The sequence below is a fragment of the Streptomyces sp. NBC_01450 genome (assembly GCF_036227505.1).
Taxonomy (GTDB): Bacteria; Actinomycetota; Actinomycetes; order Streptomycetales; family Streptomycetaceae; genus Streptomyces.
Map to the genome: position 1 here is coordinate 9,607,135 of NZ_CP109480.1, position 57,200 is coordinate 9,664,334.

A 57,200-nucleotide genomic window follows, 5' to 3' on the forward strand; every position below is an offset into this window, starting at 1 on the left:
GCAGACGTGGCGGACAGCCACGCAGGCCCCACGGCCGTGCTGCAAGATGCCGAGCTCACCCGCGCCCGCCGACGTGCAGTGCATCGTGCCGGAGTACCCCTGGGCCCGTGGGCCGTTGCCGGTCTGGCCGTCACCGTCGGCCGCAACCTGCTGTGCGTCCTGCCATGGCCGCCATAACACGCAGGCCATGAGACCCATCCGGCCGGCTGTCCGGCAGTGCCGTCCCGCGCGTGCGATCGCTTGACGGGAACCAGCTCCAGGACCGAGAGATCCTGGAATCAGCAGGGGACTCGAAGGCGAGATGATCGACTATGGACCCACCGGAGCGCTGCCCTGGTGACTTGCTTCCCGCCGCTGGGGCTCTGGCAGTGGCGGCTCCTGACGGTGTGCTGACCTGTTGGAGCACTGGTGCGGAGCAGTTGCTCGGGCTCTCCGCCGCCGAGGCTGTCGGCCTGCCCGCGGCAGAGCTCCTCGCATCGGCCCTCCCCGCGGCTGCTCGTGAGCGATTCGCCCGGCAGGAGGGCTGGACCGGGCCGGTGGCACTCCGCCACCAGGACGGCAGCGCCGTGGAGTGCCGGTTGCGCGCGTGTCCGCTGCCCACGGGTGACGGGCGAGCCGGTTGGCTGCTGGAGGGCGTCCCGGTGCGGGAGGAGACGGAGCGCGACACGGACCCACTGATCCGCTGGTCATTCGACCAGTCCCCGTTCTCCCTGGCGATCTACGACTCCGAGGGCCGATTCCTGCGCGTCAACGAGCCCATGACCAAGCAGCTCGCCGCCTCCGAGCGGGAGCTTCGGGGGCTCCGGATCACCGAGCACATGCCAGATCAGGGCTTCCAGGCTCCCGAGCGATCTCTCGATCGCGTGCTGCAGACCGGTGAATCCGAGCACATCGAGAACTACGTCAGAGTCCCGGGAGAGCCCCACGCGCACGCCTGGATCGTCCACTTCACCCCGCTCAAGGACTCCCTCGGACTGGTGCACGGCGTGCAGCTGGCCGCCCTGGACTTCTCCGAGCAGTACGCGGCCCGCGAGCGCTTGGCGCTGCTCAACGAGGCCAGCAGGAGTATCGGCAGCAGCCTGGACGTGCCCCGGACGGCCCAGGAGCTGGCTGACGTAGCCGTGCCTGCCCTGGCGGACTTCGTCTCCGTCGATCTCCTGGACACCGTGCTGCGCGGCGACGAGCCCCCGCTGATCCCCGTCGAGGGGCCCCTGCTGTTGCGGCGCACAGCCATCCGTTCCGGTGTGAAGCCCGCAGTCACAGTCGGCGAGCTGGCCCGCTACCCGGAGTTCTCACCGCCGGTCCGGTGCCTGGCCACCGGCCACGGCACCGTGCACCAGATCGGGGAGCCCGAGATCACCCGCTGGCTGGCCCACGACCCCGACCGGGCTACCTGGGTGGTTCGGCATCGCGCGCAGTCGCTGATCACGGTGCCGCTCCGCGCCCGCGGTACCAACCTCGGCGTCGCCCTCTTCACCCGACTGGCTCCCTCAGCCGCGCCGTACGGACCCGACGACCTGCAGATCGCCGAGGAGCTGGCGGCGCGCGCCGCGGTCTGCATCGACAACGCCCGCCGTTACACCCGCGAGCACAGGACAGCACTGGCGCTCCAGCACAGCCTTCTGCCACAGGGGACTGTCGCACAGGCAGCCGTGGACGTCGCCGGCCGCTACCTCTCCTCAGACTCGCACATCGGCGTCGGCGGTGACTGGTTCGACGTCATCCCGCTTTCCGGCGCCCGCGTCGCCCTCGTGGTCGGCGATGTGGTCGGCCACGGCATCGCCGCCTCGGCCGCCATGGGGCGCCTTCGCACGGCCGTGCGTACCCTCGCCGACGTCGATCTGGCCCCGGACGAGCTCCTCACCCACCTTGACGACCTTGTGGTCCGGCTAAGCTCCGGGCCCGACTCCGGTGCGGAGGCGCCGTCGGGAGAACTCGGAGCCACTTGCCTGTACGCGGTCTACGACCCCATTTCCCGCATGTGCTCGCTCGCCAGTGCGGGTCACCTCTGGCCCGCATTGGTGTGCCCTGACGGCAGAGTGGATTTCCTCGAACTGCCCACCGGCCCGCCACTCGGCGTGGGCGGGATGCCGTTCGAGTGCGTCCACCACGAAGTTCCAGAAGGCAGTCTCCTTGCGCTGTACACCGACGGCCTGATCGAGGCACGCCATCGCGATGCCGACGCCGGTCTGCGTGCACTGCGCGGCGCCCTCGCCGACGCCGCCGATTCGTCGTTGGAGACCACCTGCGACAAGGTGCTCAAGGCGCTGCTCGACGAGCGGCCCACCGACGACGCCGCACTGCTCATCGCCCGTACACGTGCTCTGGACAGCGGGCACATCGCCGTCTGGGACCTCCCCAATGATCCGGAGGTCGTCGCAGGCGCCCGCTCTCAGGCGACCGCCCAACTCCACGCCTGGGAGCTGGACGAGCTGACCTACGTCACGGAACTCGTGGTCAGCGAGCTGGTGACCAACGCCATCCGCTACGGTGGCGCGCCCATTCAGCTGCGGCTGATCAAGGGAAAGACGCTGATCTGCGAGGTCTCCGACGCCAGCAGCACCTCACCCCACCTGCGCCGCGCCCGCATCTTCGACGAGGGCGGACGCGGCCTCATGCTGGTCGCCCAGCTCACCGAGCGCTGGGGGACGCGATATACCGGCACCGGCAAGACCATCTGGACTGAGCAGCCCCTTCCCGCGCGGGTACCCAGGGCACCAACGCGCGGCGTGCGAGCTGACTGACCTGCATCGATGAGTAGTTCGGTTGGGTCGCTAGGTGAACTTCCCACGTTTTGGGGAAACCGAGGAGGCCGTGAAGGCCCTTCTGGGCCCTGTCTTGACCCGCATGGCAAGTGCGTTTGGTGTCGCGCCTATCTGGCGTCCTCCCTATCGAGGCTTCGCGCCCATGATGGTTGAAGCCCTGCCACTCGTGCAGAGATTGGAAGAGGCAGGGACTAGCCTGGGGTTTCTTGGTGAGATGGTCGTTGACCAGGGGAAACACCTCTCCGTAGTTCTCACAGGTCCACGGGGTTTCCCAGGCTCATGTGCCCTCGCGGCCGTCTAACGCAGCACATCCACAAGGGCATTGCACAGGGCCTTGGCGTCGTCGAGGGCTCGGCGGCACACGTCATCGGTGAGTACGAGGCGCTGCCCGATGCGTGCGGATGACCCGGGCACCCTGGTCAGGTACTTCTCGTTCACGATGCCGTCGTTGTGTGTGAAGACGTGGCGGGCAGCCCAGGTTTCCAGGAGGCGCTGCCACGTTCGCGGACCGAGGGTGGTCCGCAGGTCGGAGAGGCCGGCATCGACGATCAGATCGGCCATGGGGTCGAGGCGCTGGAAGATGGCGCCTTTACCGTTCAGGAGGCTGTCCGCATTGGGCATGATCGCGCGGAAGAGGGAGGAACCCAGGGCTTCCACAACCCCGACCACGTTCTCCACGGTGTCGACCCAGTTGCGCGTGAACACTCCCTGCTCGTGCAGCAGCGCCTTCGTGTCCGAAGGCAGGGCTTCCAACGCGTCCAGGCGTACGGTGTCGGCCTGGAGGGGCCTTCACCCAAGGCCGGGTAGTTAAAGGGCTTGCCGGGAAACAAACCGTCGCTTCCGGCTCCGAGGCTCGTTGTCATGGTATGGGGAGTCCGGGGGGATCGAGGCCGCCCTGGCCGCGAAGTTCGCGACGCTGTTCCCGCATCTCGACGAGCGGCAGCGGCGGCTGGCCATAGGAGCAGAAGCACGGTCGCTGGGCCATGGAGGCATCAGGCTCGTCGCTCGTGCGGCCGGAGTCCGGGAGGGCACCGTGTCGTGCGGGGTGGGGAACTGGAGTCCGGCGAGGCGCCGTTGGGGCGGGTGCGCCGGTCCGGTGGGGGCCGCAAGCATGCGGTGGACCTGGATCCGGGCCTTCGGGCAGCGTTGCTGGCCTTGGTGGAACCGGATGTACGCGGGGACCCGATGTCGCCGCTGCGTTGGACGACGAAGTCGACCCGGCAACTGGCTGCCGAGCTGACCCGGCAGGGGCACCGAGTCTCAGCGGACACCGTGGCGGCCGTGCTACGCGAGGAGGGCTTCAGCCTCCAAGGCAACGCCAAGACCATCGAAGGTGCCCAACACCCGGACCGCGATGCGCAGTTCCGCTATATCAACGACCAGGCCAAGGACTTCCAGGCCACCGGAGACCCGGTGATCAGCGTGGACACCAAGAAGAAGGAGCTGGTCGGCAACTACAAGAACGCCGGCCACGAGTGGCGTCGCGAAGGCGATCCGGTCCGGGTTCACACCCACGACTTTCCCGATGCCGATCTGGGCAACGCGATCCCATACCGGATCTACGACCTGACCGCGGACACGGGCTGGGTCAACGTCGGCACCGACCACGACACCGCAGCCTTCGCCGTCGCCTCCGTCCGCCGCTGGTGGCACGCGGTCGGCCATGCCTCCTACCCGCGCTCGCACCGTCTGCTGATCACTGCGGACGCGGGCGGTTCCAACGGCTACCGCACCCGGGCCTGGAAGTTCGAGCTGGCCGCGCTGGCTGTCGAGACCGGCCTGGAGATCACCGTGTGTCACTTTCCTCCGGGCACATCTAAGTGGAACCGAATCGAGCACCGACTGTTCTCCCACATCACGATGAACTGGCGAGGCAGGCCGCTGACCAGCCATGAAGCCATCGTGAACAGCATCGCAGCGACCACCACCCGCACGGGACTGACCGTCCGCGCCGAACTCGACACCGCTCTCTACGAGACCGGCGTCCGCATCAGTGAGGGGCAGCTGAACGCCCTGCCACTGAGCCGCCACGACTGGCACGGCGACTGGAACTACACCCTCCGCCCCCAGGAACACCGCCGGGACGGCGTCCTTCCGATCCCGCCCCAGAATGAAGCCGGCCCCGGCCGCGACTGGCTGGCCCATCCCGCCCTCACCGGCATCCCGCACGAGCAGTGGGACTCGCTGGTCACCGAGTTGGCAGCGGCCCGCGCGGCTCAGCGGGAAGCAGACCTCCAGCAGCGACGCGGCGGCGACCGGCAGAAGACCCCTGCCGTCGGCCTCTATACCGGCCGGCGCCCCGGCCTCACCCTCGTCGACCGGCTCCTGGCCACCATCCTCTACCAGAGGTTCAAACTCCCCCAGGTCGTCATCGCCCCGCTCTTCACCGTGACACCCGTGACCCTCAACCGGGCCATCAGCCAAACCCGCCGGCTCCTCCACGACATCGGACACGCCATCAAACCCGCCGAGACGCAACTGGCCACCCTCGACGATCTCACCAACCTCACCGCACACCTCGGCATCCCCAAACCGGAGATCAAGACGGCGAGTTATTGATCGGCAAGCCCTAACTTCGCGGCCTTGGGACAAGGCCCGCGTTTGGTTGGCCCCAGCATCCATACGGCCCGCGCACTGTTCTCGAACCCCCCTCAGCAGGGAGTACTGCCCGTGCGTATGCAGGGTGATGGGGAGTTCGTTGCCCTTCTGCTCCCCGACCAGGGTCGAGCGAAAGCAGTGCAAATGATCGACGGCGACGCTCAGGGCACTCCAGGCGTTGTGCGATACCTGGTAGGGGTTCGTCTTGGCGTCGTCTCCTGCAAGGGAGCTGCCCGGTTGCACCTCCCATTCTTGGGAGGTGGACCGGATGAGGTCCTCGTAGGGCCGGGCGCCGTTCAGCAGCGCCAAGGTTCGCCTGAGGTATTGATCTTCGTCGGTCGGGCTTGTCACGGCTTGAGCGTATGGGTGAAGGCCACGATGGTGCGTGGCATTTACATATGTGGGCGAATCGTCGTGTGCCGAGAGGCGGGGAGGCTTGACTTCGCGCTGATTCATCAGCTGACCAGCGACCGTCACTGGGCCATCGGCGATCGACTTGGAGCCATGATCCTGGAGGGTAGGGGGAGGGCCTCCGCCTAGTTAGGCGCCCCGCATACACGTCACCGGCGCCCTACCCGCCGGCGCCCCCGCCCTCCCGCAGGTGGGGGTGGTCGGCAGGCCCCAGCGGGGGTGAGTCGGAGCGTCATGATCTCGGCCAAGATGTTGTCGTGATCAGGACATGTCCGGTGTGACGCCATTGCTTTCGTTTCTTTGTTCGAGAAGGTCTTGGGTGACCAGGTGCGGGACGTCAGGTCCGGCACCACCTGAATTCCGGGGGTTTGAGTGATGGTCAGGACCTGGACGTGGCGGGGCAGTACGCGTGCACTGACGACGTTGACCGTGCTCGCTGTGGTGTCGGCCACGGCGTCAGCAGGGGCGAGCGCGGACGGCCGGGACGATCTGAAAGTGGAGTCGTATGTGCTCCCGGTCGGTGCTGCCACACCGTCACTGAAAGAGTTGCAGAGCGGGCAGGGAGTGCAGCAGCTGAGGGAACTCGCCGCGAAGGCGGAGCCGGGGGTGGGGCTGGCGCGGGAGACGGTGGGTCCGGCTGCCTCGTACGCGCCCATATCCCGCAGAGCCTCGGGCACGGTACCGGCCTCGGAGGCCGCGGGATCGGCCCGGGCTGGGATCACGGCTCCGCAGCCGGCTCGGACGATGACGTTCGAGGAGTGCAAGAAGGGGCTGGGCAGCGACAAGAAATTCTTCGTGAAGTCCCGGTTCGCGGTGTGTGACGGGGCGTCGTTCCTGCAGACCTGGGTGCGCAACCGCCAGGTTGTCGGCGAGAGCGCGTTCAACGTTCGTGTGGTCGGCACGATCGCGAAGAACAGCCGCACGATCGATTTCCAGTACTACTTTACCGACTTCGCGACGACCGGCACGACCGGCGCCGCGTCTATGCCGATCACGACGAAGGGCAACATCCCGCAGAGCTGGCCAGCCGGGGCGCGCTACACCCGGGGCGGGAACGCGCCGGGCACGAAGACGTTCGCGGAGCTGAAGGCGCTTCGCACGTTCCATGAGACGGTGAACGCCAAGCCGGGGCAAGGCAGCGGCAACTCGGACCTGCTCTTCTCGGTGTACGAGCCGGCCATCAGCTACACGCCTCCGGCCCCGTGGACGCTGCGCGGGGACATGGGCGGCAAGCTGTTCATGCTCGCGCCCCGATGGGATGCCGCGTCGTACCTGGCCAACTCCACGGGCGGCGGCAACCCGGCGAAGAAGGGCGCGGCCACCTTCAGCTACCTCACGACGCTCGTTCTGAGCGCGAAGCAGGGAGCAGAGGAACGAGCCGAGGCCGCGCACATCAGGACGGCGTTCATCAACCCGCAGGACACCAAACCGTACATGTCGGCGAAGAAGGTGCCCGGCCAGACAGTGGAGGACCCTCTGCACCGCACGGTGAGTGCCACCCGCAGGGACAACAACCGCAAGGCGGCAGTCAAGCAATGCAGACGATACTGGGGCGCCAACTACACCAACGGAGGCAAGGAGTGCGACGAGTACCCCTTCGCAACCACCTACGAGGGGGCCGCAGAACACGACTATGACCCCGAAGTCAGGAAATTCAACTTCTCGGTGAAGCCGATCCCGAAGGACGACAACCGGGCCGGTGGGAATCTCCTGCAAGGCTTCTACGGCAACAACCGCACCATCGACGGAGACAACGACGGCTTCATCGTGAAGATCGTCACCTGACCTGGTGCCACCAGTTGCCGGGGCGGGGCAGTGCCGGGCACCGCCCCGCCCCACTTCCCGTGATCAGGATCCAGCCGGCCAGAACTGGACGAGATAGCACTCGACCCCCGTGCCGGTGCCCTCACCGCCGGACAGAGCAGCAGCCTCAGCCCGGCCCGCACAGCTCACCCGGACCTGCCACGTACCGCCGGAATCGGCCAGCGTGACGACATCGTCGGCCCGGCCCAGGCTCATAGACCACACCGCCACCTGGCCACTGGTCGATTCGAAGTCGGCTTCGGCCTGCTCGTCCCAACTGGCTGGGTCTTGTTCGGGCGGCAAGCCGTCCCACACTTCGACCGTCACGGCAGCAGTGTGGGTGTGGCCACCGCTGGTGACGTCCAGCCGCCCCGGATGAGTGCTGAGGAATGTGCCGTAGTCGAAGTCATCAGGGAACGGCACCGGCAGGTCCGCGTCATCGGACTCCTGCAACCCGAACGCGTTGTACCCCACATCCGCATCGATGTGCTGCTTGCGGACAAGCTCTGCCATGAGCGTCCCTTCGACGTCACGCACCACTGGTCATCACCAGGGATCGTAGATCCCGTCCCGTGCCTACCGCGCCCAGACGGCCGGTCGCCCGGACGCGGTTGGCTGGCGGCCTTGATCCTCAGAGGGGCAGCGCGGGCACTCGTTGGTGGGACGGTCGGCCCAAGACCGCCCCACCCATGCCAAACCATCGCTACACTCCCCACCGCCAGGCCGTTGAACAGGAGAAATGCAGAAGTCCGGCTGGAGTACTAGCTTGACTCTGACGCGTAAATAACAGCAGGTGGGGGCTCTTTCGGGCAGGGGTGTCGGCCCGGTCGGGTCTGTCCGCCGGGCCCCTTCCCCCTGTTCACCCGGCGGCCTCCTGTCGTGCGAGCTCGGAGGCATCACAGAGTCATCGGTCTCGTCCGGAACGAACAGTTCCACTGTCCCGACACGACCGTTCCCGCGGCAGGGCGGTCAAGGTCGCGCGCGGCGCATACCGACCCATTTACTGTGCCCCCGGCGCACGGCGAAGCCGCGCTGGATCGCTGTCGGGGATCTTGGAGTTTGCCGGTGCGGCAGCATGATCGGCGGGCATGCTCGGGTCGTTCCGCCGACCGATGCATTTGTCGAGGTGTCCGTTGTCCCTTCGCCCCCGTTCCGGTGAGCAGGTCCCGTCTCTGACCGCGCAGGTTGCGCGGGCGAGCAACCCGGGTGGTACGACGGCGATATGGGTGCGTGACCGGCTGGACGGGCTGTGGTGCGACGAGGACTTCGCCGACTGGTACCCGCGGGACGGGCGGCCGGGTCTCTCGCCTGCTCAACTGGCTACCGTCTGTGTGCTGCAGTTCCTGCTCGGCCTGTCGGACCGGCAGGCCGCCGGGGCGGTCCGCTGCCGCATCGACTTCAAGTACGCGATGGCCATGGAACTGGATGACCCCGGGTTCCATCACAGCGTGCTGGTCGATTTCCGCGATCGTCTCGCCGAAGGCGACCGTGCCGACCGCCTCCTCGACCTCGCGCTGGCCCGTCTCAAGGAGGCCGGACTGGTGCGAGAGCGCACCATTCAGCGCACCGACTCCACCCGTGTCCTGGCCGCGGTGCGTGACCTGACCCGCCTGGAGCTGATCACCGAGGCGGTCCGCGCCGGACTGGAAGAGGTCGCCGGCACTTCCCCTCACCTGCTGGACGAGCTGGTCGATGAGGACTGGGGGCGCCGCTGCGGCCGACCGGTCCGCCTGGGCAAGAACCCGACCAGGCCCAAGACCAGGATCCTTGCCACTGGAAACGACGCCGTCCGGCTCCTGGAACACCTCCACCGGCACGGAGTAGACCGCGTGTTCGGTCCTCGTATCCAGGCCCTGCGGCAGATCATGGTGCAGAACTACCACCGTGACGCAGCAGGACATCTGCGCTGGCGCACCGCCGAGAAGGAAGGCGGACCCGGGCTGCCGCCCTCGTCCCGGGCGGTCGTCTCTCCCTACGACACCTCGGCCCGCTATGCACGGCACGGACACATCATCAGCTGGAAGGGGTTTGCCGCTCACCTGACCGAGACCTGTGCTTCCGACGGCCCCAACGTGATCACGGACGTGGCCACCACCGCGGCCACCACCCACGACAGCCAGGTCCTGCCCGGCATCCACACCCGCCTCGCCCGTCGCGGACCGCTGCCCGCCGAGCACCTGGTCGACGCCGGCTACATCTCTCTGCCCCACCTGGAACAAGCCACCCGTGAACACCAGGTCACCGTCTCCGGGCCGCTCCGGAGCAACCCCACCCGTCAGCACCGCCGGAACGAGGGGTTCGCCCGGGACGACTTCCACATCGACTACGACCATCAGCAGGTCACCTGCCCCCAGGGATAGGTCAGCGCGGGCTGGCACGGCCCCTACCCGACCTCCTCGCCCACCGCGGCCCCGCTGATCGTGGCCAGGTTCACCAAGAGCCAGTGCCGTCCCTGCCCGTCCCGCACCCAGTGCACCACCACCGCCGACAACGCCCGCACTGTGGGCTTTCCCCCGCGACAGCTCCGCGACCTGCAACTCCGCGTCCGCACCGAGCAACAAACACCCGAGTGGAAGACTCGCTATGCGGTCCGCTCCGGAGTGGAGGGCACGGTCAACGAGTTCGCCCACGGACACGGCATGCGACGCTGCCGCTACCGAGGCCAGGGAAAGGCCCACATCCAGCACATCCTGACGGCTATCGCCGTCAACATCGAGCGCCTCAGCGGACTGCCACCGGCCGAGACAACCCCCACGCCCCGCCGACCGACTGCCTTCCAGAACTACCTCGACCAGCGTGAGATACGCCGTCTGAAGTCCTGGCGAACTCTGGGCAGCTGACCTCGGCACTCCAAGATCCCCGACAGCGATCCAGCGCGGCTTCGCCGTGCGCCGGGGGCACAGTAAATGGGTCGGTATGCGCCGCGCGCGACCTTGACCGCCCTGCCGCGGGAACGGTCGTGTCGGGACAGTGGAACTGTTCGTTCCGGACGAGACCGATGACTCTGTGATGCCTCCGAGCTCGCACGACAGGAGGCCGCCGGGTGAACAGGGGGAAGGGGCCCGGCGGACAGACCCGACCGGGCCGACACCCCTGCCCGAAAGAGCCCCCACCTGCTGTTATTTACGCGTCAGAGTCAAGCTAGGGCGTGTATCGAATGTGCTGGTCACAACCACTCGTTGATGGCTGCGACGAGGACGGTAGCTTCGTATCGGACCGCAAGCTTGTCGTACCTCGTGGCTACGGCCCGGTGTCGCTTGAGGCGGTTGATGCCGCACTCAACCGCGTGGCGTTCGCGGTAGTCGGTCTTGTCGAACTTCGGCGGCCGGCCACCGCGCGAGCCGAGCTTCTTGCGATTCCGGGCCTGGTCCGCCTTGTCTGGGATCGTGCAGCGGATACCGCGCCTGCGCAGGTAGGCGCGGTTCTTGCCGGAGGCGTACGCCTTGTCGGCGCGGACCCGGTTCGGACGGGTGCGCGGCCTGCCCGGACCGGGACGGGAGACGCGGATCTTCTGCAGGACGGGTTCGAACTGCGGAGAGCCCCCTCGCTGTCCGGCAGTGATCACAATCGACATCGGCTTCTGGCCCTGCTCGACGGCCAGATGCAGCTTGGTCGTCAGACCGCCGCGCGAGCGTCCAATGCCGTGGTCGTCCGGCTCGATGCCGAGACCGCCGGGCGGCTCCTTTTGCAGATCCCCCTTTTCCGCGCACCGGCGGCGTGCTGGTGGGCCCGGCACACAGTGGAGTCGACGTTGATGTCCCAGGTGATGAGTTCCTTGGCATCCGCCTGGACCTGCAGTTCGGCAAGGATGCTCTGCCAGGTGCCGTCCCGCTGCCAGCGACGGAACAAGTCGTACACCCGACCCCAGGGGCCGTACCGCTCCGGGACGTCACGCCACGGGACGCCGGCGCGGGTCCGAAACCGTATGCCGTCGATCAGCTGCCGCCTCGTCCATATCGGCGGACGTCCCGGCTTCTTGCTCCCGGGCAACAACGGTGCCAGCCAGTCCCACTGGGTATCCGTCAGATCTCCACGCGCCACCCGGCGATCATCGCAGAGGTTGATCGACTTCAGAGCCGGACGCCAGACCGGTCACGGACAGGATCGCTTCGACTGTCTCTTCAACCGCCGCAGCCGTCCTCACCCTGGAGCGGCAAGGCTCAAAGAGCTGATGGGTTGTCGGCACCTGCCGACCGGGCTGAATGCAGGTCTTGGCCTCCACGAGACCTACTGTCGGGTGGCGGGCTTGGCCGTGTGTGGTGCGTTGCCGTGGAGATCGGCCCCGGGCCCCTCCCGGCGTAGAGAGATTTTGGGGGGCCGCCGGACGGAGCGCAGGGGAGGGCGGTCAGTTTTTCTCCGTGACGTAGGAGCGGAGAAAAAGTGGGCGGCCGACCTTGCGCGGAGTCCGCCGCGGTCTCCCACAATCGACAGCCGGGAGGGACACCAGCCGCACCCCACCACCACCGAGGGCGACTTCACTCTGAAGTTCTATTCCTTGATATCAGCGGACGTATGGCGTGATATGACCGAGGGTGCACGGCGGCGGTCGCTCCGGCAAGTAGCGCACCCACACCCTGCCCGCCGACCAGGCAAAAGCCCTCACCACGATCGACTCCTGGTGGAATCCGCCCTGGCACCTGAACTGGTAACGCGCCTATATATGTTGGACGTCAGCGACCCGGAACGCCCCCACCGTTTCGCATCATTACGTCAGGTCGGCGAAGGCCCGGACGGCGGTGCGCTCCGGTACGGATTGAGAGCCGCGGCCCTGTCGTCGTACGGGAGTCGGGACAGCTTGCCGACGAAGGTCCACATCCTGCGCTCGTCCGCGATGTCCGCGGGCAGGACCAGCCCGAGGCTCTCGGCGAGGGGCTTGCGCCCCGTGTTGACCAGGGCGCGGACCGCCGCGGCCCATTCGTCGGTGGCGGACACGGCGCAGCGGTACCACACGGGGGTCAGGCAGCCGAGCACGACAGCGGTGGCGGTGAGCGTGGCGGGCCGGGCATCGGCCGAGACGAGGGCGGCCACCGCCGCACCGGCCACCGCCGCGTGGCCGGCCAGGAGCGCGATGAAGAAGTCGACGCTCGCGCGTGCGAGATCGACCTGACGACGCAGTTGCTCCGGCGCGGTGCCGGTGAGCTCGTTCCACAGGATCTGGGTGTCGAGCCGGAAGCGATCGTAGCCGTACTCCTCGAACCGGCGGATGGCGTTTCCGAGCCGGGTGGGCGCGATCTGCGCGTCGTCGACGGGGTAGCGGGCCAGCTTCTCGCGCAGCAGGGCTCGTTGGGCGGCCGTGCGTCTGAGGTCTGCGCGGGCGGCCTTGGCGATCCGAGGGTGCTGTGAGAGGCGTACGAGGTCGGCTCGAAGGTCCGCCGGGAGCAAGTCGCCGGTCTGCGCCCGGCGTTGCAACCGCAGCAGCGTCAGCCGGTCCTGGAGGTCCCATTTCTCCTGGCGGCGCTGGCCGCAGGCGTTGTCATAGGCCCGGGCTGGCCACAGCAGGTAGCCCTCCAGAACCCGGTAGAGGGGGTTCTGCAGGGCGTTGAGCATCAGCCCGAGCAGCACGGCTCCGGCGAGCAGGAGCAGGGTCGCGTTGACGCCGGTCGTGGGCCAGAGCCTCGCGAACAGCGCGGTGTGCCGGAGGCTTGGGGCCACCGCAAAGAACAAGACGGCCAAGTTGACGGCGGCCGGCAGAATCCATCCCACCAGCAGCGTCCAGGCTCCTGCGAGCACGCCTTTGGCAATGTCGCCCACGGGTCACCACTCGTCGTCGTCGCCACCGATGTCGGGGCCGGATCCCGATGGGTGCGCTCGTAGGCGTCGAGCTCCAGGGTCCTGCGCGCCGCGTACGCGAGCGCCCGGTCCGCGTGGGTGGCCAGGCGCATGAGGATGTGAGGCGGAATGAAGGTGCAGAAGGTCCGGTGTGCTGCCATGTCCTCACGTCCCCTCGATCGTGCGACAGACCGTAGCGTTCCGAGGGCGGCGCCGGGAGGCGAATGCCGTGTTCCGCGAGGGTGATCGCCCACTGCGGTCAGTTACCTCCTTCACCGGCGGAGGTGATCAGTGCGATGAAGATGAGCATGATCGCAGTGAGTTTGACGACCTGTTCCGCGTCCCAACCCTCCCGTACGGCAACGGCGATGACAGCGGCAACCACAGGTTCTATTCTGGTTCAACGACCCAGAACTCCTACCGTTTCGCATCAATACCACCGATCCTGCTGGCTTATCCACTGACGCGGCGAGAGAGATGCCGACACGAGGCGGGCAAGGTGGCTATCGCAGATACGGTCGGTAGCGCATGGGTCATTACCATCGGAGCGTCGGCGTACCGTCCGGGTCCAGGCCATGCGGCCACAACCTTTTGCACTCCGGGTGGAACAGGGCGTCGATATGGCCGTGGTCGGCGACCTGCCGGGCCAGGATTTCGGCACCCTCCCGGTCCCCGGCCCTCTCCCGCATTTCGGCCAGGCGATACAGGGCTTCGGTGTTGCCGTGGTCGGCGGCCTGCCGGTGCAGGGTTTCGGCACCCTCCCGGTCCCCGACCTCCTCCCGCATTTCGGCCAGGCGATACAGGGCTTCGGTGTTGCTGTGGTCGGCGGCCTGCCGGTACAGGGTTTCGGCACCCTCCGGGTTCCCGGCCCTCTCCCGGATCTTGGCCAGGCGGAACAGCGCGGTGGTGTGGCCGTGGTCGGCGGCCTGTCGGGCCAGGGTTTCGGCGCTCTCCCGGTCCCCGGCCCTCTCCCGCATTTCGGCCAGGCGGACCAGCGCGGTGGTGCTGTCGTGGCCGGCGGCGCGGAGGCGGAGGTGGTGGGCCCATTGCAAGCGGTAACGTTTTTCGGCTGCCCAGGTGAGGTTGTCCAGGTCCTCGGGGCGGGTCAGGTGGGCGTGGGCGGCATGCCAGAAGGAGGCGCGCGGGCACAGGTGGCGGCGGGTGGTGCGGCCGTGTTGTTCGAGGTAGTCGGCGAGGCGGAACACCGGCCCCGACGGCCGCAGTGAGGGGACCTCGGCAGGGGTGGGGGGACCTGGTGGGCGCCGTTGCGGTCGGGGGGTGACCCGGCTCAGGGGAGCCTGCTTGCCGTGGACCGGTGCGGCGAGCTCCGCGTAAGCCCTCTCCGCCCAGTCGTCGGTGAGCTGGTTCCAGTCGGTGTCGTGGAGATAGTCGGTGGCGGCATCGGTGAGGAAGGCCTGCGGCAGGTGCAGGCCGACGTCGAGGCGGCACGCGTCCATCGCCGCTTTCAGTACCGCTTTGGCGGCAGGGCTGCCAGCGTGGTACCGCTCCAGGAGCGCGGGGCCTCCGGCGAGATCCTGCGTAAGGCGTCCGTCGGCGCGGGCGCGGGTGAGGGCGTCGGCCAGCAGCCGGTCACCGGCCTCGGCCAATGTAGTCGCCGCAGCCAGGTCTCGGGTGTCGGGGACGCTCACGGTGCGTCCGGCGAGCAGTTCCCGCACCCGGCTGTACGGATCTGGCCCTCTAGGGCCGGGCAAGGTGGTGTAATCCGCGAGGTAGTGGGGCCAGAGCGTGCCCAGCACGAGTACCGGCCCACGCTGCGGACTGGTCAGCAAGTGGTGCACAGCCGCGGCGATCCGCTCACCGGCCGCCAAGTCGCCGAGGTAGTGGTGGGCTTCATTGAGCCACACGACCGTGTGCGAGCCGACACGGTGCAGTTCCTCCAGTGCGGCCTCTGCCCGGGTGGGGTCGAAGGGATGCCACAACCTCCACTCCGAGGCGGCGAGCGGCTGCACAGCCTCCCAGCATGCTCGCGTCTTGCCCGTCGAGGACTCGCCCGTCAGCACCAGCATCCGGCTGTGGCCCTGTTGAGCTTCCCGTACCGCCTCCGCCAGGATCCGGTCGTGCCCGCGGCGCACATAACCGGGCAGCAACCGCTGTTCCATCGAGCCGGAACCGTCCTGGGCGGTACCGGCCGGGTGGACCTCCAGCCCATGCGGATCCCACAGCTCGATCGGCCGACCGGGCCCCGGCCGATCCCTGTTCCCCCGTCGGCCGCAACTCGCTGCAACGCCTGCAGTTCCTCCACCGGCAGTCGCAGCGCGCCGGCCAGTGCCGTCACCGTCGGTGCCGACGGTGACGGCCCGTCTGTCTGGAACGCCTGCTGCACGGTCGTACGGCTCAGCCCTGTCTGAGCAGCAAGCTCAGTCTTCTTCAGTCCGGCCTTGGCCAGCCCGCCCTCCAGCTTCCTGCGCAGTTCGGCCAGAGCCGAGTCCGGAGTGTGACTGGTCCGTTCCTCGTGCACGTGCTTGCCCCCCGGGTGGTGATGTGTGCACCGGTGTTCATCTTCGTCCTGGCGCACCATGGCGCACACCGATTCCGAGACCTTCGTCCACGTCAACACCCCACCTCGTAAAGGGAGTCTGCCGTGAGCGTTGCCGTCCTCCTCCTCACCAGCGCACTCGTGATTGTTGTTGCGCTCCTGGCCGCAGCTGGTGCGGGCAAGCTCGCCCGCATGGACGGCGCCACCTACCCCGCCGCCCTCACCCGCGCCGCCACCGCCTTCGCCACCGCCCTCACCCGCGCCGCCACCGTGACCGCAGCCCTCGCCGTCCTCACGTAAAGCCCAGCTCTTCTCAGGTCTCCGAAGACCCACCGTTTGCGGCTGGTGGCGATTCTGCTGGCTTGTTCCGTGCCTGGCGGGGCTGGCGGCTCGTTGGTCGGGACAGCAGCGGCCGTCTTGGCGTTCCCGGTCGCGGGTGGGGTGTGGGATGTCGCTGCGGCCGAGGCCGTGGCCGAAGGTGCCTGAGCTGACCGCGCAGGTGGCGCGGGCGGTGGCGGCACGGGGTCCGTATCCGTTGGCGATGCGGGTCCGTGACGAGCTGGGCGAGTTGTTCGGGGATGCCGAGTTCGCCGAGGCGTTCGGATCCAGAGGGAGGCCGGGCTGGTCACCGGGCCAGCTGGCGCTGGTGACGGTGTTGCAGTTCACCGAGAACCTCACCGACCGGGCGGCAGCGCATCGGGTGCTGTACGGCATGGACCTGAAGTACGCACTCGGCTTGGAGCTGGACGATCCCGGGTTCGACGCCTCGGTGCTGTCCGAGTTCCGCACGCGACTGGTCGAGCACGGAATCGAGGAGAAGGCGTTCGACCTGCTGCTGACCGCGCTCAAGGGCCGGGGCCTGGTGAAGGCTGGAGGTAAGCAGCGCAGACTCCACCCGCGTGCTGGCGGCGGTACGCGATCTGAACAGGCTGGAGCTGGCCGGGGAGACGCTGCGGGCCGCGCTGGAGGCGTTGGCCTGCTCGGCCCCGGACTGGCTGACCCAGGCGGTGCCCGTTCGGGAATGGGCCGACCGCTACAGACCGCGGATTCACTCCTGGCATCCGCCGGCCTCTACGAGCAAGCGTGAGGAGATGGCCCTGGTCTACGGCCGGGACGGTTTCGCGCTGCTGGAGTCGGTGCATGCCCCTGACGCCCAGGCATGGCTGCGTGAACTCCCGGCGGTGCAGGTCCTGCGCGCGATGTGGGTGCAGAACTACCACCGCGTCGTGACCGAGGCCGGAGCGGAGGTGAAGCGGCGGGAAAGCAAAGACCTCCCGCCCGGCAGGCTGCGGCTGGCCTCTCCGTACGACACCGATGCGCGCTACGGCCTCAAACAGGGCTCCTGGTGGACCGGCTATAAGATCCATATCAGTGAGTCCTGCGACGATGCCGATGACCAGGGTCTGGCTGCCGCCGGCCAGGCGCTGATTCCCGGAGCCGACGGACCGCAGCCGCGCTTGATCACTGGCATCGCGACCACCGACGCAACGGTGACCGATGCGGAAATGACCGAACCGGTCCATCACGTGCTCGCTGCCCGCGATCTCCTCTGAGGTTCGGTACACGGAGTTCGCCAACGATCCGGCTCACCTTGCTGGCGTCCCCAGTGGTCCCTTCCGAAGGATCGGCTGCACCGGGCCGGCCGTTGAGCGCCCGTTCAGAGGGCTTCCGCGCCCCGTTCCCGGAGGGCTTGGCCGTACTGCTGCAGCGTCCACAATTCGTTCTGTACGGCGGCCAAATGGGATGCATCCCTCTGAGCGCTCTCGTGGGCCAGTACGCTCTGTAGGTCCCGCAGCCGCCGGTCGACTGAACGCCGTCTGACCATGACGAGCTGGTCGCCCGCGTAGGCCTCGTCGACGTTCTTGCGCATGATTGCCTCGGCTGCTAGTGCCGCGGCAGGCAACGTTTGCCCTGTTGTGATGTGACGCGCCGCCTCGGTGCTGTGCCGGGCGGCGCGGGTCCGTCACGCTGTCCGGGTGGCGGAACGAGTACGTGTACGCGAGATCGACGATGACGAGGGCAGACGGCTGCTTCGGATCATCCGCCGGGGCACCGGGTCGGTGGTGACCTGGCGGCGTGCCCAGATGATCCTGCTGTCCGCGCAGGGCATGCCGGTGGCGAAGGTCGCCGAAGTGACGTTCACCAGCGATGACCGGGTCCGCGATGTGATCCACAACTTCAACACCGACGGCTTCGACTCCCTGTATCCGAAGTACAAGGGTGGTCGGCCGAAGACCTTCACCCTGCCTGAGCGGCGCGAGATCAAGAAGATCGCGAAGTCCAAGCCGGCCGAGCACGACCTGCCGTTCTCGACCTGGAGTCTGACCAAGCTGGCGGACTTCCTGGTCGCCGAGGGGGTGGTCGACGACATCAGCCACGAGGGCCTGCGCATCCTGCTCCGCGAGGAAGGCGTCTCCTTTCAACGCCTGAAGACCTGGAAGACCTCCCGCGACCCCGACTACGCGGCCAAGAAGGCCCGCGTCGAACACCTCTACGCGATCGCCGACGGCGAGGTCATACCTGAAGAGGGCGAGCCCGAAGTCGTCTTCTGCATGGACGAGTTCGGGCCCCTCAACCTGATGCCCCACCCGGGCCGGCAGTGGGCCGAACGCGGCGGCAGGCACAAAGACCCCGACCGCGAACCCCGCCGCAGGCGGCGGGCGACCTACAACCGCTACGGCGGAGTGCGGCACCTGTTCGCCGCCCTGGACCTGGCCAAGGACAAGCTCTACGGCCACATCAAGCCGGTCAAGAAGCGCACCCAGTTCTGGAGTTCTGCCGCTACCTGCGCAGCCTCTATCCACCCGAGGTCCGCATCGCGATCGTCTGCGACAACTTCTCCCCGCACCTGACCACGAAACGGTGCCAGCGGGTCGGCACCTGGGCCACCACAAACAACGTCGAGATCGCCTACACCCCCACCAACAGCTCCTGGCTCAACCGCATCGAGGCCCAGTTCACCGCCCTGCGCTACTTCACCCTCGACGGCACCGACCACGCCAGCCACAAGGAACAGGGCAGCATGATCCGCCGCTACATCATCTGGCGAAACCGCCACGCCGATGACCGGCGCCTACGCGCCCTCGTGGACAGGGCAAACGTTGCCTGATGCGGCACTAGTAGACTGTCGCAGCTAATTCCTGGGATAGAGGTGGCGCAGTTTGATGCGTGCGTCGTGGGTGGTGAACTGCCAGTCCACCTGACGTTGGTCGGTGTTGGTGGCGTTCTGCCAGGCTGAGAGTTCGGTGTTGAGGGTGTCGAGGTCGCCGATCCGGCGGTCGAGACATTGCCTGGTCAGCGCGGAGAGTTCGATCTCGGCGATGTTGAGCCATGACCCGTGCTTGGGCGTGTGGTGGATCTCGAGGCGCTGAGCCAGGGCGAAGGCCTCTTCTGGTTCGAATGGCTCGTACAGTGAGGCGATGCCGTGGGTGTTGAGGTTGTCCATCACCAGCACAACCGTCTCGGCATCGGGGTAGTCCACGCTCAGCAGCTGCCTGACCTGGCCGGCCCAGTCGATCCGGGTCCTCTGGGACAGTGCCTGAACTCGACGCCACCCGCGCAGGGGTTCGACCCATACGAAGATCGAGCACGTGCCGCAGCGGATGTACTCGCTGTCCTGGCAGGCGTCGTGACCTGGGCGGGCCGGGAGCGGGTCGCGGACATGGCCGAGGAGCTGGTAGGGCTTCTCGTCCATGCACACGACCGGACGTGCCGGGTCATAGGGCCGGGCATAGACGGCCAGTACGTCTTCCATCCGGGCCGCGAACTCCGCGTTCGCCCGTGGTGGGATGGTCCAGCACTTCTTCAGGTGAGGACGCAGTTCCGTTTTTTTAAGACCCGGCCGATGGTGGAATGGTCCAGATCGGGGATGTCCTCGACCAGTGCGACGTGCTTCTCCAGCAGCCGCAGCGACCACCGGGTATAGCCCTGGGGTGGCTGTGAGCACGCCATCGCGATCAGCCGGGCTTCGACCTCACCGGTCACCGGTGAGGGCACCGGCGGGAGGTCGCGCTTCTTCCGCGCGATGGTGGCGTGAACATCGCCACCGGTTTCGGTGAAACGCTTGGCGACCAGCCGCAACGTCTCACCGGAGACGCCGAGCCGGGCCGCGATCACCTCCTGCGAGCCGATCCCGCCTGCAGAGGTGTCGAGTGCGAGCAGCACCCTCGCCCGCCTGATTACCGAGGCCGGATGAACCCCCGTCGTGGTCACCCGGACCAACTCCTCGCGGTCCTGCGCGGTCAGCACCACCGGCCTCTTCTTCTGCGAACCCATCGCACCAGTCCTGTCCGGCAGAGCGGGAGAGGAATCTGCCAGACGCAAGCCTCTCAATCAAACAGCCCATACCTAAGCAGCGACACGCTACTAGATGCTTCGGCCTGCAATAGCGACCATGGAGGCTCTGCCCCGACTTCGGCGCGGAGCCTCCGTGCGTTGGAAGAGTAATCCGCTGCGGGCGAGTTCGATAAAGGAATCATCATCCGTCGGCCGTGGGTTCGAGTCCCACCCGCCCCACCTGTGTAGGGCTGTGACCTGCGGAAACGTTCCTTGCGAGGTGTCGGACCGTCAAGTCTCACTCAACGGACTGAATCCGCTGCTCGCGAGTTTGGAGTCCGGCGTCGCTCGGGGGAGCGGTGCAGTTGCCGGTACGTCTGGTGCGCAGGCCGAGGGCCAGGAAACGGCCCGCAGAGGAAACGGCCCTACGAGGGCGTATCGCCCTCTCATGTGGTTCCGCACGGTTCGGTTGGTGAGATTGCCGGGCGGTCGTCGGGGTTCGCCCGGCCGATCATGAGTAGGGCCGGATGATGACGGCACTCCTCCCCGGGACACGACGATGCCGAGGTGACCACCTGCGCGGCCGACAGGTCCGGCTCAGAGGTTGACATGGTCAGGAAGGCGGCGGGCAGCCCATGACACGGTCGTTCCTATGAGAGTTCAGCCATCGTGGGTGCTGTTGTTCGAACTCCATCGGGGACAGGTAGGCCGGCGCGCTGTGACGCCGTGGCGGGTTGTGGTGAGTGAGCCATCGGAAGATCTCCGACCGGGCTCGACCCATCGTCGAGAACGCCGTCTTGTACATGGCCTCGGACCGCGCGACTTGGGGTCCGGACGATGTGACAGGTCGGCGTCGCGGCACCACAACGTATGGGCCGCTCACGAATCTCCCAGACGACCGGTACCGCCAGCGCATCGAGATCGTGGGGGTGGTCGTCTGCGTGATGAGCGGCATGGACGGCATCCTCTTCCCCACCTGCGGCGCACACTCTCGCGGGGCACGTCATCTCCTCAGGCTACGAAGGGCCCCCGAACGCTGATGACTTCTCCTGTCGAGGAGGCGAGCGGCCTCGCCGTGTAGATCCAGTCGAGGCCGTCGGATCCGGTGACGTCGAGGTGTTCCGCCCGTGCCAGACCAGCACGGATCGCCACACGCTGGGAAGCAATGTTGGCCGGTCGAATCCTGGCGATCAGCGGGCGAGCGGGCACGTGGCGGGAGGCCCAAGCTGTGACCTTGGTGGCGGCTTCACCGGCAAAACCCTGGCCCCAGGCCGAGGTGGCGAAGCGGTAGAAGAGGTTGAGGACCTCCACGCCGTGAAGTTCCATGGGCTTGATGCCGCAGAACCCCAGCTGTTGGTCAGAGCCGTGGCACAGGACGACCCAGTACCCGTATCCGTACTGCCGCCATTGATTGTCCCAGCGTCGATAGAGCTCCTGCGCGTCCTCCAACCGCGCGAGCGCGTCGGAAGGATTGTGCGCGCAGGTCCGGGGATCGCGATGGATCCCAAAGATCACTTCGATATCACCTTGGGTCGGACGCCGCAGCGACAGCCGGGCGGTCTGCAACTCCTCGGCTGCTGGGCTCGAGTCACTCATGGGAAGAAGAATCACACCTCATCTGTCAGTCGATCGAGGCCATAAAGACCAGCATCCGGCGGTTGATCTCCTCGGCGTGGTCGACCTGTGGTCCGTGGCCGGTGTCGGAGACGATCTCGGCCCGGGTGCCCGGTATCAGGCGCGGCACGCGCTCCACCTGCGGCCGAGCGTGTACGAGGAGGCTGCGCGCGCAGTTCAGGAACGATGAGTACGGGCTGTTCCAGCCAGGAGGCGAGACGCGGGCGCAGCGCCTTGGGGGCGAAGGTCGCGAAGAGGCCGCGCCAGCCAGCCTTCGTAGGAGGAACCGACGAGGCGCACTCGGTCGAGGTCGAGGGCGTCGCAGGCGGCGAAGTAGCGGTCGCGCAAGGGGCCGTTGACGTAGTGGCCGATGTCGCGTCGCGGGCGGCTTCGGGTCGTGTTCTCGGGCACGGAGGCCCCTCCGGGGAGATCCATTCTTCGTGATGCGACCGTACCATGATGTTGATACGGCGGTACCATAAAGAGGTTCGGGGAGCCGGACGCGAGTCACCACCGACGGGCGGAGACATCCCATGCCGAAACGCGTGGACCACGAGGAACGGCGCACCCAGATCGCTGAGGCGCTCATCCGGGTCGCCGGACGGCGCGGACTGCACGCGGTTGGCATGCACGACGTGGCAGTCGAAGCCGCAGTGTCACTCCGGCTCGTCCAGTACTACTTCCAGCCAAAGGGAAAACTGCTCTTCGATGGGCTGCAGTACCTGACCGACCGGTTCACTGCGCGGGTGGGTGCTCGCCTCGGCGCCGCCGGTCGGGACCCGGGCCCGCGCGCGACCATCGAGGCGCTGCTCCTGGCCTCTCTCCCGACCGACGAGGAGAGCCGCACCTTCCACCTCCTCTACGGCTCGTACTCGATCCTGTCCGTAACCGATGAGGCACTCGCCGCCCACCCTTCATCGACAGCCCCGACGCCGCCGAGGACGCCATCACCAGCCAGCTTCGGAAAGCCCAGGAAACCGGTCTGACGGGCCGCGACATCGACGCGCGCACGGAGGCGATCAGCCTCCTCGCCATGACGGCGGCCATGGGGACCAGCATCCTCGTGGGCCAGCGCGGGCCGAAGTCGCCCGTCGCGGTCCTCCTCCACCACCTGGACCGCATCCTCGCGACCACCTGACGCCCCCGGCCGCCCCATGACGACGGAGCCCCACGGCAAAGCCTCCGCCGACCGACGGCACCACGCGCCTCCGGGCAGCGGCCGACGCCCCCTCATCCGTCGTCTCAGTCGACCCGACAGCCGCGCCGGCGCACTGCCGGCGGTACGCCGGCCGATCCTCGCCGAGGACACGTCCGCCCATCCGCACAAGAAAGGCAACACACCATGACCTCTACCGAGTCAGCAGGCCCGCGCCCCGCCGAGCTCCTGGCCGCCATGCCCTTCGCGACCCGGCTCGGCGTCGAACTTCACGAGGCCACCGCCGGCCGCACCGTCGGCAGTCTGCCCTGGTCGCCGGAACTCTGCACGGCGGGCGGCGTCCTGCACGGCGGGGCCCTGATGGCTCTGTCCGACTCTGTCGGCGCCGTGTGCGCCTACCTCAACCTCCCCACAGCGGCGGGGACTTCCACGGTGGAGTCCAAGACCAACTTCCTGCGACCTCTTACCACCGGACGCGTCCGCGCCACCGCTCGCCCGCTACACGTCGGCGGGACCCTCGTGGTGGTCCAGACCGACCTGCACGACGACGAGGACCGGCTCGTGGGACAGACGACCCAGACTCAGCTCGTGCTCGCCGCCAAGGGTCGCACCACTGGCTGACCCTGGCGCGGCTTCGAGACACCCGACACTCTGGCCGCGGTCCCGTGCTGAAACGAGGAGGTCCTCAAGGCCTTTCTTCCGGTGGCGCCGTACTGTTTCGCGGTCCGGTTGCAGGCGGCGGCCAGGGTGCTGAGGGACAGCCCCCCGGCCGCCAATTCGTTGACCTTCCGGTGGCGTTGGCGCACCCGGTCCAGAAGAGGAGTCGCCGGGGCAGCCGACGGCTGTCCGGCGTCTGTGGTGGCAGGTCGACGCAGGCATGCGCGGTGTCGGCGGCACGTCATCTCCACGGCCGTCGAGAGGTTTCGCAGCAGATGCCGGCGATCGGTGACTTCCAGCGCCTCAGGGGCCGCCTGTCTCATGGCCTTGGTGAATGCCATGAGCCGATCACGGCACATGATCTCAGCCCCGGGGTGCTCCTGCAGACAGGCGGCAACCGAGCCGGTCCCACGATCGGGCAGGACGTCCACGGGCCTGGAGGTCTCGATGTCGACGAGGATCGTGCCGTAGGTCCGCCCCTTGCGGAACGCGAACTCGTCGATGCCCAGTGTCCGCGGCGCCCGGGTCGGTACGGGCGGGGCGACCAGTTGCCCCAGAAGTGCAGTCTGCCGGCCGTGGAGCCGCAGTTTCGTGCACAGACGCCGGCCCGGGCGCCCGCCGAGTTCTATCGCCATCGCCCGCATCGCCGACCGCGCCGCCGGTGAAGAGCGGCGTCGTGACTCGGTCAGGCCCGTCACCTGTTCCACGAATGTCCGGCGTTGACACTGGCTCTGATCGCAGAAGAACCGGCGCACCTGCAGACGTACGGTCAACCTCCGCCCGCCGGCTCGCAACTCGGATATCCGATGCCAGTATCGGCCGTGAATCCGCGTGGCAGGATGCGCGCACTGCGGACACCTGCCGGGCGGGCCACATCCAGCCGCTTCGGCTGGCAAGTGGCCGTCGACGGTGGTGAGTTGACGCACGTTGAGGTTCAGGCCCGGCATGAGGACGTTCTCAAGCGTCCCCACTCGCATGACGAAGGGATCCACTGGTGGATCGGTCCTGCAGTCCTTGCGCCAGTCGTCACAATGGGCCGGTCCGGGCCGTCCCTTGTTATCCGGCGCGCGGTCCGAGGAACAGTCCACCGCTTGCGTCGATGACCTGCCCCGTGATCCAGCGCGCCTCGTCGGAGGCGAGGAACGCGACCACGTCGGCGACATCGTCGGGCCGGCCCAGCCGATCTAGCGCCGTCGTTCCAGCGATGAGTTCGGCCAGACCCGGCGCTTCGAAGGACGATCCGTTGGTAGCCGTCCGAGTGGCGCCGGGAGCAACCGCGTTCACCGTGATGCCCCGGACCCCGAGCTCGTTGGCCAAGGTCATGCTCATCGTCTCGACCGCACCCTTCGTCATGGCGAAGGACGTCTGGGCGGGGTTGGCCATCCGGGTCGCCACGGACGAGATCGTGACGATGCGGCCGCCGTCGCGGAGCAACGGCAATGCTCGCTGGATGATGAAGTACGGCGCTCGCACGTTCACGGCGAAGAGGTGGTCGAACTCCTTCCGCGTCGTGGCTCCGAGCGGGCCGGCGGGAGCAGCCGCCGCGTTGTTGACCAGGATGTCGAGTGGCCGCCCGGCCAGGCCGGCCTCGACTCCCGTGAAGAGCGTCTCGACGTCGTCATCCACGCCCAGCTCTGCCTCGACGGCGAGCGCGGTTCCGCCGCCACGTTCGATCTCGTCGACCGTCGCCGTCGCACCGTCCCCGTCCGTGCCGAAATGCACTATGACCACTGCCCCCTTCGCCGCCAGCCGGGCCGCTGTCGCCCGCCCGATGCCGCGCGATGCTCCAGTCACGAGAGCCGTCCTGCCGGTCAGATCACTCATGTCCACCACCCCGTCATGTTAGTGACTACCAATCTGGTAGTCACTACCACTCCGGTAGGGTCTATCACATGCCAGACCAGCCCTCAACACTGCGAGAACAACGGCGAGCCGAGACGCAGCGCACGATTCAGGCGCACGCGGTAAGGCTGTTCACCGAGCACGGATACGACGCCACGACCGTGTCCGACGTCGCCGAAGCCGCAGGCGTGTCGCCCATGACCGTGTACCGGCACTTCCCCACAAAGGAAGACCTTGTGCTCGTCGACCAGAACGGTCGGCTCGTCGCCGAGCGGATCATCGCGTCGTCCGCCGCACAGCCCCTGGTCCGTCGCATCGGCAGCGCGCTCATCGACTCGGCCGCGACGTTGACCCGCGGCGGCCAAAGAGACGACCTGACGGCGGGCGAGCAGTTCCTGCTCGCCCGCCTCCGGCTCATGATCTCGACGCCGGCCTTGCGGGCCAAGCACCTGGACAACCACTACGCCCTTCAGCAGGCGATCGTCGACGCCCTCGGGGGCGATGCCGCCGATCTCGACACGGCGTTCCACGCACACGCGGCGGCCAGTGCCTGCCTGGCCGCCATGCACACGGCATTGGTGCGCTGGGCCGAGGACGACGGACGGACCGAGCTGCCCGACCTGATCGCGAAGGCGCTCGCTGCCGCCTTCGACAATGACATCGTCGATACCGGCCCGAACGCGTGAGAAATACTTCCGAGCACTCGGCTGAAGCGACTGACGCCCGCCAAGTCGATCGCGCAGCCGCGTCCCACGACGTCTCGGCGAGGGCGAGATGGTCACCGAGATCGAACGAGATCGTCCCTCTCGGCACGTCCTGGATCACATGGCGCAGGCAGCGGTCAGGAAGCCGCGCTTCCATGACTGCTACGGCCGATGCATTGCCGGGGGCATGCCGCGGGTGAACTGGAGGGAGGCGTCGTGCATGTCGTCTCGGGTTTCCCGGCGGGTCCGTAGGCGGCGGGGTCCGTGGAGCGAGGCGATGGCGGACTCGGCGACCCACCGGACTTTGCCCAGGCCCGAGCTGCGAGGAATCCGCTGCTCGTGAGTTCAACGGCGATGCGGTGATCCGTAGTTGGGTGCTCCGTTGACCTGCGGTTATGGATCATCCGGTGGTTCTCGCGGGCTGGGGCGGACGGTCCGATCGGCGGGCGAGGGTGGTATTCGGGACGCTGATGGGACGCAGGTAATCGGAAGTGGCTGCCTCTGGCCCAGCCTGTTGACGTCGGCCAGTGGGAGCCGGCGGAAGGCGCCGGTGGCGGCGGATTGAGATGCTCCATGCCTGGAGCGCGGGGCCGTTCGCCGTGACTGGCTGCTGTGCGGGTCAACGCCCCGTACTGAAACGGCCCAGCAGGTCTGCGGGCAAGCTCCGCTTCCCTGCTTGGCAGCATCGTCGCGGAGCGGAAACCGGACGGGGCAAACCATCGTCGCCGACGGGGACGGCGTACGACCTCGGGGGAAATAGGGGGAGGAGCTACCAGGGCATCCCGACAACGCCGCGAGCGTGCGTGCCAGACGCCGCGACGCCGTTCACTATTTCCCCCGAGGTCGTAAGTGATGTGTGTGTAGCCGGAGGCCTTTGGCCGAGGTGGTTCCAGTTGTGGCTCGGTCGCCTGTCAGGCGCGGTCGGTGGTCGCGACGTCCACTTCTTCCCTGGTCGGCCGAGGGTCTGCCAGGTGGCTACTTGTCCCACATCTTGCGGTAGGCCTCGCGGTAGCCCTCGGAGTCCCAGGACGGCGCGCCGCCGCTGTTGGCCGCGGTGGTGATGTGGACGGGGGCGACGTACCCGCTGGACGGCTTGCCCGCGAAGGCGCGGTTGAACTCGTCGATGATCTGCCAGCCCTGTTCGGACAGCGGTTCGGGCACCGTGGCGGCCTGGAACTCCTTGCCGTTGATGCGCTGGAAGGCCGACGGGTCGCCGTCACCGGCACCGATGTTGAACGGGGCCCCCGCACCGTTCTTTCCGGCGGCCCGCAGGGCGGAGCCCGCGTAGTCGAAGTACAGGTCGTTGATGGCGGCGGAGTAGGTCCACCTGTTGCCGAAGCGGGCGGCGAGGGAGGTGACCTTGCCGATGGTGCGGCTGTTGGCCTGGGAGATCGGGATGTTCTCGTAGCTCAGCAGCGTCACGCCGGAGCAGGTGGCGAGTTCCTTCTTGATCAGGTCGGACTTGTGCTTGGCGAATGGGATGGTGGCGTCGGTGAACAGCACGACGCCCGCACGGCCGTTGGACTGCGCGATGATCCAGTCGGCGCTGAGCCTCGCCACGTCCTGGACCCTTGTGGTGATGTTGGTGAACAGCTTCGGGTCCGTGCTGGGGCCGGGGGCGCCGACGGCGTGCCAGCCGATCAGCGGGATGCCGGCGGCGTTCGCCCGCGCCACCTCGTCGGCGGTGGAGGAGGGGTCGAAGCCGCCGATGACTATGCCGTCGGGCTTGAGGGCGAGAGCCTGGTCGAAGGCGGTCTTGAGCCCTGCCGACGTGCCCTGGCCGTTGATGGTGCGGACGTGCCAGCCGATGACGTCGGCGGCTTCCTGGACGCCCTTGGCGACGCCCTCGACGCCGGGATTGGTCAGCGTCTGGGCGATGTAGACGATGCTCCGGTCCGGGACGACCGTGGGCCCGCTGGTCGGCCCGGACCAAGGGGCGTTGATGTCCTCGGCCGCCTTGACGTCCCGCTTGGCCTGCAAGAGGGCGCTGGGGCAGCCAGGTCTGGACGAGCCACCGGAGGACGCGCTGACGGATTCGGTGGTCTTGGAGCCGCTCTCGCAGCCGGCGACGAGCGTGGCGGTGGCCAGGAGGGCGGTCGCTGTCAGGGCCGCCTTGTAGGTGGGGTGCACGAGGTCTCCAACACGGGGCATGAGAGGGCAGGCAGGGCTGGGTGGGGAAAGGAGTTTCGGGGTCGGGCGACGGCTCCGGCGTGTGATCACCGTCCGAGGGCCCGCCACGCCTCGGTTGGAGAGGCCTGCGGCGACTACGGCGTGGTGGCGATTCCCGAGTGGTGGCTCGGGGTGGCAGGGGCGGCAGCAAGCTTGCTGCCGAGGATCATGCTCAACCGGTCGGTTCGCGTCAATTCCCCCGCCCGGCACCTTACATCGGCCGGCGGCTTGCGGTGAGACGCGTGCCGCCGCGGCCGAGGCGTCACGGTCTGTTGGCCGCCAGTAAGAATTTCGTGATCATTTTTTGACGTACCCAACCTGTGAAGTCGCTGAGTGTGCAGTTAAGCTCACGCAGCCGGTTTCAGTCACTGGCGTGATCTATTCGTTCATCTCAGCGGCGAACGCCGTGAATGCGTCACGTCCGCTGCCGGCCACCGGCGGTCCAGCACGACGCGGCCGCCGCAGCTCAGCAACATGTCGAAGGAGGCCCGGGTGTCCGGGAACAGAGGGAACCCGGCGCTTGCCCCCGAACCACCGGGGACAGCCGACCGGAGCCCGCGGTCGCGTCCGACAGCGGTGGGCTTCCTCGACCGGTGGCCCTTCCGCCGCAAGCTCAACGTCCTGGTGATCGCGCCCATCGCGGCTGTCGGCCTGCTTCTCGGAATCGCGGCCTACGGCCAGGCCCGACAGGCCCAGGACGCGGGCCGGATCGCGGACCTGGTGCGCGACAGTGGACAGGTCGCGAAGCTCGTCAACGACGTACAGGCCGAACACCGGGAGGCGCTCCTGCTGTCCGTGCGGTACGACGAGGCCCGTCCCGGAGCCTCGCTGCCGCCGGCCGACGAGTACCGCCGGGCGCAGCGGAACACCGATGCGCAGGTCGCCGCCGTGCGTACGGCGTTCGCCGCGGGCCTGCCGCCCGAAGAGGTGCAGGCGCTCGACTACATCCGCCGCCTCGGTGTCCTGCGCGACAGGCTCGAACGGGGCTACGTCGCCGTCGCAGACATCGACCCCGCTTACGCTTCCGCGGTCGACTATCTGATCGACGGCATCGGTCTGGACCGTTACTCCGGCACTTCGTCGTCCACGGTCACGGCACTTCTCGACACGGTGCTGCGCGCCGACGCCGCCCACGCGTCCTTCGAGAGCGCGGTGTTCTCCGCGCAGACCCGTGACGCCAACGCCCTCAACGAGTACAGCCGCGCAGTCGACGCCCATGCCCTCTACGACCAGCAGTCGCGCCGGTTCCAGCGGATCGCCACACCCGGCCAGGTGCTGACCATGGACGGCATCGAGCGCAGCGCCGAGCAGAACGGAGTCAAGGCCCAGTTCGCGCAGCTGCAGATCGATCCCGGTGCCCTGCAGGGCAAGACACCGGCGCAACTGCGCAGTGCGATCGCCGACGGAACGCGCCAGTCCGAGACCCGCCTGGGCATCACCCGGTCGCTGATCGAGCAGACCGCGGCCGAGGCCGACACCGCCTCCTCGGGCGCCCTGCGAAGCTCGCTGTACCTGCTCGGTCTGGCCGTTCTCGGCTTCGTCGTCTGGCTGGCCTTCTGTGTTCTGGTCCGGCGTTCGGTCGTACGTCCCCTGGTGGCCCTGACCGACGCCGCCCAGCAGGTGGTCGACGTGGCGGGCGAGGAACTGGCCCGGGTCGCGGACGACGAGTCCGACGACACCACCCCGCTGCAGCCGCGGCCGATCCCCGTCCCGGTGCGCGACGAGATCGGCGGACTGGCCGAGGTGTTCAACCAAGTGCAGGTGACCGCCGCACAGTTGCTGGAGCGACAGGTGCTGAGCCGCCGCAACGTGGCCGAGATGTTCGGCAACGTCGGCCACAGAGTGAGCCTCCTGACGACCCGTCAGCTACTTCTGATCGATGCGATGGAACGCGAGGAGACCGATCTCGAACTCCTCGAACAGCTGTACCGCATCGACCACATCGCCGTACGCCTCCAGCGCAACGCCGACAGCCTGATGCTGCTCGCCGGCATCCGGGAGAGCGGCATCGAGTCCCAGCCGATCCCCCTGGCCAACGTCATCCGTGCGTCGCTCGCCCAGATCGAGGGCTATGAGCGGGTGTCCCTGCGATCCGAGACGGAGGTCGCCGTCGAGCCCGACATCGTCGGTGACCTGACACTGATGTTCGCCGAACTGCTGGAGAACGCGGTCGCGTTCTCCCCCTCGCACACGCCCGTCGAGGTGGTGGTCCGCCCCGGCGCCGACGTCAGCGAGGACGGCGGGGCTCTGATCGAGATCATCGACCACGGGCTCGGCATGAACGCCGAACGCCTCGCCGAGGAGAACGCCCGGCTGGTCCGCCGGGAACGGCTCGATCTCGCACCGACCGAGGTGCTCGGTCTCTTCGTGGTCGGGAGCCTGGCCCGGCGCTGGGATGTGCGGGTGACCCTGACCCGTACGCCGGGCGGCGGCGTCAGCGCCACCGTGTGGGTCCCTGCCGCGCTCCTGTCGGCCATGAGCACCGTGGACCTTCCGGAGCCCGTGACTGCGGGCCCGGTCGCGAACGTGACGCCGCTCCCGGCGAGGCCGGGGAAGGGGGCCACCGGGCCGGTACCGTCGCCGCAGCCGGCCGCTGCCTCTGCCGTCCCCCCGCAGCGGCCGGGGGCTCCGTCGCCGCGCGGTGAGCTGCCCCGGCGCGGAGCGCCCCCCGCCGACGCGGGCCCGACCACCGCGGAACGGACCGTCGCCGCGGACAAACCGCCATCAGCTCGTACCTCCCGGCCACTGCGTCGGCGGGAGCGGGGAGCGACACTCGCCCGGGCTGCTTCCCCGGTCGACCGGACATCGTCGCCCGTACCGCAGCTCCTGGACGCCGAGGCCGTCCGTTCGGAACTCGACGCGTTCGAAGCCGCGGTACTCCAGGCGGAGCAGGACTACGACCATGCTCCGACCGGGCCCGAACCATCTCAGCACCAGAAATCCCAGAAGGAGCCGGGCAGTGCCCACGTTGACAGCTGACATGAGTTCCGAGAAGCCGGAACCGACCGACCTGCGCGCCGCCGCGGCCGACTTCACCTGGCTGCTGGAGCGGTTCGCCAAAGACACCCCCGGCGTGGCCGACGCCATCGCGGTGTCGTCCGACGGCCTGCTGATCGCCGCCTCCCAGCTGCGAGACCAGGCCGACTCCGAACGGCTCGCCGCGATCGTGGCCGGTCTGACGAGTCTTGCCGCGGGCGCATCCGGAAACTACGGTCTCGGCCGCCTCAACAAGGTCATCCTCGACCTGGAGCACGGCCATGTGCTGGTGTCGGCCATCGGAGCCGGCGCCGTCCTCGGCATCGTGACCTCCGAGGAGGCGAAGCTGGGCAACATCGCCTACGCGATGACCCTCTTCGCCAAACGGACCGCGGCCACGCTCACTCCCCAACTGGTGCTGGAGCTGAAGAACAGTGTCGGCGCGACGTCGGCCCCCTGACCTTCCCCGAGCCGGGGCACGGGTGCAGGCAGATCGTGAAGGGATCGTGATGTCCGTCGTCGGACCACCACAGGAGGCGGCAGGGGACGCCGAGGGCTCGCCGGAGACGCGACGCCGCGCCCCCGCGATCCGGCCGTTCCTCCTGACCACCGGGCGGGTGTCGGCAGGCGGCACCGGCCTGCCGATGCCGGTGGAGGCCCAGGTGGTGTCGACCTCGGCCGGGCTCCTGGCCCTTCACTCGCTCACTTTCGAACACCAGGAGATCGTCGCGGCCAGCCGGCGACCGCTGTCGGTGGCGGAACTGGCCGCCGGGCTGCGACTCCACCTCAACGTGGTGCGCGTGCTGGTCGAGGATCTGCGTGCCGCCGGGCATCTCGCGGTCCATCGGCCGAACGCCGCGATCGCCCAGGATCTCTCCGTACTGCGAAGGGTTATCAATGGCCTCCGTGCCGTTCCCGACTCACGGGACACACTCCGTGACACCAGCTGAACAGCCTCCGACACCGGTCAAGCTGGTCATCGCCGGTGGCTTCGGAGTCGGCAAGACCACGACCGTGGCCTCGATATCCGAGATACGACCGCTCACCACGGAGGCCGCGATCACCCAGGTCGCGGCGGGAGTGGACGACCTCAGCCACACTCCGGGCAAAACCACCACCACGGTCGCCATGGACTTCGGCCGCGTCACCATCGACCCGACGCTGAAGCTGTACTTGTTCGGCACCCCGGGCCAGGACCGGTTCGGCTTCATGTGGGACGACCTGGTGGAGGGCGCCCTCGGCAGCTTGGTGATCGTGGACACCCGCCGACTCGACGACTGCTATGCGGCGGTGGACTACTTCGAGCACAGGAACGTCCCCTTCGCGGTCGCCGTCAACGCTTTCGACGGGGAGGTCGAACACGACCTCGAGGAGGTGCGGTGGGCACTGGACATCGCCGAGCACGTACCACTGATCGTCTTCGACGCACGAAAGACGGGCTCGGTCCGCGACGCGCTGCTGGCCGTACTGGAAGTCGCCGTGTCCCGCGCGGAAGCCGCCGCGATGCCCTGATGGCGGAAGGCCGGTCGGCTGCGTCCATATCCGCGACGTGGACAGGACGCGGGGAACGGGCCGAGGTTGCCGATGACGCCGCTCAGTCCCTCGAAGGTGGCGGCGTCGCCCTCCGGTGGTGGTTTCAGCACAGCCGGGCAGGCCGGCGAGAGTACGTCTGCCCCGACACCAGGGGTGGGCCTCCGCGCGGCTCTCCGGGTCGGCATAGCCGGTCAATCCTGCAGACGTTCGGGACGTGTTCGGGACACAAAGACAGGAACAGATTGACAAAGACCAAGCGGTACCGACCTTGCTCGCCCTAGGCCGTGGTCGGAGTTTCGATCGGGATCCGTGCGCGTCTGACGCACGGCTGTGGCGATGACGCACGTATGACGCACGAGGCTCTCCGAGGGGTTTGGATTTCGCCTCGAAACCTCCTCTGACCTGCATGTTTTCTGGAATGGGTCAAACTGTGCACCTTCCCCATGACGCATCACGTGGACGGCTCCTGATCCATGAACGGCCACGAAAGGGCTCCTGCCCCGCCCATACGCGGGCGACGGGGTGTCACCGAACCGCTGGCGATTCGTGGAGGGACAGTCCGGAGTACCACCGATCCCGGAGCGGTTCAGTGTCCCTGCCGGTCTCGCTCAGAGCGATGGCAGGATCTGAGCCGGAGTAGTCCGGCAGAAGCGCGTCCAGGAGTTGCGTCCGAGTGCCGAGAGCGATGCATGGACGTCAGCCTGTCCCACGACCAGCACACCAGTCGGAAGATGTGAACTAGCGGGCTGGAAAAGGGAGTTCGACCGTAGGATGCGCTGCGAATCATTCTCGCCCCGGATGAAGGACGTACACGACTCATGACGGACCCTGTGATGACGCCCGAGCCGGCAAAGCAGCAGAAGATCGACACGTCGGTGCCGCACTCCGCCCGTATCTGGAACTACTGGCTCGGCGGTAAGGACAACTACCCCGTCGACGCGGCGGCCGGTGACGCGTACACCGAGGTGTTTCCCGGGATCGTCACCATCGCCCGCTCCAGTCGTGGCTTCCTGCGTCGCAACATCGCGTATCTCGTCTCCGAGGCGGGTATCCGGCAGTTCCTGGATGTCGGTACCGGGCTTCCGACCGCGCAGAACACCCACGAGGTCGCCCAGGGGCTCGCTCCCGAGGCGCGGATCGTCTACGTCGACAACGATCCGATGGTGCTCGCCCACGCCCGTGCGCTGCTCTACTCCACCGAGGAGGGTGCGACCGCCTACATCGACGCCAACGTGACGGACCCGGATCGCATTCTTGAAGTCGCCGCCAAGACGCTGGACTTCGGTCGTCCCACCGCGCTCATCCTCAGCAACATCCTGGGTCATGTCGCCGACTACGATCAGGCCCGTTCCATCGTCACCCGGCTGATGGAAGCCCTGCCCTCGGGCAGTTACCTCTCCATCAACGACGGGTCGCGTGGCATCGACCCAGTCTTCGAGCAGGCCCAGGACGCCTACAACAACAGCGGCGCCGTTCCGTACAACCTGCGCTCCGTTGATGAGATCACCGCGTTCTTCGACGGTCTGGAGCTTGTCGAGCCCGGTGTCGTCTCGGTGACGGAGTGGCGTCCGGAGTCCGGCTCGGACGCCACGGAGGTCGTAGCCGAGCACGGTGGACTTGCGCGTAAGCCGTAAGGACAGGAGTGGCGCGGTCAGGCCGAAGGTACCGGGTCGGCCTTGCCGGAGGCGGTGGCCGATGCGGTCGATGTCGAGCGCACCTCACACGATGCCCAGGCCGAGATGGAACGGCAGGAAGAACGGCACCAGGCGGCGGCGCACGCGGAACACGCTGTGGTCTCGCGGGGCAGCTGGTGCTGGAAGGGCCTCTGCGCCGCAATGGGCTACTCCACTGCGCACAACCTTCCGGAAGGCCGCCGGTCTGAACAGACACACACCTACGCGAGCTACCGGGGGGTAGTCATGCGACGGATAGGTACTGCACTGGCCGCGATGATGCTGGCGGGCGGCGGCCTGTTGGCCGGCACGGTTCCGGCGGTGGCCGCGCCGACGGCCGTGGACTGTGCCGTGACGTGGGGGAGTCTGGACAAGACCGGTGACTCTGTTGCCTCCAGGCGACTGACCGACGTGAGGACCGGACAGCACGACTGCTTCGACCGTCTGGTCTTCGACGCCCAGGGCACGGCGGCCGACCCGATCGGCTACACGGTCCGCTACGTCGACGTACTGCACCAGGACCCGAGCGACGTCGTGGTTCCGATCAAGGGCGGAGCCATTCTGGAGATCTCGCTGTTCTCCCCGCGCTACGACCCGGCGACCGGACAGCCCTACCCGCCGCTTCCGTCCGTCAACGTCACCGGGTACCGGACCTTCCGGGAGTTCAAGTTCACAGGTGGCTCCGAGGGATACACCCAAGCCGGACTGGGCGTCCGGGCTCGACTGCCGTTCCGCGTCTTCCAGACGGCCAACCATCTCGTAGTGGATGTGGCTCACACCTGGTGACCCCGTACGGGAACATCCCCGCGGGCGCGGCGTCCTTCGGGTGGCGGAGAAGGTACCCGTCCAGGGTGCCGTGTTTGTCGCGTACCACTCGATGGTGTCCTTGATTCGTGCCGGAAGGGGAACGTCGCGGTACTCGCCGGCTTTGCGGTGCTTGAGCCACGCGTAGTCCCTGGTGGTCTGGTTCACCTGCTCGCTGATCCGGTAGACATCGTCTGCGACGATGAGGATGTCCATCGCGAAGAGCATGGGCAGAAGAAGCCTCGGCCTCGGCGTTTGTTCATGCCGGAGTTGAAGCCTGAGACCGACGCGGGTGAGTGGGACGGCCAACCAGCAGCGCTCGGGACGAACTGGCCGCGCCGCGGCGGGAGAACCGCCGGCCGCGGGAGGACATGGAGGTCCTCGAGCGGGCTACGGCTTTCTTCACGAAGGAGACCCGGTGGCGACGGTGCACCCGTTCATCGAGGCGGAGAAGCAGACAGGCCACAACATGAAACGCTCGGCTCCCCACTCTCCGGTGACGACCACAGCAACGTCCCGGGACGGCACAAGACCCAGTACCGGCGCCTGATCGACGTGATCTTCGGCGCCGTCACGGGCCCCCGCGACGGCGCCGCCAGTCTCCACCTCGAACGACACAGCCCGGCCTTCCAGCGATTGCCTTGCGTGCGTTTCCCGGGAGTGCGACAGGCACAGCGTCAAGGGACGACGGCGGCCGCGTCCCACACGATGAGTGTGCCGCCGCGGTCCATGGTCATCAGGTGTTGTCGGTCGGGTGACATACGGCAGTCGAGAACGAGGTCCGTGTGGGCCTCGAGGGTGTCCAGGAGCTCACCGGTGCGAGTCGACCGGATCTGCACGCGTCCCGCGACAGGCACGGCCAGCCAGTCCTCGGTGGTGGCGAAACGTGTACCCGTCTGCTTCAGCGTGAAGCGCTCGCGATTGCTGGGCAGTTCCAGAACCCGGAGGCTGTTCACGTCGCCGATAGCGATCCACGAGCCGTCCTGGGCCAGACCGAGCCGGTGGACCTCGTGCGGCTGGTCGGGCAACTCCGCGAGCAGCCGGCCGGAACGCGGGTCCCAGAGCAGGATCTGACTGCTACGGCCACGGGCGGCCAGGGTTGCTCCGTCGGCAGCGAGCGCCAGATGCGACATCCCCTGAGACGTGGGCTTCGTTCCCCGGCGTTCGTTGGTGAGCGGGTCGACGAAGCTGCCGGTGAAGGTGTTGTAGGCAACCCACATGCCGTCCGGACCGTACACGGACTCACCTACGGTGCCGACCTTGAAGGGGAGCTGTTCCTCGCCGCTGACAGCATCCCAGGCCTGAGCCTTCTCACCCACCGCGCTGGTCATGATGAAACTGCCGTCCGGAGCGACGGCGCAATGGTGGAGCTTGTCGGCCGGGCCATCGATCACCCGTCGTACGGCCTGGGCTTCCAAGTCGTACACGTGGACGAGCCGGTGGTCTCCGACCGCCACCAGCCATGTGGCGTCCGGTGACAGAGCGAAGTCGTAGGTAGACCGGGGCAGTTGCAGCACGGCACGGACCGCCGGCTGCTGCTGGGCCACGAGCTGCCCGGCGACGGCGGGCTGCTCCGGTTCTCCGTGGTGATCCGCATGCGCTCGCGGGGACGACACATGGCTCAGGGCCTGCAGCAGCTCGGCCTGCTTCCCCGGATCCGGCCGGGAGCCACGATCCTCCCCGCTCATGACCTCGTTGATCACTGAAGCGGTGGCCCTGGACTCCGGGGAGTCGACCAGGGTCAGATCGGCCAGCAGGCTCTGCGCTCCGAATCGCTGGATCTTCGCGATCTGCCAATCTGGAGACGCCACGAGCCTGGCGGCCTGAGCCGGATCGCAGTGCTGCATGTGCCACACCAGATGCCGCCACCAGTACCCGGCGCCGGTGGGCAGAGCCGGCCAGGGATCACCGGGTTTCAGCAGTGCGAGGGCGTTGTCCATGAGCCGTGCGTGCCAGTCGGCCGCTTCGTCCGCCGACCAGCGCGACCTCAAGCGCTCGTGCAGGGCCACTGGGACGGTCAGCCACCGCCTGCCGTCGTCGGCCTCGGTGATGCGCACGAGATCCACGCGATGGAAGTCCTCAAGCAGGCCCAGGGTGTTGTGGATGTAGCCGGATGGACCGGTGTCCGCATCGCTCCAGGCCTTTTTGACCTCGGTCACCCCCAGTTCGACGCCCGGGGGGACAGCCGCCAGACGCCGGGCGTCGAGGGAATCCTGATGACTGAGCCCCAGGCTCTCCAGTGCCGTGCCGATACGGTCGTCGCCCCAGTCTTTGTAGCCTGTCGCTTGCTCCCAGTGCTCCCTGAGTTGGCGATCGAGCCGACGCCGACCCCACCGTGTTCTCATTGCCTGTGCCTCCCCCACCTGGACATCCAGCGAAACAGTTCGAACGCCTGTATGCAGGCATTCCCTCCAGGCCGGCGCGCGAACTGCGGGCGAGCCCGCAACCCGGCACCACCGCACAAGGGCGGTGTCGTCACTTGTGTGTGCGCGGCCTGTGAGCCTCTTCCAACTTCGGGCTGCCGTCGACCAGATCGTCGTCAGGGGCAGCTGGTAGATCTTTGCCGTGACGTTCCTGGTGATGGTCGAGGGTGATCCGGGCGGATGGCATATCGGCCGAGAGGCACTCACAGAGGCGATCCGCGCTCGGTGGACGGATGTCGAGATCGACTCGACTCACCGCGGCGAAGCACAAAGCGTTTTGCGTCGAACGGTCTGTCCAACCAAATCCCGATCACCGATGCGGTCGAGTGGATGGGGCGCAACAGCATCGATGTTACGTTCAAGATCTACCGGCCCCTATCGCACAGGCCCGTTCGGACTGGATGACGGGCTCCCGATTCGGTGAGGTGGTGGGGTACGACGGGGCTCCACCGCGCGCTCCCGCCCGTACCACTGAAACCGCGCGGAAGGGTGCGCTGACCTGGGGTTCCAGCTCTAGTGCAGGCCTCTCGCGGGACACGGCTGTTCCGGCTCGACACCCCGTCTTCCCGAGGGGCCGATCGCTCCCGCGAAGTCGATCGACGGACAGCGCTGCGTTCTCATGTCTGGCCATTTGCAGGCTGGTTGGGTCAGCCTGATGCTGACCCAAGGCTGACTTTCTTGACAGGGCGTCAGTGTCATTGCGTTGGTGTCGCAGTTGTTGGAGCGCCCGCCCCGGAGCTGCCGCTCGCGTGTGGGCCAGGCCGATGCTGACTTCGGTGACTTGTGCCGGTGCAAGGCGCCCCCAAGTGCCCGGGCGACGAAGGAGAGGAGAAGTCCCTGACGAGGGCGTGCGGCGCGGGCATTCCCCGTCTGGCTCCGTACTTCGTGGGTAGCTCGTTCAGGTGTCTGGCCAACGGGGATGTGTTGGTTCCAGGCCGAGAAGGTCGAGGAGATGGAGCTGGACTCCGCGGCTGATGACGATGGTGGGCGGGTCGGTGGCATGGCCGACCCGCAGCCGTAGGCCGGAGAGGTGGTAGAGGATCATCCCGCCGGTGGGGCGGACCGTCTGGTTGCCGGGATGCAGCTCGGGCATCTTCTGGTCGCCCCCCAAGGGCCCGGCGGACCCGGTGTTCGATCAGGCAGAACACGAGCAGGGCCAGGCAGATCACCGGTACCAGCGCGGCGACCCGCTTGTTGTCCTGCACGAGACGGGGTGACGGCCAGAGGGCCCTTGAAGTCGCCGTAGCGGCGTTCGACCGTGCCCTGCTGGCCTTGTGACGCCGCAGCACCTCGGCGGCGTCGGCCTGCCCGGGGGTGAGGCTGGTCAGCAGCGCGTACCAGCCGTCGACAGCCGCCCCGGCCACAGGACAGCAGCGAGCCCGGGACAAACGCCTGGCCAAAGCCCGGGAAAAACTCGACAAGCTCCAGCGAGGACCGGTGGCCGCTAGGCGTTGCCGGTGAAGTGCACCAGGATCCGGCGGACTTCCACTCGTGGATCGCGCGTGCGGGGTCTGGGCAGGACGTGGGTGTCCTCCAGCATGCGGTAGGTCTCGCGCCGGTCGGCCGGGGTGTTCTCGTCCCGGGCGGGGGCGTAGTCCACGAGGTTCGCCGCCTCGAGGTCGAGGGCGGCATAGACCGCGTCGTCGACCGTGGAGGCCGGGACCGGGGCGATGAAGTCCGTCCAGGCCCTGATCAGGGCGGTGATGTTATGGTACGAGACCAGCTTGGAGTCTGCGACCAGCAGGAACTTCTTGGGGCCGGTCATCGCGCGCAGGGCGTTCATGGTCCCGGTGATCTGGGAGATCTCCGCGGCTCCGCCGTCGATGACGCGGGACAGCAGCGGGATGCCGCCGTCGCCGGTCACCGCGAGGCCGGTCTGGATCTGTTTGAGGTCGTAGCGGCGGTCTTTGGGATGCCCGTGTTTGATGCGGGGACTCTCCTCGTCCTGGTCGTCGGCCGGGTAGGCGCCGTGCAGCGACATGGACGTCATGTCCCAGTGGCAGGTGGACACGTCGATGCCGAACTCACCGATCGCGCGGGCTCCGATGCTGTCGGTCAGCTCCGCCAGGTGCGGGGCGATGGCGTCCAGGGCACGGCCGAGCCGGTCGTCGTTGAGCAGCTCCGGCTCGATACCGAAGACTTCCTCCACCGCCCACTCACGCGCCCAGTCCTCCACCCGCCACAGCGGGGCAGGCGCGGTCAGCCGGTTGGCCGCCGGCGTCTCGATGACCTGGCCGTGCGTCAGTTGAGCGATGTCACGGCCCGGACACAACCGGTCGACGGTCCCGGCCACATCGAGCCGGCGCAGAAACTCGGCAGCGACAGGCAGAGCGCCCAGACGCTTCCCACCAACGCGGTCACGACTCCACCAGACACTCCCACAGGCCCCGAACCAGTGTGGTCGGGTAGCCGGGTCACGGCAACGTGATCCGGCTACCCGACCACAACCAGCCGATGCACATGGCCAGCTCGGTTCTGGGCAGTTGCTCTGCGACCGAGCCAAGATTGGAGGCCGTCTTGAGGCCATGGGTATCGGGAAAGCGCCCGGCAGGGTCTGCACTCCAACCAGTGCCTCACGGTCCCGCCGAATCCGGTGCAGTCCCCGCCGGCCTGTCCTTCGCGTGCTCTGGTCAGAGTTCTTGGACCGGCGGCGGAGGATCGGGTCAGCGGTCCAGGATGGCGTCGCGGCGGGACCACTCCTTGCTGTGGGCCTGCTTGAGCATGAAGTCCGCCACGTCGGCGCGGCTGACGCGGCTGCTCACCTTGCGGCGCGGGGCCTCTCGCGCGGTGTACGTGCCGGTGAGGGAGCCGTTGGTCAGGATCGCCGGGTAGACGAGCGTCCAGTCGAGGCCGCTGGAGCGCAGGAGGGCGTCGGCTTCGGCCTTGTCGGCGAAGAGCTTGCTCATCATCAGGTTGATGACGGTCTTCGGGACGACGCCGGTGTACCGCATGGTGTCTCCCGCGCCGAGGGCGGAGAGCATGACGACGCGGTCGACACCGGCGGCACGTGCGGCAGGGATCAGGGCGCGGGTGGCGCGGCCGGCGAGGGTGGACTTGAAGTCCTTGCCCGGGCCGAGGGCGGAGAGTACGACGTCGCTGCCGGCCAGGGCGCGGGTGAGGTCGTCGGTGCTGGTCGCGTCGCCGGTGACGGCGGTGACGTCCGGATGGTCGCGCTGGGGCAGGCGGGCCGGGTCACGCACCAGGGCGGTGATCCGATGTCCGGCCTTGAGTGCCTGGCCCAGTATCTGCTGTCCGGTGGGGCCGGTGGCGCCCAGGAGAGTGAGCTGCATGGGAGATTTCCGTTCTGATTTCGGTGGTGATACTGGGTCAGCGGGTGCTGACGAGGTTCGGTTGCTCCGCCGCCGCGGCGGGCTGCGGAAGGTGGGCTCCCTCGATGTCGACGTCGGGAGTGATGCGGTCGAGCCAGCGGGGCAGGCCCCAGGCACGGCGGCCGAGCAGGGCCATGGCGGCGGGGACCAGGGTCATGCGGACCACGAAGGCGTCGATGAGGACGCCGAAGGCGAGGGCGAAGCCGATGGACTTGATGACGGGGTCCTCGTTGAAGACGAAGCCGCCGAAGACCGCGGCCATGATCAGTGCGGCGGCGCTGACGACGCGGCCGCTGCGGGCGACGCCGTGGACGATGGCTGCGGCCGGGTCGCTGGTGTTCTCGTGATGTTCGCGCATGCGGCTGACGAGGAAGACCTCGTAGTCCATGGCGAGTCCGAACAGGACGCCGATCAACAGGACGGGCAGGAAGCTGGTGACCGGTCCGGCTGAGGGGACGGACAGGAGGCCGCCCAGGTGGCCGTACTGGAAGACCCACACGGTGGCGCCCAGGGAAGCGGCGATCGAGAGCAGGAAACCGAGAACGGCCTTGACCGGGACCGGCAGCGACCTGAAGGCGATCGTCAGCAGGATCAGGGCCAGGGCCACGATGATGGCGATGAATCCCGGCAGGGAGTCGGAGAGTTTTCCTGCCACGTCGATGGCGGCGGCGGTGACGCCGGCGATGTAGAGGGTGCCGCCTGCCTTGGTGACGCCGGGGGCGTTGTCCCGCAGTCGGTGCACCAAGTCGGTGGTGGCCTGGGCGTCGGGCCCGGTCTTGGGCACGACGGCCATGATGAACAGGGTCTTGTCGGCGTTGGGGACCGGTTGGGAGACGGCGGCCACGCCGGTTTCCTTGGCCAGGGTGGTGCGCAGGTCGGTCACGGTGGCGGTGCGCTGGGCGGCGGGTATGTGGCTGGTGTCGGTGATGGCGGTGAGGGTGGCGTTGAAGCCGGGGCCGAAGCCTTCGGTCAGCAGGTCGTAGCTCTTGTGCTGGGTGCTTGCGGTGGGCTCCGACGCGTAGCTGGGCAGTCCCAGGCGCAGTTCTCGGGCCGGCAGGGCGAGCGCGAGCAGAGCGATGACACCGGCCAGCAGGACGATGAGCGGCTTGCGGGTGACGATACGGGCCCAGGTCAGGCCCCAGGATCCGGGGACGCGCTCGCGGCGGCCGGCTCGTGGGCGCCGGGGTTTGGGGCGCAGCCGCTCGCCGAACAGGCCGAGGACGGCGGGGACCAGGCTGACGGCGATGAGTACGGCGACCAGCACGGTGGCGGCGGCGGACAGGCCCATGACCGCCAGGAACGGGATGCCGGTGGCGGACAGTGCGGCCAGCGCGATGACGACCGTGGCTCCGGCGAAGACGACGGCGCTGCCCGCGGTGGCCACGGCCCGTGCGATGGAGTCCTCGACGTCCGTGTCGGGGTCGGCGAGCTGCTCACGGTGGCGGGCGATGATGAACAGGGCGTAGTCGATGCCCACCGCCAGGCCGATCATGACGGCGAGCACGGTGGTGGTGCCGGTCATCTCGACGAAGCGGGACACGAACTTCACGCCCAGGACGCCGATGGCCACGCCCACGATGGCGGTGACGAGGGGAAGTCCGGCGGCGACCAGTGAGCCGAGGGTCAGGGCCAGGACGACGAAGGCGATCCCGACTCCGACGAGTTCCGCCGGTCCGCCGACCTTGGTCGCGGGCTTCATCGCGGATCCGCCGTACTCGACCTGAAGGCCGGCGTGGCGGGCCTTGGCCATCGCCTGTGCGAGGGCGTTCTTCGACTCCTGCGTCACATCGGCGGGGGCCTGGTGGAAACGGATGTCGGCGTAGCCGATCCGCTGGTCCGCGGAGACCGCCCCGGTCTTGAACGGATCGGTGACCTGTACGACCCCCGAGATCCCGGCGGCCTTCGCCAGGCCCGCCTCGACGGCGGCCTCGGTCTCGGGCGCGGTGAGCGTGCTGCCCTCGGGCGCGGCGTACACCACGCGGATCACGCCGCCCGCGGCGGCCGGGAACTTCGCCTCCAGCAGGTCCTGGGCCTGCTGGGACTCGATCCCCGGCACCGTGAAGTCCGAGGCCACCTTGCCGTGGATGGTGATGCCGAGGCCGCCGACCACGGCAAGCAGGAGCAGCCAGACCGCGATGACCCGGCCGCGGCGGCGCACGGCCCAGCGTCCCCAGGTGTACAGGCGTGACGCCATGTCCGTCTTCCTTCTCTCGTTCCGTGGACGCCCAGCGGGCCCCGAATTCGCTACACCGTAACGCATTTTTGCAGTCTGATGTAAATTCACCTCGGATGGTAAAGTATGGGTCATGACAGGTGACGGCCTTCGGGAGCGCAGCAAGGCCCGGCGCAGGGAAGCGATCCTTCGGGCGGCCTACGAGCTGTTCGCGGAACGCGGGTTCGAGGCGACGACGATCGCCGACATCGCCGAGCGGGCCGAGGTCTCGGCACGCACGGTCACGCTCTACTTCCCGTCGAAGGTGGACCTGGCGCTGGCTCAGTCAGCGGCACTGGCCGACCGGCTCGGCGTGGCGCTGCGCGACCGGCGGCCGGGCTGGGTGACGGTGGACGCGCTGGAGCACTGGGTGCGCATCGAACTCGCCGGCCGCAGTGACCTCGATGACCTCTCGGAGCGGATGTTCGACCTCAACCCGCAGCTCAGAGCGGCCGCCAACGGTCGCTTGGCAGGTGTCGTCCAGGAGGGCGCCCGCCTGCTCGCCGAGGAACAGGGCGGCAGCCCGGACGACTTCGGACCGCGTATGGCGGCCGCCGCCGCGGCCGCAGTCATCGGTGAACTGCTCCACAGTCGCGAGGACGCCGACATCGACGCCGCGCTGGCGTTCCTGCGCGCCGGACTCGCGACACTTCCGTCGGCACCGGCGCCCGCCGGTACGGCCTGAGGGAGGAGGGATCAGGAAGGCTGAAGACAGCCGAGGATCGCCTGACGGGTCCGCACAAGGACAGAGGTGCGGACGGCAGGAGCGAGCCGGCCGAAGGCAACGGCGACGCCTTGGCCCAGGATGCGCGCGGCGAGCTCGCCGACCGGCTCGGTGCCCTGTCGTGCAGGGCGGCACCGGGCTGCCGTACGTGCCACGGGTCGGTCCTGCGCGAGGGCCATGGCGGCGTGGAGCGGACCGTCGACGGCCGACTCCGGCGTCGGACGGCGTTGCCCCGGGGGAAGCGGGGCCGGGCTCCGCGTCCTGAGGTGAAGTTCGCCGGTCATGCGTCGGCGCAAGGCCTCAACGACGGCCTGCTTGCCGGGGAAGTATTGGCTGGGGGAAGTACTGATAGAGACTGCCCGGCGAGACACCTGTCTGGCGGGCGATGGTGTTCGTCCCGGCGGCGTCCACCCCGACGGCCGCGATGACCTCTTCTGCCGCGGCCAGGATCTGTTCGGTGCGGCGCAGGCCACGCGGTTGGCGCTTCGTGCCGCCGCGCGTCCTCGTGCCGGGTGTGTCCGGGGCGCCGGGGAACGTCATGCCCGTGGTCCGCTGGGCAGGCCGCCGTCGTACGGCAGGCCCACCCGCGTGGCCAGCCCGGCGATCAGCAGCTCGATGCCGTACTCGAACTCCACGTCGTGGTCGCTGACGGCCAGGTAGGGCGCGGTGGAGGTCAGCAGGGGATCCCCGGTCGCCGTGATCTCGTCGACCCGCTGCTGTACCTGATCGGGGTCCACCGTGCCCACGGTGATGGCGGAGCCCAGTTCCCGCATGATCGTGCCGACGATGAAGGCGACGTAGCTGCGCAGCGCGTGGACCTGCTCCGCGGGTGCGAGGCCGAGCTCGGCGAAGCCGCCCAGTGCGGAGCGGATGGTCTCCAGAGCTGCCGGTGACTGCGTGGGGCGGGTGCAGACCAGCTGAAACGCCTTGGGGTGCTGCTTGGCGGCGGTGCGGAAGGCGACGGCGTGCGCCCGGATGCGGTCCTGCCAGGTGCCGGCGTCCGCTCCGGAGAAGTCGATCCGGGCGAGCAGCATCTCGGCCACGCCGTCCAGGAGGGCTTCCTTGTTCGGGACGTGGTTGTAGAGCGACATGGCCTCGACGTCGAGTTCGGAGGCCAGCTGCCGCAGGGAGAAGGAGTCTGGACCCTCGCGGTCGATCACCTTCACCGCCGCGGCGATCACCTTCTCCCGTGTCAGCCCGAGGCGTCTGCCCCGGCCGGTGCCTCGGACGCTCATGCGGTCAGCCTCCTGTGTACGGGTCGTGGCGCAGCGATCGTATCGGCACCCTTGACATCACTTACAGCGCAAGTCTAGCTTCGGCGAAGACATACGCCATAAGTGTTTTCGCCCGTGCAACCCGTCGGCAACCAGCGGGGGCGGCATCGATCCGCAGCAGCGGCTCCCCGGAGCACTGGAGTACCGGATCCCTGGCGAGCACTTCACACAACGGAGAACCACCGATGACGAACACCATGCGTGCGCTGCTCGGCGGCGCCGGACCCGACTGGGAGATGCGCGATGTCGAGGTGCCGACTCCCGGGTCGGGGCAGTTGCTCGTCCGCGTCCGTGCGGCGGCCCTGAACCGGGCGGACCTGTACATGCTTCAGGGCACCTACAACCCGCGTGCCAGGACCAGCGACCTGTTCACGGCCGGACTGGAGTTGGCGGGCGAGGTCGCGGCAGTCGGTGACGGCGTGAGCGGCGTCACCGTTGGCGAGCGGGTGAGCGGTGTGACCCTCGGCGCGTTCGCGTCGTACGCGCTGGTCGACCACCGGCACGTCATCAAGGTGCCGGAATCGCTGGAGTGGACCGACGCCGCCGCGCTGCCGGTGGGACTCGCGACCGAGCACGACGCCCTGGTTCAGGGCGGGTTCACCCTCGGCCAGAGCGTGCTCGTCGTCGGTGCCACCTCCTCGATGGGGCTGCTCGCCGTGCAGCTCGCCAAGGTGCTGGGCGCATCCCAGGTCATCGCGACCACCACCTCCGACAGTAAGGCGGGCACACTGAAGTCCGTCGGAGCGGACCTGGTCGTCGACACCTCCGCCGAGAACCTCGCCGAGGCCGTGCAGGACGCGACCGGCGGCACCGGAGTCGACCTCGTGCTCGACCACGCCGGCGGTCAGCTCTTCGCCGACACCTTCCTGGCCACGCGGATCGGCGGAACCGTCGTCAACGTGGGGCGGCTCGCGGGGGCGGAGTCCACCGTCGACCTCGACCAGCTGGCGTTCCGACGACTCAGGGTGCTCGGTACGACCTTCAGCGTCCGCACCCCGGATGAACTCGCCGACGTGTGCGCGGCCCTCGTACCCGACGTCGTTCCCGCGGTCGCGGAAGGCCGTGTCCGTCCTGTCGTCGACCGTGTCTTCGCCTTCGACGACGCCAAGGCGGCCGCGGACCATATGCGCTCCAACCAGGCCGTGGGCAAGATCGTCCTCACGCTGCCGTAGCCATCGCGGTTCTGTATCGCGCCCCTTCCACGCTCACGCCACAGAAAGCAGCCGCACCATGAGCCGCATCTTCGGTCAGATCAACCAGATCGGATACGTCGTCCGCGACCTGCACGCCGTCATGGAGCACTGGGTCGCCCAAGGGGTCGGCCCCTGGTTCTACATGGACCCGGTCGTGACGGACTACGTCCGCTACCGAGGCGCCGACTCCGGCATGAAGATGGCCGCCGCCGTCGCCAACTCCGGAGACATCCAGATCGAGTTGATCCAACCGCTCAACGACGAACCCTCCCTCTACAAGGACTTCCTCGACGCCGGCCGGGAGGGCGCACAGCACGTCGCCTACTGGACCGCCGACTACCAGGAGCTCTACGACCGCGCCCTGTCCCTCGGCTACACCGTCGCGCAGGAAGGCGCCATCCAGGGTGGCCGCTTCGCCTACCTCGACACCGAGACGCATCCGGGCACGGTGATCGAGATCTCCGACGTCGGCGGTGCGAAGGGCGAGGTGTTCGCGGCCCTGCGCGACCTCGCCGCTGGCTGGGACGGCAACGATCCGATCCGCGAGTTCGGCTGACCGGCCCCTCACGAAGGAGTGCGCCATGGAGTACCCCGACCTGTCGGCCCTTCCCACGGAGCTGCAGGAAGCCGTTACCACGCGCGGTTCGGTCAATGTCTACCGCATGATCACGCACTCGCCCGGACTCGCCCCGGCTTCCTGGAGATGGCCGACGCGATGTTCCGGGGCAACTCGCTGCCGGACCAACTGCGTGAGCTCGTAATCGTGCGGGTCGGTCACGTCCACCGGGCGCCGTACGAGATCCACCACCACGAGAACTGGCCGCCTGTTCCTCACCGCGGGGCAGCTCTCCGATCTCGTCATCACGGTCGGCTCCCACCAGCTCGTCAGCAACTTCCTCAACACCTTCGGCGTGACGACCGAGGGCGAGACCAGCCCGTACTGAGCCACGTCCCCACTCGAAAGTCCCAGGAGGACCGATGAAGCTCGCCTGGCAGGACGCCGACGTCCTCGACATGCCCACGCTCGGCACACGGATCACCGCTTTCGACGGCCTGGCCGAGGTCGCCGGCGGGTACGGCGCCAAGCTCGCCTTCGCCCGCACCCGGGCCAAGGCGTTCCGCACCGAATTCGCCGCCACGGGTACGCCCGACAGCGTGACCACCTGCGACCTGATCACCCTTCCGTACCCGACCAAGTTCGGTCTGTTCCGGGCGAGTCGGGCCATCGCGCCGTTCCTCTCCATCACCAACCGCATGCTCGTCATCCGGTGGACGGAGACCGACGGACGCCGGCGGGTGCTGCTGTTCGAGCCCAGCGACGTGGAACTCGGCCAGAACACCCCGTACTTCGCCGCGCTCATCCGCCGCACCCCCGGACCGCTGCGCTCCCTGCTCACCACGGAACACGGCACGGTCCTGGGCCATCTCACCCGGCTCGGCATCAAGCCGGAAGACGTCGACTACCTGATGTTCGACCACCTGCACACCCAGGACCTACGCCGCTGGGTCGGCACCACCGGACCCCAAGCCGACCTCGGCGGAACCGTGAAGCCGGCCTTCCCCAACGCCAAGGTCATTGTGCAGCGCCACGAACTGCTCGCCATGTCCCAACTGCACCCGCTCCAACAGCCCTGGTACCAGCCGGAGACCTACCGCGACGTCCGCCCCGACGCCTTCCTCGCCGTCGACGGCAGCCTCGTACTCGGTCCCGGCGTCGCCGTGGTGGACACCCCCGGCCACGTCCTCGGCAACCAGACCCTCGTGCTGAACACCTCCACCGGCATCTGGGCCAGCAGCGAGAACGCCATCGCCGCCGAGTGCCTGACTCCCGAGCACTCCCGGATGCCGGGCATCGCCCGCTGGGCCCGCACCTGGCAGCAGGAGATCGTGCTCAACGCCAACACCATCGAGACCACCGCCGACCAGTACAACTCCCTGGTCATCGAGAAGACCCTGGTCGATCGCTGCCAGACCGACCCCCGGTTCCTCCAGTTCTTCCCCTCCAGCGAACTGACCGCCTCCTGGGCCAATCCCGGCACCACGCCGACCTTCACCCACAAGGCCATCCGCCACACGGCCTGAACGATCAGGAAACGCCATGATCACTGACGAGATTCGCACGTCCCGCCACAAGCTCGTCCTCGACCACTTCCAGAACGAGGTCCGCCAGGAGTGGGACGACGTCCTGTCGACGTTCCCGCACCCGCACTACGAGCTGATCCCGACCATGCAGGTCCACGACGGCGACACGGCCGTGCGCGGCTACTACCACGACAGCCGCGTCGCCTTCCCCGACCAGGACCACGAGATCATCGCTTTCCGCCACAGCGACGACGCCGTGATCGCCGAGTTCTGGCTCCTCGGCACCCACCGTGGCCCGCTCGGCGCCATACCGCCCACCGGCAGCCGCTTCCGGGTGCGCATGACCGCGTACTTCATCTTCGACACCGACGACAACGGCGAAGAGAACCTCGTCTGCGAACGCATCTACTTCGACAGCCTGACCATGCTCAAGCAGCTCATCGGCGGCCTGAACATGAGAAACCCCAGGAACTGGCTCCTGGCGGCACGCTGCCTCAAAGGCCTCCTCGCCATGTCGGGCGACAAGCCCCATCCCACGCTCGTCAACACCACACCCCCTGCCTTCGCCGACTGACGACACCGAGCAACGACCGCCGCAAACCGCCACACCAAGGACTCGCCCATGAAGATCCACCACCTCAACTGCGGCACGATGCTCCTGCCGACCGCACACCTGGTCTGCCACGTCCTCCTCATCGAGACGGCGGGCGGGCTGGTCCTCGTCGACTCCGGCTTCGGCCTGGACGACATCGCGGATCCCAGACGGCGCTTCGGGCCAGCCCGCCATGTCGTCAGACCCGTCTTCAAGGCCGAGGAAACCGCCGTCCACCAGGTCGAGCAGCTCGGCTTCACACGTGACGACGTCCGGCACATCATCGTCACGCACTTCGACGCGGACCACATAGGCGGCCTCTCGGACTTCCCGCAGGCCCAGGTCCACCTCACCGCAGCCGAGGCACTCGGGTCCATGATCTCCCCCTCCCGACGGGAGAAGATCCGCTACCAGTCGGCCCAATGGGCCCACGGCCCGAAGATCGTCGAACACAGCCCCGACGGCGAGAAGTGGCGAGGCTTCGCCGCGGCCAAGGAACTCGACGCCATCGCACCCGGAATCGTCCTCGTGTCACTCCCCGGTCACACCCGCGGGCACGCGTGCGTCGCGGTCGACACCGGCACCCGCTGGCTGCTGCACGCCGGCGACGCCTTCTACCACCACGGCACGATCGACGGCCGTACGCCCGTCCCCGCCGCCCTGCGTGCCATGGAAACCCTCGTCGCCTGGGATCTGAAAAGGGTTCGGGACAACCATGCCCGCCTGGCCGAGCTGTATCGCCACGCGGATCCCGACCTGGCGATCTTCTCCGCCCACGACCCGATCCTGTACGAGAGGGTTCGCGCCGAGGCGTAACGGCCTTCTCTTCGGCGCGACAGGCTGGTTCGAGTCGAGAGGGCGCAGGGTCGGCAGCGGAGGTGGTGCAGATGCCGGCATGTCTGGTGCGCAGACCGGGGTAGGACGACGCCGACTGCTGCCTGCGCTGTGGAGCGACTGTCGCCTTCGTGCCGCCGCTCGATCCTCGATGTCGGAGCCACCCCCGCGCGTGCGGGGCCGCGAACGCCAAGAACCGCCAGCACTGGTCCGCGACCCCTGGCAGCGGCGCTATGTGCGCCGTTTCGCTGGTTGACCTCGGCCTGCGGCGTGGACGAATCAGCCGAGCGCGGCTCCGACGGCGTACCAGAACAGGTCGGGCGTGTGGAAAGTGGAGCCCAGAACGAGGCGGGCGACGACGCTCCGCCGGGACAGCTCCGCGGGCACCCCACGCGCGGCGCGACGGCGAAGCGCAGGGACAGTCGCTCCTCGTACTCGGCGTCGTTCTGGGGGACGTGCTTGCATCACCGTGGGGTGAAGTACTGATACCGGTAGTCGGTGGTTGAAGTAGCGGAGCCCCGCCTCGGTGAATGAGGCGGGGCGTCGTGCTGTCAGTTGTCGGGGTCGCGTTCCGGCTGGTCATCGTTGACGCTGCCGACCTGCTGGCCAGTCGATTTGATCCGGTCGTCGATGACGATGGCCACGGGATCCCCGCCGGTGCCGCTGTGGGGGTCCTTCGCGACGGCCTTCACGGTTTTGGCGATACGCCCGTACACGTGCTGGGCGATGGCCGCCGTACCCGGGTCGGCGCCGTCGGCTTCGTGGACGGCTCGAAGGCTGGTGAGGGCGGCGACGAGGGATGGCCCGGAGACCTGCACCTTGACGATGCCGTCTTTCTCCTCGACGCCGCCGGGAATGTGGAAGTGGCGGTCTTGGCCCGCGTGTTCGACGAGGAACGCCCAGGTGTCGCGGTGGACGCGGAGTTCGGCGGCGGAGATGCCGACCGCGGCGAGGAGCAGCTTCGGATGCTTGTCTTCCTTCCCTTCCTCCTGGTCCTCGACGAGCGGCTGTTCCATCGCGGCGGCCGGCTCGGGCGGGCGTTCTTCGCCGTACCGCTGGGTGTTGGCGCGAATGGTGGCGAGGTCGGCGCTGAACGCGGCCAGCTGGCCGATGAGCATCTCCCGATTCTCGCCGAGTGCTCGCCGGACGACTTCCCGGGTGTCGTTGAGGTGGTCGCGGGCTGCGGTTTCGGTGCGGTCGATGGCGTGCTGCTGGCTGTCGACTTGCTGCCGTAGCGCGCGGAGTTCCGCCAGCGCTTGCGTGAGCTGCTCACTGATCCCTTGTAGCTGCTGGCTGTGGTCCTTGCCGAACATCGAGCCCCCCTCGATTGTCGACCAACCTGGTCAGGGTGAGGGTGGGACATGACGGGGGCAAGGTCGCGAACCGGACAGTTGCGTGTTGAAGGGCCCTCGCAATGGAAATGCTCCGGTTGGCGGGCATCGTGTCCGACCGATGCCGTCTCGCGGACTTGCGGGCATGGACAGATATACGGAGTTGCCCATCGCGTCAAAGCCGGGCCTGCCGCAAGACGAGGTGGATCTGATCGCAGCCCAGGTGTGGGCGGAGCCGCCGAAGCCGGGTACGCCGAAGGCCTGGCCTGGGCGGGTCTCCGTTTCGCGGGGTTTGGTTCCGAGGGCCTGGTGCGGCTAGAGGTTGAGGAGGGCGTTCCGGGCTGCTTCGTAGTCGGTTCCGAAGGGAGCGACGTTCAGGCCATTCGCCCCGTCATCATCGTCGTGACCGACCATGACAGCGCCGCCTTCTCGGAGCAGCTTCTCCTTCCGCTCCCTTTCAACGCGGCTTTGCGCTCCTGGACGAAGCTGGAGAGCAGCATCTTGATGGGTTCGAGGTACTGGTCGGCGCCACGGGAGAGGCGTTGGAGGCTGTAGATCGCGCCCATTCGTTCGGCGTGGCTGTTGCTGCCGACCAAGTTGGTGGTTGCGGTGCGTGTAGATCAGACCGAAGGCTGCGATGGCTCCGGCGCCGACGGCAACGAGCATCGGGCGGAAGCCGGTGATGACTACTCCGTCTGCGGGCTGCAGACCTGCCTTTCGGATGTGAGAGCCATCGAACAGCCATGGGCCCTTCCAGAGGGGCCATCCGTAGCCGAGGACCACGATAAGGATGCCGAGCGCTGAGCCGGCCTTCTTCCACCCGTTCATGGCGTGCATCTTGGCCTCGCCAACTGCCCGTCATGCGTGAAATGCGAACGTCAGAGCGACATCTGCCCTATCAAGCTCGGGACTTGACGTGATCGAGGTGCTCGACCGAGTCGCCGCGGGCGACGAACACGTCGGCGACCAGCGGCGGAGGGAACAGGCCGTGCTCGACGACGCCAGGGGTGGCGCCGAGCAGCGCCGCCACGCCCGCGGGGTCGTCGACGGCACCGTGGTAGTCCGCGATGACGCCGCCGTCGGGGCTGCGTGGCGCGTTGCGCAGGGAGACCGGGTGGAGCAGACGCATGGTCACGGCCAGCCCGAACTCGAGCAGTTCGAGCGGGACCGGCGGGTGCAGCGCTGTCACTTGTTTGCTCGAGTCGGCGATCACGACGAAGCGATCGGCGGCTGCCGCGACAATCTTCTCCCTGGTGTGCGCGGCACCGCCGCCCTTGACGAGCCAGCCGTCCGGCGCTATCTGGTCCGCACCGTCAATCGTGATGTCGAAGCGGTCGATGCTGCCGAACGGTTCGACCCGCAGATCGAGCATCAGGGCCGCCTCCTCGGTCCGCGGCGACGTCGCGACACATCGCAGCGACAGCCCGCGGTGGGCCAGCGCAGGCAGGAGGTAGGCGACGGTCGAGCCGGTGCCGAGGCCGACGGTCATGCCGTCCTCTATGAGCTCGGCCGCGGCCTCGGCGGCAAGTTGCTTCTCATGCTCGACGCTCATGGATGTCCTCCTCCTTGACCAGGCCGAATCTCAGGCTCAGGGCAGCCGGACCCGGGTATGCGGTGACGGGGGTCATAGGACGAACTGCTCGACCGCGTGCGCGAAACCCTCCTCCTCGTTGCTCGTAGTAACCCGCCTCGCCGCGCGCTGGACCTCGTCGCTGGCGTTGCCCATCGCGATGGACAGTCCCGAGTGGGCGAACATCAGCACGTCGTTCGGCATGTCGCCGATCGTTGCGATCTGTTCGGGGGAAATCTGGAGCTTGGTGGACCAGTACTTGACGACACCGCCCTTGTTGGCCTGCGGATGGGTCACATCGAGGTAGTAGGGCTGCGAGCGAGCGGCCGAGACATGCTCGCCGAACTGCGCGCGAGCTGCGACCGCGGCCGCCTCTACGGCCTGGTGGTCATCGCAGACCCCGACGACCTTGGCGGCGCCCTGCTCGAGCCCGTCGAAGCCGGGAACGAGCGTGGGCGCGAACTGCACCGTCCAGCTCTCGCGATCCACGTGCGGCCCCTTCATGTCGCGGACGTACCAGTCGGCGCCCCGGTAGATCCAGACACTGAGGCCGAACGACTCCATCAGCGTGACGACCGGGGCGACCACCTCCGCGGGAATGACCTTTTGTTCGACAACGGTCATATCCGGGTTGACGATGAGACCACCGTTGAAGGCGGCGAGTTCAGTGGCCAACGCCAGCGGCTCGATGATCATGGACATGCCGCGGGGTGGCCTCCCGCTGGTCACCGCGAAGAGGACGCCGGCGTCGTAGAGCTTGTGGACCGCCTGGACGGCGCGGTCGGTGAGGACCTTGTCGCTCGTGACCAAAGTGCCGTCGACGTCGGCAAGAAGCAGGCGGATCGGTCGGGTGGGCATCACGCCTCCGTAAGCTCTGGTCGCGGCCGGTCCGGGTGGGGAGGGGCAGCGGCTCATGGATGCGGGGGACCTGTGGGTCGGGTTCCCGGTCGGCTTGATTTCCGAAAGTTGCTGAAGGGTGCTGTCGCGGTCGGCGTGAGCCGCAGTCGCGTTCCGCTCGAACCGAGGGGAAGGCCAATGCCCTGGCGGGCACGCAATGCTTGGGTATACCCCTCAAGCTTCGATATAACCCCATAAGGGTCATGTGGCGAACATCAGGGATATATGCGAGTGTCAAGGATTACGTGACAAAGCTCTTGCGGGGCTTGATGTCCAAAATTCAAGCAACACATTTTGGGCCGGCCCCTGAGGGGAGCGGGCAGTGACGCAGGAAATTCTGGACAAGACGGCCCGCGTGCTGGGGGTCGACATCGGCGGGACCGGTATCAAGGGAGCGCCGGTCGACATCGAGCTCGGCAGCCTCATCGGTGAGCGGGTCCGGATCCCGACCCCGCATCCGGCGACTCCGGGGGCAGTCGCGGACGTGGTCGTGCAGGTGCTCTCCCAGATCGGCGTCCCAGGACCGGTCGGGCTGACGCTCCCGGCAGTCATCCGGGGCGGCAAAGTCCAGACGACGTCCAATATCGACCCGGCCTGGATGGAGACGGACGCGGCCCAGCTCTTCGCACGGGCGACCGGCCGCGACGTGAGGGTAGTGAACGACGCCGACGCGGCCGGGATCGCCGAGATGCGCTTCGGCGCCGGCAAGGCACGCAAGGGCGTTGTCGTGATGGTGACGCTCGGCACCGGTATCGGCAGTGCCGTCTTCTCCGACGGGTTCCTGGTGCCCAACAGCGAGTTGGGGCACCTGCCGCTGCACCACGAGGATGCCGAGGACTGGGCCGCGGAGTCGGTGCGCGAGCACGACGACCTGTCCTGGAAGAAATGGGCGCACCGCCTGGAGAGGTATCTCGAGCTCGTCCAGCGGCTGTTGTGGCCCGACCTGATTATCATCGGCGGCGGCGTCAGCAAGAAGGCCGACAAGTTCCTGCCGTACATCGAGCTCAGGACCGAGCTCGTGCCGGCGCAGCTGTTGAACGATGCGGGCATTGTCGGCGCGGCGCTCTTCGCCCCGGCCGGGAAAGCTCAGCCCTAGCCTGCCTCGCTCGATATGAGCGCAGGGGCAGCACTTCAGGGAGGCTCGCATTGAGCAACAACGACCTGGAAACACTTTCCGTCAACACGATCCGCACTCTTTGTATGGACGCCGTCCAGGCGGCCGACTCCGGCCGTCCGGGGACACCGATGGGAATCCTCACCGGGGTGCAGGCTGTCGACCCCGACTACGAGGTCCTCGGCCGACCCGTCGTGACTCTCGACGACCTCAGGACGTTCCGCCGGCTCGGCTCACGCTGCCCCGGGCACCCGGAGTACCGGTGGACCAGCGGCGTGGAGACCACGACCGGCCCGCTCAGCCAGGGCGTTGCGACCTCGGTCGGGATGGCGATCGCTGGACAGTGGCTCGCCGCCCGTACAACCGCGACGACTTCACCGTCTTCGACTTCGACGTGTACGCGATGGCCGCGTTCACCGAGGATGTGGCGGCACGCCGTGGCCCGCGCGCTGCACCCTTTCACGTCCGAGAACGAGCGCCCGACGCTCATCGTGGTGCACAGCCACATCGGCTACGGGTCGCCGGTCGAGGACACCCCGAAGGCGCACGGCGAGCCGTTCGGCGTGGAGGGCGTCAGAACCACCCATCCCGAGCTCGCCGACGAGCTGGGGCGCATCCAGCGGCGCTGTGTGTGGGGGGAAAGCCGGGGACCAATGGGCAGCACCGCTTCAGCGCGACCGGGCCTGCGCTCGGCCACGACTCGTCGACGAACGCGCTGATCCGGCACTACCGCACGCTCAAGGACTAGGAGGCGCCACATGGCGACGGACAAGCCCATGCAGCTCGGGATGATCGGGCTCGGCCGGATGGGGGCGAACCTGGTGCGTCGGCTGATGCGAGACGGTCACCATTGCGTCGTGTCCGACGTCAACGCGGCCGCCGTCGCCGAACTGGCCGGCGACGGCGCGACGGGCGCGGACTCACTCCGGGACTTCGTTGCGAAACTGGACAAGCCACGGGCCGTCTGGCTCATGCTTCCGGCTGCGGTCGTCGACTCCATCCTCGACCAGCTCGAGCCGTTGCTGGAGCCCGGCGACATCCTGATCGACGGCGGTAATTCCTACTACCGCGACGACATCACGCGCGCCAAGCGTCTTGCCGGCAAGTCGCTGCACTATGTCGACTGCGGGACCAGTGGTGGGGTCTGGGGGCTGGAGCGCGGCTACTGCCTGATGATCGGCGGCGAGGACGAGGTCGTGGCTCATCTCGACCCGATCTTCAAGACGATCGCTCCCGGCGAGGGCAGCGCCGAGCCGACGCCGAGCCGGACCCGGACCGACGGCACCGCCCCGCTCGGGTACCTGCACTGCGGGCCGAACGGCGCCGGGCACTTCGTGAAGATGGTCCACAACGGGGTCGAGTACGGGATGATGGCCGCGATCGCCGAGGGTCTCAGCATCATCAAGCACGCGGACGCCGGCAAAAGCCGGCAAGAGGTCGACGCGGAGACGACGCCGCTGCGCGATCCCTGGGCCTACCAGTACGACATCGACGTCGGCGAGGTGGCCGAGGTCTGGCGGCGCGGCTCGGTCGTCGGCTCGTGGCTGGTCGACCTGATCGCCGACGCCTTCGCCGGCTCGCCCTCCCTCGACGGCTTCGCCGGGCGGGTCTCCGACTCCGGGGAAGGCCGTTGGACCGTCCTCGCCGCGGTGGACGAAGGCGTCCCGATACCGGTCATCACCACCTCGCTCTACGAGCGCTTCGAGTCCAGGGAGGCCGGGGAGTTCACCGACAAGATCCTCTCGGCGATGCGCTCGGAGTTCGGCGGGCACGCCGAAAAGAAGGACTGAGGACTGTGCATCACGAACTCGAGGTCGTCGCCGATCCGGATGCGGTCGCCGGCACCGCGGCGGCGTTCGTGGCGCGGCAGGCCAGGGCCTGCGTACAAGCACACGGCCGATTCACGTTCGCCGTCAGCGGGGGGCACACGCCATGGGCGATGTTCGCGCGCCTCGCACATGAGGACGTCCCTTGGGAGCGCCTGGCGGTGCTCCAGGTCGACGAGCGGGTCGCGCCCGACGGTGACCCGGACCGTAACCTCACCCACCTGCGGGAGAGCCTCGGTGCGGCCCCGGCCGAGGTCATCGCGATGCCCGTGAACGACGCCGACCTTGACGCCGCGGCCGCCGCTTACGGGCGGTCGCTGCCCGAGCGTTTCGACCTCGTTCACCTGGGCCTCGGCCCGGACGGGCACACCGCCTCGCTGGTGCCACGGGACCCGGTGCTCGAAGTCTTGGACCGGCCAGTGGCCCTGACGGCGCCCTACATGGGCCACCGGCGCATGACGCTCACCTATCCTGCGCTCGCTCGCGCTCAGCAGGTGCTCTGGCTCATCACCGGAGCGGACAAGCGCGAACCGCTCTCGAGGCTCCTTGCGGG

General features: G+C 68.0%; 48 protein-coding genes and 8 pseudogenes (1 of these 56 running past the window's edge). 29 read left to right on the plus strand and 27 right to left on the minus strand.

Annotation, left to right across the window (positions count from 1 at the left end; translation table 11 throughout):
- Positions 1-368 precede the first annotated feature (368 nt).
- Positions 369-2,744, plus strand: a complete 2,376-nt coding sequence (locus tag OG568_RS42800) for an ATP-binding SpoIIE family protein phosphatase (RefSeq protein WP_329535421.1) — start codon at positions 369-371, stop codon at positions 2,742-2,744.
- Between the two features lie 318 nt (positions 2,745-3,062).
- Here the strand turns inward: OG568_RS42800 and OG568_RS42805 are convergent, their stop codons facing one another.
- Positions 3,063-3,518: a hypothetical protein gene (locus OG568_RS42805; RefSeq protein ID WP_329535422.1), complete on the minus strand. Its 456-nt coding sequence runs from the start codon at positions 3,516-3,518 to the stop codon at positions 3,063-3,065.
- Positions 3,519-3,648: 130 nt separating this feature from the next.
- On the opposite strand from OG568_RS42805, the pseudogene OG568_RS42810 reads away from it, so the two are divergent.
- Positions 3,649-5,324, plus strand: a pseudogene (locus tag OG568_RS42810) (ISAzo13 family transposase).
- Between the two features lie 1,194 nt (positions 5,325-6,518).
- Entirely contained in the window at positions 6,519-7,559 is a 1,041-nt protein-coding gene (locus OG568_RS42815; protein WP_329535423.1) for a NucA/NucB deoxyribonuclease domain-containing protein, read from the plus strand.
- 63 nt (positions 7,560-7,622) lie between these two features.
- Here the strand turns inward: OG568_RS42815 and OG568_RS42820 are convergent, their stop codons facing one another.
- The gene (locus OG568_RS42820) at positions 7,623-8,090 is read right to left on the minus strand and encodes a hypothetical protein (RefSeq protein WP_329535424.1); all 468 of its coding nucleotides are present in this window, start codon (positions 8,088-8,090) and stop codon (positions 7,623-7,625) included.
- A gap of 620 nt (positions 8,091-8,710) precedes the next feature.
- Here OG568_RS42820 and OG568_RS42825 point away from each other — a divergent pair.
- Both OG568_RS42825 and OG568_RS42830 read left to right on the plus strand, forming a co-directional pair.
- On the plus strand, positions 8,711-9,937 hold the full coding sequence (locus tag OG568_RS42825) for a transposase (RefSeq protein ID WP_329535425.1): 1,227 nt from the start codon (positions 8,711-8,713) through the stop codon (positions 9,935-9,937).
- Between the two features lie 60 nt (positions 9,938-9,997).
- Entirely contained in the window at positions 9,998-10,417 is a 420-nt protein-coding gene (locus OG568_RS42830) for a transposase (protein ID WP_329535426.1), read from the plus strand.
- Between the two features lie 326 nt (positions 10,418-10,743).
- On the opposite strand, the gene OG568_RS42835 is transcribed toward OG568_RS42830, so the two are convergent.
- From OG568_RS42835 to OG568_RS42850, 4 genes are all read right to left on the minus strand, one after another.
- Positions 10,744-11,618, minus strand: a protein-coding gene (locus OG568_RS42835; protein ID WP_329535427.1) for an IS5 family transposase whose coding sequence is annotated in 2 segments (ribosomal slippage) — positions 10,744-11,228 and positions 11,228-11,618 — 876 coding nt in all. Because the reading frame shifts where the segments join, the coding sequence is not laid out codon by codon here.
- A gap of 669 nt (positions 11,619-12,287) precedes the next feature.
- A complete protein-coding gene (locus OG568_RS42840; protein ID WP_329535428.1) occupies positions 12,288-13,328 on the minus strand; it encodes a hypothetical protein in 1,041 nt (346 codons plus the stop codon).
- A gap of 277 nt (positions 13,329-13,605) precedes the next feature.
- A complete protein-coding gene (locus tag OG568_RS42845) occupies positions 13,606-13,731 on the minus strand; it encodes a hypothetical protein (RefSeq protein ID WP_329535429.1) in 126 nt (41 codons plus the stop codon).
- A 151-nt stretch (positions 13,732-13,882) separates the two neighbouring features.
- Complete coding sequence (locus tag OG568_RS42850) at positions 13,883-15,466, minus strand: tetratricopeptide repeat protein (RefSeq protein WP_329535430.1); 1,584 nt, start codon at positions 15,464-15,466, stop codon at positions 13,883-13,885.
- 482 nt (positions 15,467-15,948) lie between these two features.
- Between OG568_RS42850 and OG568_RS42860 the strand changes: the two genes are divergently transcribed.
- From OG568_RS42860 to OG568_RS42870, 3 genes are all read left to right on the plus strand, one after another.
- Entirely contained in the window at positions 15,949-16,143 is a 195-nt protein-coding gene (locus OG568_RS42860; protein ID WP_329535431.1) for a hypothetical protein, read from the plus strand.
- A gap of 178 nt (positions 16,144-16,321) precedes the next feature.
- Positions 16,322-16,930 carry a transposase gene (locus OG568_RS42865; protein ID WP_329535432.1) on the plus strand — a complete coding sequence of 203 codons (609 nt, stop codon included), beginning with the start codon at positions 16,322-16,324 and terminating at the stop codon, positions 16,928-16,930.
- Positions 16,931-16,934: 4 nt separating this feature from the next.
- On the plus strand, positions 16,935-17,396 hold the full coding sequence (locus OG568_RS42870) for a hypothetical protein (protein WP_329535433.1): 462 nt from the start codon (positions 16,935-16,937) through the stop codon (positions 17,394-17,396).
- Between the two features lie 104 nt (positions 17,397-17,500).
- Here OG568_RS42870 and OG568_RS42875 read toward each other — a convergent pair.
- Positions 17,501-17,731, minus strand: a pseudogene (locus tag OG568_RS42875) (DNA primase); the annotation flags it as partial.
- An 88-nt stretch (positions 17,732-17,819) separates the two neighbouring features.
- On the opposite strand from OG568_RS42875, the pseudogene OG568_RS42880 reads away from it, so the two are divergent.
- Positions 17,820-18,952 (plus strand): annotated as a pseudogene (locus OG568_RS42880) (IS630 family transposase).
- A gap of 24 nt (positions 18,953-18,976) precedes the next feature.
- On the opposite strand, the gene OG568_RS42885 reads toward OG568_RS42880, so the two are convergent.
- The 4 genes and pseudogenes from OG568_RS42885 to OG568_RS42900 all read right to left on the minus strand — a co-directional run.
- Positions 18,977-19,759 (minus strand): IS630 family transposase, encoded by a 783-nt coding sequence (locus OG568_RS42885; RefSeq protein WP_329535434.1) that lies wholly within the window; start codon positions 19,757-19,759, stop codon positions 18,977-18,979.
- The gene (locus OG568_RS42890) at positions 19,648-20,118 is read right to left on the minus strand and encodes a helix-turn-helix domain-containing protein (RefSeq protein ID WP_266624875.1); all 471 of its coding nucleotides are present in this window, start codon (positions 20,116-20,118) and stop codon (positions 19,648-19,650) included. Before OG568_RS42890 ends, OG568_RS42885 begins: the two co-directional genes overlap by 112 nt.
- Before the next feature lie 1,011 nt (positions 20,119-21,129).
- Positions 21,130-21,714, minus strand: coding sequence for a GNAT family N-acetyltransferase (locus OG568_RS42895; protein ID WP_329535435.1), 585 nt, complete (start codon positions 21,712-21,714; stop codon positions 21,130-21,132).
- 25 nt (positions 21,715-21,739) lie between these two features.
- Positions 21,740-22,050: pseudogene (locus OG568_RS42900) on the minus strand (alpha/beta fold hydrolase); the annotation flags it as partial.
- A gap of 215 nt (positions 22,051-22,265) precedes the next feature.
- Here OG568_RS42900 and OG568_RS42905 point away from each other — a divergent pair.
- Positions 22,266-22,870: pseudogene (locus OG568_RS42905) on the plus strand (TetR/AcrR family transcriptional regulator).
- A 204-nt stretch (positions 22,871-23,074) separates the two neighbouring features.
- Entirely contained in the window at positions 23,075-23,509 is a 435-nt protein-coding gene (locus OG568_RS42910; protein ID WP_329535436.1) for a PaaI family thioesterase, read from the plus strand.
- Here the strand turns inward: OG568_RS42910 and OG568_RS42915 are convergent.
- Positions 23,470-24,537, minus strand: a complete 1,068-nt coding sequence (locus tag OG568_RS42915) for a transposase (RefSeq protein ID WP_329535437.1) — start codon at positions 24,535-24,537, stop codon at positions 23,470-23,472. The genes OG568_RS42910 and OG568_RS42915 overlap by 40 nt on opposite strands.
- 64 nt (positions 24,538-24,601) lie before the next feature.
- A complete protein-coding gene (locus tag OG568_RS42920; protein WP_329535438.1) occupies positions 24,602-25,369 on the minus strand; it encodes an SDR family oxidoreductase in 768 nt (255 codons plus the stop codon).
- Positions 25,370-25,437: 68 nt separating this feature from the next.
- Here OG568_RS42920 and OG568_RS42925 point away from each other — a divergent pair, with 68 nt between their 5' ends.
- A complete protein-coding gene (locus OG568_RS42925; protein WP_329535439.1) occupies positions 25,438-26,073 on the plus strand; it encodes a TetR/AcrR family transcriptional regulator in 636 nt (211 codons plus the stop codon).
- A gap of 180 nt (positions 26,074-26,253) precedes the next feature.
- Here OG568_RS42925 and OG568_RS42930 read toward each other — a convergent pair.
- Positions 26,254-26,418 (minus strand): annotated as a pseudogene (locus tag OG568_RS42930) (IS5/IS1182 family transposase); the annotation flags it as partial.
- A gap of 648 nt (positions 26,419-27,066) precedes the next feature.
- Positions 27,067-28,221 carry a substrate-binding domain-containing protein gene (locus OG568_RS42935; protein WP_329536602.1) on the minus strand — a complete coding sequence of 385 codons (1,155 nt, stop codon included), beginning with the start codon at positions 28,219-28,221 and terminating at the stop codon, positions 27,067-27,069.
- A 531-nt stretch (positions 28,222-28,752) separates the two neighbouring features.
- Here OG568_RS42935 and OG568_RS42940 point away from each other — a divergent pair.
- The 6 genes from OG568_RS42940 to OG568_RS42965 all read left to right on the plus strand — a co-directional run bounded on the left by OG568_RS42940 (position 28,753) and on the right by OG568_RS42965 (position 35,228).
- Positions 28,753-31,239, plus strand: a complete 2,487-nt coding sequence (locus tag OG568_RS42940) for an ATP-binding protein (RefSeq protein ID WP_329535440.1) — start codon at positions 28,753-28,755, stop codon at positions 31,237-31,239.
- A gap of 1 nt (position 31,240) precedes the next feature.
- Complete coding sequence (locus OG568_RS42945) at positions 31,241-31,696, plus strand: roadblock/LC7 domain-containing protein (RefSeq protein WP_266417695.1); 456 nt, start codon at positions 31,241-31,243, stop codon at positions 31,694-31,696.
- A 49-nt stretch (positions 31,697-31,745) separates the two neighbouring features.
- Positions 31,746-32,186: a DUF742 domain-containing protein gene (locus OG568_RS42950; protein ID WP_329535441.1), complete on the plus strand. Its 441-nt coding sequence runs from the start codon at positions 31,746-31,748 to the stop codon at positions 32,184-32,186.
- Positions 32,134-32,748 (plus strand): GTP-binding protein, encoded by a 615-nt coding sequence (locus OG568_RS42955; protein WP_266580248.1) that lies wholly within the window; start codon positions 32,134-32,136, stop codon positions 32,746-32,748. Before OG568_RS42950 ends, OG568_RS42955 begins: the two co-directional genes overlap by 53 nt.
- 839 nt (positions 32,749-33,587) lie before the next feature.
- The gene (locus OG568_RS42960; RefSeq protein ID WP_329535442.1) at positions 33,588-34,403 is read left to right on the plus strand and encodes an SAM-dependent methyltransferase; all 816 of its coding nucleotides are present in this window, start codon (positions 33,588-33,590) and stop codon (positions 34,401-34,403) included.
- A 285-nt stretch (positions 34,404-34,688) separates the two neighbouring features.
- Complete coding sequence (locus OG568_RS42965; protein ID WP_266580244.1) at positions 34,689-35,228, plus strand: AMIN-like domain-containing (lipo)protein; 540 nt, start codon at positions 34,689-34,691, stop codon at positions 35,226-35,228.
- A gap of 695 nt (positions 35,229-35,923) precedes the next feature.
- On the opposite strand, the gene OG568_RS42970 is transcribed toward OG568_RS42965, so the two are convergent.
- A complete protein-coding gene (locus tag OG568_RS42970) occupies positions 35,924-37,591 on the minus strand; it encodes a hypothetical protein (protein ID WP_329535443.1) in 1,668 nt (555 codons plus the stop codon).
- Between the two features lie 455 nt (positions 37,592-38,046).
- On the opposite strand from OG568_RS42970, the pseudogene OG568_RS42975 reads away from it, so the two are divergent.
- A pseudogene (locus OG568_RS42975) lies at positions 38,047-38,167 on the plus strand (pirin family protein); the annotation flags it as partial.
- Between the two features lie 400 nt (positions 38,168-38,567).
- On the opposite strand, the gene OG568_RS42980 reads toward OG568_RS42975, so the two are convergent.
- The 4 genes from OG568_RS42980 to OG568_RS42995 all read right to left on the minus strand — a co-directional run bounded on the left by OG568_RS42980 (position 38,568) and on the right by OG568_RS42995 (position 43,192).
- Positions 38,568-38,762: a hypothetical protein gene (locus OG568_RS42980; protein ID WP_329535444.1), complete on the minus strand. Its 195-nt coding sequence runs from the start codon at positions 38,760-38,762 to the stop codon at positions 38,568-38,570.
- A 351-nt stretch (positions 38,763-39,113) separates the two neighbouring features.
- On the minus strand, positions 39,114-40,196 hold the full coding sequence (locus OG568_RS42985) for an IS1634 family transposase (protein ID WP_329535445.1): 1,083 nt from the start codon (positions 40,194-40,196) through the stop codon (positions 39,114-39,116).
- A 136-nt stretch (positions 40,197-40,332) separates the two neighbouring features.
- Complete coding sequence (locus OG568_RS42990) at positions 40,333-40,959, minus strand: NAD(P)-dependent oxidoreductase (protein ID WP_329535446.1); 627 nt, start codon at positions 40,957-40,959, stop codon at positions 40,333-40,335.
- A 37-nt stretch (positions 40,960-40,996) separates the two neighbouring features.
- A complete protein-coding gene (locus OG568_RS42995) occupies positions 40,997-43,192 on the minus strand; it encodes an MMPL family transporter (protein WP_329535447.1) in 2,196 nt (731 codons plus the stop codon).
- A 112-nt stretch (positions 43,193-43,304) separates the two neighbouring features.
- Between OG568_RS42995 and OG568_RS43000 the strand changes: the two genes are divergently transcribed.
- Positions 43,305-43,895 carry a TetR/AcrR family transcriptional regulator gene (locus tag OG568_RS43000; protein WP_329535448.1) on the plus strand — a complete coding sequence of 197 codons (591 nt, stop codon included), beginning with the start codon at positions 43,305-43,307 and terminating at the stop codon, positions 43,893-43,895.
- Positions 43,896-44,234: 339 nt separating this feature from the next.
- On the opposite strand, the gene OG568_RS43005 is transcribed toward OG568_RS43000, so the two are convergent.
- Complete coding sequence (locus OG568_RS43005) at positions 44,235-44,474, minus strand: TetR/AcrR family transcriptional regulator (RefSeq protein WP_329535449.1); 240 nt, start codon at positions 44,472-44,474, stop codon at positions 44,235-44,237.
- On the minus strand, positions 44,471-45,169 hold the full coding sequence (locus tag OG568_RS43010; RefSeq protein ID WP_329535450.1) for a TetR/AcrR family transcriptional regulator C-terminal domain-containing protein: 699 nt from the start codon (positions 45,167-45,169) through the stop codon (positions 44,471-44,473). The genes OG568_RS43005 and OG568_RS43010 overlap by 4 nt, the downstream gene beginning before the upstream one ends.
- Before the next feature lie 224 nt (positions 45,170-45,393).
- On the opposite strand from OG568_RS43010, the gene OG568_RS43015 reads away from it, so the two are divergent.
- The 5 genes from OG568_RS43015 to OG568_RS43035 all read left to right on the plus strand — a co-directional run bounded on the left by OG568_RS43015 (position 45,394) and on the right by OG568_RS43035 (position 49,891).
- On the plus strand, positions 45,394-46,380 hold the full coding sequence (locus OG568_RS43015; RefSeq protein ID WP_329535451.1) for a zinc-binding dehydrogenase: 987 nt from the start codon (positions 45,394-45,396) through the stop codon (positions 46,378-46,380).
- Between the two features lie 58 nt (positions 46,381-46,438).
- Positions 46,439-46,957 carry a VOC family protein gene (locus OG568_RS43020; protein ID WP_329535452.1) on the plus strand — a complete coding sequence of 173 codons (519 nt, stop codon included), beginning with the start codon at positions 46,439-46,441 and terminating at the stop codon, positions 46,955-46,957.
- A 422-nt stretch (positions 46,958-47,379) separates the two neighbouring features.
- Positions 47,380-48,483 (plus strand): hypothetical protein, encoded by a 1,104-nt coding sequence (locus tag OG568_RS43025; protein WP_329535453.1) that lies wholly within the window; start codon positions 47,380-47,382, stop codon positions 48,481-48,483.
- 16 nt (positions 48,484-48,499) lie between these two features.
- Entirely contained in the window at positions 48,500-49,057 is a 558-nt protein-coding gene (locus tag OG568_RS43030; RefSeq protein ID WP_329535454.1) for an ester cyclase, read from the plus strand.
- Between the two features lie 48 nt (positions 49,058-49,105).
- The gene (locus tag OG568_RS43035) at positions 49,106-49,891 is read left to right on the plus strand and encodes an MBL fold metallo-hydrolase (RefSeq protein ID WP_329535455.1); all 786 of its coding nucleotides are present in this window, start codon (positions 49,106-49,108) and stop codon (positions 49,889-49,891) included.
- A gap of 297 nt (positions 49,892-50,188) precedes the next feature.
- Here the strand turns inward: OG568_RS43035 and OG568_RS43040 are convergent.
- From OG568_RS43040 to OG568_RS43060, 5 genes and pseudogenes are all read right to left on the minus strand, one after another.
- Positions 50,189-50,296, minus strand: a pseudogene (locus OG568_RS43040) (DUF2809 domain-containing protein); the annotation flags it as partial.
- A gap of 164 nt (positions 50,297-50,460) precedes the next feature.
- Complete coding sequence (locus OG568_RS43045) at positions 50,461-51,222, minus strand: hypothetical protein (RefSeq protein ID WP_329535456.1); 762 nt, start codon at positions 51,220-51,222, stop codon at positions 50,461-50,463.
- Positions 51,223-51,614: 392 nt separating this feature from the next.
- The gene (locus OG568_RS43050) at positions 51,615-51,806 is read right to left on the minus strand and encodes a hypothetical protein (RefSeq protein ID WP_329535457.1); all 192 of its coding nucleotides are present in this window, start codon (positions 51,804-51,806) and stop codon (positions 51,615-51,617) included.
- A gap of 332 nt (positions 51,807-52,138) precedes the next feature.
- Positions 52,139-52,792 carry a ribose 5-phosphate isomerase A gene (rpiA, locus tag OG568_RS43055; RefSeq protein ID WP_329535458.1) on the minus strand — a complete coding sequence of 218 codons (654 nt, stop codon included), beginning with the start codon at positions 52,790-52,792 and terminating at the stop codon, positions 52,139-52,141.
- 72 nt (positions 52,793-52,864) lie between these two features.
- On the minus strand, positions 52,865-53,668 hold the full coding sequence (locus OG568_RS43060) for a Cof-type HAD-IIB family hydrolase (RefSeq protein ID WP_329535459.1): 804 nt from the start codon (positions 53,666-53,668) through the stop codon (positions 52,865-52,867).
- A 361-nt stretch (positions 53,669-54,029) separates the two neighbouring features.
- On the opposite strand from OG568_RS43060, the gene ppgK reads away from it, so the two are divergent.
- The 4 genes in view from ppgK to pgl are tightly spaced (at most 50 nt apart) and all read left to right on the plus strand, a layout consistent with a single transcriptional unit that may run on beyond the window.
- The gene (gene ppgK / locus OG568_RS43065; RefSeq protein ID WP_329535460.1) at positions 54,030-54,803 is read left to right on the plus strand and encodes a polyphosphate--glucose phosphotransferase; all 774 of its coding nucleotides are present in this window, start codon (positions 54,030-54,032) and stop codon (positions 54,801-54,803) included.
- A gap of 50 nt (positions 54,804-54,853) precedes the next feature.
- Positions 54,854-55,540, plus strand: a complete 687-nt coding sequence (locus tag OG568_RS43070; protein WP_329535461.1) for a hypothetical protein — start codon at positions 54,854-54,856, stop codon at positions 55,538-55,540.
- Between the two features lie 39 nt (positions 55,541-55,579).
- Complete coding sequence (gene gnd / locus OG568_RS43075) at positions 55,580-56,611, plus strand: phosphogluconate dehydrogenase (NAD(+)-dependent, decarboxylating) (RefSeq protein WP_443077820.1); 1,032 nt, start codon at positions 55,580-55,582, stop codon at positions 56,609-56,611.
- 5 nt (positions 56,612-56,616) lie between these two features.
- Positions 56,617-57,200 carry the 5' portion of a 6-phosphogluconolactonase gene (pgl, locus tag OG568_RS43080; RefSeq protein ID WP_329535462.1) on the plus strand. The gene runs 118 nt beyond the window's last position, so the window shows 584 of its 702 coding nt (coding positions 1-584); it begins with the start codon at positions 56,617-56,619; its stop codon lies beyond the right edge, outside the window.

Excerpts from the sequence above, each read along its gene's own strand:
- OG568_RS43010 (WP_329535450.1), bottom strand. The coding sequence starts at position 45,169 with ATGAGCGTCCGAGGCACCGGCCGGGGCAGACGCCTCGGGCTGACACGG.
- OG568_RS43005 (WP_329535449.1), bottom strand. The coding sequence starts at position 44,474 with ATGACGTTCCCCGGCGCCCCGGACACACCCGGCACGAGGACGCGCGGC.
- OG568_RS42920 (WP_329535438.1), bottom strand. The coding sequence starts at position 25,369 with ATGAGTGATCTGACCGGCAGGACGGCTCTCGTGACTGGAGCATCGCGC.
- OG568_RS43020 (WP_329535452.1), top strand. The coding sequence starts at position 46,439 with ATGAGCCGCATCTTCGGTCAGATCAACCAGATCGGATACGTCGTCCGC.
- OG568_RS42925 (WP_329535439.1), top strand. The coding sequence starts at position 25,438 with ATGCCAGACCAGCCCTCAACACTGCGAGAACAACGGCGAGCCGAGACG.
- OG568_RS42955 (WP_266580248.1), top strand. The coding sequence starts at position 32,134 with ATGGCCTCCGTGCCGTTCCCGACTCACGGGACACACTCCGTGACACCA.
- OG568_RS42820 (WP_329535424.1), bottom strand. The coding sequence starts at position 8,090 with ATGGCAGAGCTTGTCCGCAAGCAGCACATCGATGCGGATGTGGGGTAC.
- OG568_RS42870 (WP_329535433.1), top strand. The coding sequence starts at position 16,935 with ATGGCCCTGGTCTACGGCCGGGACGGTTTCGCGCTGCTGGAGTCGGTG.
- OG568_RS42970 (WP_329535443.1), bottom strand. The coding sequence starts at position 37,591 with ATGAGAACACGGTGGGGTCGGCGTCGGCTCGATCGCCAACTCAGGGAG.
- OG568_RS42815 (WP_329535423.1), top strand. The coding sequence starts at position 6,519 with ATGACGTTCGAGGAGTGCAAGAAGGGGCTGGGCAGCGACAAGAAATTC.
- rpiA (WP_329535458.1), bottom strand. The coding sequence starts at position 52,792 with ATGAGCGTCGAGCATGAGAAGCAACTTGCCGCCGAGGCCGCGGCCGAG.
- OG568_RS42990 (WP_329535446.1), bottom strand. The coding sequence starts at position 40,959 with ATGCAGCTCACTCTCCTGGGCGCCACCGGCCCCACCGGACAGCAGATA.
- OG568_RS42950 (WP_329535441.1), top strand. The coding sequence starts at position 31,746 with ATGTCCGTCGTCGGACCACCACAGGAGGCGGCAGGGGACGCCGAGGGC.
- OG568_RS43035 (WP_329535455.1), top strand. The coding sequence starts at position 49,106 with ATGAAGATCCACCACCTCAACTGCGGCACGATGCTCCTGCCGACCGCA.
- OG568_RS42945 (WP_266417695.1), top strand. The coding sequence starts at position 31,241 with ATGAGTTCCGAGAAGCCGGAACCGACCGACCTGCGCGCCGCCGCGGCC.
- OG568_RS42985 (WP_329535445.1), bottom strand. The coding sequence starts at position 40,196 with ATGGCCTCAAGACGGCCTCCAATCTTGGCTCGGTCGCAGAGCAACTGC.
- OG568_RS42965 (WP_266580244.1), top strand. The coding sequence starts at position 34,689 with ATGCGACGGATAGGTACTGCACTGGCCGCGATGATGCTGGCGGGCGGC.
- OG568_RS42995 (WP_329535447.1), bottom strand. The coding sequence starts at position 43,192 with ATGGCGTCACGCCTGTACACCTGGGGACGCTGGGCCGTGCGCCGCCGC.
- OG568_RS43030 (WP_329535454.1), top strand. The coding sequence starts at position 48,500 with ATGATCACTGACGAGATTCGCACGTCCCGCCACAAGCTCGTCCTCGAC.
- OG568_RS42960 (WP_329535442.1), top strand. The coding sequence starts at position 33,588 with ATGACGGACCCTGTGATGACGCCCGAGCCGGCAAAGCAGCAGAAGATC.
- OG568_RS42910 (WP_329535436.1), top strand. The coding sequence starts at position 23,075 with ATGACCTCTACCGAGTCAGCAGGCCCGCGCCCCGCCGAGCTCCTGGCC.
- OG568_RS43060 (WP_329535459.1), bottom strand. The coding sequence starts at position 53,668 with ATGCCCACCCGACCGATCCGCCTGCTTCTTGCCGACGTCGACGGCACT.
- gnd (WP_443077820.1), top strand. The coding sequence starts at position 55,580 with ATGGCGACGGACAAGCCCATGCAGCTCGGGATGATCGGGCTCGGCCGG.
- OG568_RS43025 (WP_329535453.1), top strand. The coding sequence starts at position 47,380 with ATGAAGCTCGCCTGGCAGGACGCCGACGTCCTCGACATGCCCACGCTC.
- OG568_RS42850 (WP_329535430.1), bottom strand. The coding sequence starts at position 15,466 with ATGGAACAGCGGTTGCTGCCCGGTTATGTGCGCCGCGGGCACGACCGG.
- OG568_RS43045 (WP_329535456.1), bottom strand. The coding sequence starts at position 51,222 with ATGTTCGGCAAGGACCACAGCCAGCAGCTACAAGGGATCAGTGAGCAG.
- OG568_RS42890 (WP_266624875.1), bottom strand. The coding sequence starts at position 20,118 with ATGGGTTCGCAGAAGAAGAGGCCGGTGGTGCTGACCGCGCAGGACCGC.
- OG568_RS43050 (WP_329535457.1), bottom strand. The coding sequence starts at position 51,806 with ATGGGCGCGATCTACAGCCTCCAACGCCTCTCCCGTGGCGCCGACCAG.
- OG568_RS43000 (WP_329535448.1), top strand. The coding sequence starts at position 43,305 with ATGACAGGTGACGGCCTTCGGGAGCGCAGCAAGGCCCGGCGCAGGGAA.
- OG568_RS43015 (WP_329535451.1), top strand. The coding sequence starts at position 45,394 with ATGACGAACACCATGCGTGCGCTGCTCGGCGGCGCCGGACCCGACTGG.
- OG568_RS42980 (WP_329535444.1), bottom strand. The coding sequence starts at position 38,762 with ATGCCCGAGCTGCATCCCGGCAACCAGACGGTCCGCCCCACCGGCGGG.
- OG568_RS42895 (WP_329535435.1), bottom strand. The coding sequence starts at position 21,714 with ATGAGTGACTCGAGCCCAGCAGCCGAGGAGTTGCAGACCGCCCGGCTG.